We start from the raw sequence: 56,743 nt of genomic DNA, 5'->3' as shown, positions 1-56,743 counted from the left end.
CGCCACGGTGCATACAGCCTTGTCTGTTCATTTGCGAAATGTGCCGTATAAATGAAGTATGTTAATATTCCTGCAAATTCAACGGCTATTTATCAACGCCGTGACACTTAATAGGGGATAGCAACAATGCCTCAACTGAACATATTGGTTGGCACGATGTATGGCGGTGCGTTAGATGTGGCTGAGCAGGTAAAGCCATTATTCGAGCAAGCGGGCTTTGCCGTTAATATTGTTGAGCAGCCGACGCTTGATGATCTAACGAGCCATGAAGATCTCTCATTATTCGTGCTCTCTACCACTGGCAGTGGTGACTTTCCCGGTAATTTTGTGCCCTTTGTGCGCAGCTTAAAAGATACAAGCCCAGCCCTTACGGCATTACGCTACGGCATGATTGCGTTAGGCGACAGCTCCTACGGTGATACATACTGTGGTGCGGGCAGAGCGCTTGATGCGTTACTTGAAGACCATGGGGCACGCCGTTTGGGTGACCGGTTGGAAATTGATGCCATGGAAACATTTATGGCAGATGATGCCGCACTACCGTGGGTCGAGACGTGGATTGAAGAGCAGCAGCTAAAGGTAGCCTAAGCAATGCAGCCGATGCCTTTTTCAGCAGAGCGCATTAGTGTTGCGCTCGGTTTGTGTGTGGTGATGCTGGCATCTTTGCCGCGTTTTATGGCAGGTGGGCACAGTACCCGTCAAACGCTTATTGTGATGGGTGTCGTACTGGTTGCCAGTGCGGCGGTAGCGCAATGGCGTTTATTATCCCGTGACGCGCGCAAGCAATTACCTCGTCTTTGCCTACGGTTGGTGCTCATGCTGTTAGTGGGCGCTTTAGTCATGGGGGCTTGGCACGCGCTTTTTACCACATGGATCAGCTGGGAAGTCTTTATCTCTCACGCCGCTACCTGTGGTCTTTTAATGCATGCGGTAAGTTTATGGTGGCGCCCTAAACGCCATAAATAACCCGTTTAGGCCCAAAACCCTTGGATAAAATCGATAGTATACTCACCCCAGCAGGTTCCATTGCTGCTCCGTTTCAACGCCTGCGGCGACCACCTTCATACCTGGCTCACGAGGGCTTGCAATCGCCGCAACGATAGCGCGGCTGTTGTGCTCCTGCTGGTGCAAAGGCCTCAATAAAACGGCGATCTATTTTTAGGCTTTGGGCCGTAATATGATGCAGGTAGCTCAGTGATGAGTAGGGCCTCGCTGAGCAACATTTGATGCGGCGCGGTATGCACGGGTGATGTCATAAATTCCGCGATCGGCCGCATTAGAGCCGAGGGCGTGCTGAAATTGATCATCAAGGCGTCATGCTCTGTCCAAATACCTAACGCTTGGTGGTTCTCCATAATGACAATAGAGCTGCAGTGGCGCTTCGCCATACGCTTTGCCGCTTGGCAAAGCGGGATGTCGGGTGTGCAGTGCAAAATGCTGGTTTGCATAATGCGTGAAATAGGTAAGTCTTGATGAGTAGTCATGAGTATCGTTACGATAGCCAGTAAAGGTTGCTAAGTGGCAGGTAGCCTATCGTAATGAGCACGTAATTCTGTGTCCGAGGTCTAAAAGTAATAAATTAGTCACTTATTCCCTTGTAATTAACCGCAGCGCCCCCATCTTGCGAGCATGGCGCTTGCCACCGTGCGCTAGGGTTCTTAAAATTGCCCCTTGGAATTTATTTAAACACTGTTAATACAACGCCCAGCCGCTAGAGGACAATTCATGCAAGTTTCCGTCGAGACGACCTCCCAGATCGAACGCCGTATTTCTATCCAAGTACCGGCTGCCGAAATCGACGAGGCTGTCAGTGCTCGCCTGATAGACACCGCGAAAAACGTGCGGCTGAATGGTTTTCGCCAAGGCCGGGTACCAATGTCTGTTGTCCGCCAACGCTATAGCGACAGCGTTCGCAGTGAAGTAGTGGGCGAGGTAATGCGTGAGCGTTACGTACGTGCCATCACTGAAGAAGGCCTTAACCCGGCTGGCTACCCTCAGATTGAGCCGCAAATTAATGAAGCCGGTAAAGATCTTGAATTCGTAGCGATCATGGAAATTTATCCGCAGATCGAGTTGACCTCTATCGAAGGCACTGACGTTGAGCGCCCGGTGGTTAGCGTAAGCGATGCTGACGTTGATGAAATGATCGAGACGCTGCGTAAACAAAATGCCGATTGGCAAGATGCGGATACACCGGCAGCAGATGGCGATCAGGTAACGATTGATTTTAAAGGTTTCCTGGGCGATGAGCCGTTTGAAGGCGGTAGTGCAGAAGGTCACGCGCTAGTGATTGGCTCCAACAGCTTTATCCCAGGCTTTGAAGAGCAGTTAATCGGTGCCAAGGCTGGCGAAGAGAAAACCATCAAGGTTACTTTCCCGGAAGATTACCAGGCCGAGCATCTGGCAGGTAAGGAAGCCACCTTCAATGTAACGGTGCATAAAGTCAGCACGCAGAAGCTGCCTGAAATTGACGCTGCTTTCATTGAGCGCTTTGGCGTAGACGATGGCGACCAGGATAAATTCCGCGCTGAAATCAAAAAGAACATGACGCGTGAGGCGACTCAGGCCGTTGATAATCGTGTTAAGCAGCAGGTGCTGGACGCGCTTAAAGAAGCCAACGACATTCTGGTGCCAAGCTCGTTAGTTCAGCAAGAAACGGATGCAATGAAGCGTCAGGCTGCTCAACAGTTTGGCCTTGGCGAAGACTTTGATGTTAGCCAGCTGCCCAATGAGCTTTTTGAAGAGCAGGCCAAGGGCCGCGTTCAAGTAGGTCTTTTGCTGGCTGAAGTGATCAAGGTCAATGAGCTTGACGCTGACGATGCTGCGATTAAAGCAAAAGTTGAAGAGCTGGCCGAGCAGTACCAGGACCCTTCTGAGGTTGTTGAGTACTACATGAGCAACGACCAGCTGAAAACGCAGGTTAAGTCTGCCATTCTCGAAGAGAAAGCGGTCGATAAACTGCTTGAGCAAACGAACGTTAAAGACGTTGAAATGTCTTATCAGCAAGCATTAGCTGCCGCTCAGCAGCAGGCTGCACAAGACGAGGGTGCTGAAGAAGGCGAGAAAGCAGACGCCTAAGCAATCCCATCAGCGCGGCGCACTGTTCTCGGTGCGCCTTTCCCTTATCGGACGCAAGGAATCACCCAAATGAGTGGATTTGATATTCAAAACGCCGGCGGTTTAGTGCCCATGGTGGTTGAGCAGAGCGCCAAAGGGGAAAGAGCCTACGATATTTACTCGCGTCTGCTAAAAGAGCGTGTCATTTTCCTGGTAGGCCCTGTTGAAGACTACATGGCTAACCTTGTGGTCGCTCAGATGTTGTTCCTTGAGTCGGAAAACCCCGACAAGGATATCCATCTTTATATCAACTCGCCGGGTGGCTCGGTAACGGCAGGCATGTCGATTTATGACACCATGCAGTTTATTAAGCCCGATGTATCAACCGTATGTATTGGTCAAGCGGCCAGTATGGGCGCGCTGCTTTTAACAGCAGGCGCAGCCGGTAAGCGTTACTGCTTGCCTAATTCACGGGTCATGATTCATCAGCCGCTGGGGGGTTATCAAGGTCAGGCATCTGACATTGAAATCCATACCCGTGAGATTCTGGGAATCCGCGAAAAGTTGAATCAGATTCTTGCGCATCATACTGGTCAGGATCTGGAAGCGGTTGCCCGTGATACCGACCGTGACAATTTCATGAGCGCCAATAAAGCTCAAGAGTATGGCTTGATTGACGCAGTGCTGGATAAGCGGCCTACATCCTGATAGCGTGATGAGGTTTTGCTTTTCTAACGAGCTTTTATGGCGGTGCAAGCCGCCGCAGTGACAGAGGTACGCTAATGGCCGACGGCAAAGGCAAGGATGAAGGTGGTAAATTACTTTACTGCTCGTTCTGTGGAAAAAACCAGAACGAAGTACGTAAACTGATTGCTGGCCCGTCCGTATATATCTGCGATGAGTGTGTCGACTTGTGTAATGACATCATTCGCGAGGAAGTTCTCGAAGCCGATGCCGAGAGCGATGAGGAGCGTTTACCTACGCCTCGCGAAATACGTCATACCCTGGACGATTACGTCATTGGACAAGACCGCGCCAAAATGGTGCTGTCCGTAGCGGTTTATAACCACTACAAGCGTCTGAGACCGGACGTACGTGAAGGCGATGTTGAATTAGGTAAATCCAATATTCTGCTCATCGGCCCCACTGGTAGTGGTAAAACATTGCTAGCGGAGACCATGGCACGTTTATTAAACGTACCTTTCACCATTGCGGATGCAACAACGCTGACCGAAGCGGGTTATGTGGGTGAAGATGTTGAAAACATCATCCAGAAGCTGCTTCAAAAGTGTGACTACGATGTAGAGAAGGCCGAGCGCGGCATTGTATATATCGATGAAATTGACAAGATTTCTCGTAAGTCCGACAACCCGTCTATCACGCGTGATGTATCGGGTGAAGGTGTACAGCAGGCGTTGCTCAAACTAATCGAAGGCACGACGGCTTCTGTACCGCCTCAGGGTGGCCGCAAGCATCCGCAGCAAGAGTTTGTTCAGGTAAATACCGGTAACATACTGTTTATTGTGGGCGGCGCTTTCGCGGGTCTGGACAAGGTTATACGTGACCGGGCTGAAAAGGGCGGAATCGGTTTTAACGCCAGCGTTAAGAGCAAAGAGTCAGCACGTGGTGTCGGTGAGCTGCTTGCAGACGTTGAGCCGGAAGACCTGGTGAAGTTCGGTTTGATTCCAGAGTTTGTTGGACGCCTACCGGTCATTGCTACGTTGACGGAGCTTACCGAAGACGCGCTGATCCAGATTTTGACAGAGCCCAAAAACTCGCTCATCAAGCAGTATGGAAAGCTCTTCGAAATGGAAGGCGTGACGCTTGAGTTTAGAGACGAAGCGTTACGAGCGGTTGCTGCGAAGGCGATGGAGCGGAAGACAGGTGCACGCGGCCTGCGCTCTATCCTTGAGTCGGTATTGCTTGACACCATGTATGAAATTCCATCACTGGAAAATGTCAGCAAGGTGGTTATCGATGCATCGGTAATCGCAGGTGAAAGCGAGCCGCTCTTGATGTATTCAAAGCAGGAAGATGCTCGCGTTGATGGCACGGATGGCTAGTAATAGGCCAACGGCGTGACTTCAGCCGCTTGCGCTAAACCAAGGGGTCGCCTAGGCGGCCCCTTGTTGTTCATGGGTGTCACTGCGTAGTTTGCTCTACACTGCGTAGTACTTTTCATACAGTGATGTACTTGTCTTGGTGTTCCATCAAGTACTCTTCCGATTTGTTGAGGAACGTCTGCGATGCAGCAGAACGCCGAACAGACTCAATGTCTACCTTTATTGCCGTTGCGGGACGTCGTCGTGTATCCGCAAATGGTTATCCCTCTGTTTGTAGGGCGTGAAAAGTCGATTCAGGCGCTTGAAGCTGCGATGGAAGCTGATAAGCGCGTATTGCTAGTGGCTCAGCGAGAAGCTGCCCAGGATGAGCCGGACAATGCCGACCTCTACGCCATGGGCACTGTGGCGGACATTATGCAGCTGCTCAAGCTTCCCGATGGCACTGTAAAAGTGTTGATTGAAGGCAGCTTTCGCGCGGATGTACTGGACATCGAAGAGAACGAAGCGGGCTATACGCAAGCCCATCTTTCTCCTCGAGAGAGCGAGCCCTTAACCAGCCGCGAACAGGAAGCGCTGGTACGCGTGCTGCTTAATCAGTTCGAGCAGTACGTTAAACTGTCGAAAAAAGTGCCCAATGAGGTGCTTAACTCGCTTTCCGGGATTGAAGATCCAAGCCGGCTAGTGGACACCATCTGTGCTCATTTATCGCTAAAAATTGGCGATAAACAGGAGCTTTTAGAGATGGATAGGGTGCGCGATCGTATTGAGCACCTGATGGCCTTAATCGAATCTGAAATTGATCTGCTTCAAGTAGAAAAGCGCATCCGCTCACGTGTTAAAGAGCAGATGGAAAAGACCCAGCGCGAGTACTACTTAAACGAGCAGATGAAAGCCATTCAGAAAGAGATGGGCGAGCTCGACAACGTACCAAATGAAGCCGAAAAGTACGAGAAAGCGATCAAAGAGTCGGGCATGCCACAAGAGGCTGCCGATAAAGCGACTCAAGAGCTGAACAAGCTGAAAATGATGGCTGCTAACTCTGCAGAATCGACCGTCGTGCGCTCCTATCTGGATTGGCTGATAGCGGTCCCTTGGAAAAAGCGTACGCGCGTGAAGCATGATCTTGTGAAAGCGCAAGAAGTGCTTGATGAGGACCATTACGGCCTCGAAGAGGTAAAAGCACGTATCCTTGAGTACTTGGCTGTACAAAAGCGCGTACGCAAGATGAAAGGCCCTGTGCTGTGCCTGGTAGGCCCACCTGGGGTGGGTAAGACCTCGCTGGGCCAATCTATCGCGCGGGCGACCAATCGTAAGTATGTACGCTTGGCATTGGGTGGAGTGCGGGATGAGTCGGAGATTCGTGGCCATCGACGCACTTATATTGGTTCATTGCCCGGTAAGCTAATGCAGCGCATGAGCCGTGCAGGTGTCAAGAATCCACTGTTCCTGCTGGATGAAGTGGATAAGCTCGGCATGGATCATCGTGGCGACCCAGCCTCAGCGCTTTTGGAAGTGTTGGATCCTGAGCAAAACAACAGCTTCAGCGATCACTATCTGGAACTGGATTACGATCTTTCAGAGACGCTGTTCATCTGTACGGCCAATTCGATGAATATTCCTGGCCCGCTTTTGGACCGTATGGAAATTATTCGTCTGCCAGGCTATACCGAAGATGAAAAGCTGGCGATTGCCAAGCGTTATCTGTTGCCGAAGCAGCTTGCTGCCAATGGACTGAAGACAGATGAGCTGGCACTTCAGGACGATGCGTTGCTAGAGCTTATTCGCTACTACTCGCGTGAAGCGGGGGTGCGTGAACTTGAACGCCAGATTGCTAAAGTCTGCCGTAAAGTGCTTCGCGAGCGCTTGGAGCGTAAAGACCTCGAAGAGACGCAAACCCTTTCTGCTGAGCAAATTGAAGCCTATGCCGGCGTACGACGTTACAGCTACGGGCTGGCTGAGCAGGATGACCAGATTGGCCGTGTTACAGGGCTTGCGTGGACATCAGTCGGTGGAGAGCTTCTCAGCATTGAGTCTGTGGTGACGCCAGGTAAAGGGCGAATTAACAAAACGGGCTCGCTCGGCGATGTAATGAAAGAGTCCGTTAGTGCCGCACAAACCGTTGTTAAGGCGCGTGCTCACGGGTTCGGTATTGACCCTGTACGTTTTGAGAATGAAGACCTGCATATCCATGTGCCAGAAGGGGCCACGCCTAAAGATGGCCCCAGCGCTGGTGTCGCGATGGTAACGGCTATGGTGTCGGCTTATACGCAGCGTGCAGTGCGCTGTGATGTAGCGATGACCGGTGAAGTTAACCTTCGGGGCGAGGTGTTGCCGATAGGCGGCCTGAAGGAGAAATTGCTGGCAGCCCGTCGCGGTGGTATAAAGACCGTCTTGATTCCTGAAGAAAATCGTCGTGATCTCAAGGAAGTACCGGAAAATATCAAGGGTGCACTTGATATTCGTCCGGTACGCTGGATAGATGATGTATTGGCGGTGGCGCTAGTGAGCGATGAAAACGATGAGGGCACGTCTTTAAAAAGTGCTGAAAAGGGTGCTAAAACATCGTTTACTTCCTCCACCGTAGCCAATACACACTAATATTAAAGCCATTGGTCTTTAATGTTTACTTAAAGAATTTGCCCAAAGCCTTGTGCAGCGGGCATTCCACGGTGTGTTTGCTTGACAGGTGTTTCAAGGCATTGCTATAAAACGCAGCTATGCTTTGAGGTTGTACCTTCTGGTGGCCATGCCGTACAGAGCCATTTTTTTGAAACAGTTAAGGGGTGAAGTGTGAATAAGTCTGAGCTGATTGAAGCCATTGCCGCGTCTGCCGATATTCCTAAGGCAGCGGCAACCCGCGCATTGGATGCCATGGTGGAGTCTGTCACCGATAGCCTCAAAAAAGGTGAAAGCGTTTCACTGGTAGGTTTTGGTACCTTCGCTATTAAAGAGCGTGCTGCACGTACTGGCCGTAACCCGCAGACGGGCCAGCCTATCGAAATTAAAGCGGCGAAAGTACCTGGCTTCAAAGCAGGCAAGGCGCTGAAAGACGCCGTTAATTAATTGTTCTGTGTTTATGTAATCTAATGGGCGCATCGCATCCGCGATGCGCCCATGTTATTTTTTGGCCTGGTATTTAAGGGGTTATCCGAAAACGATTTCGGGCAACGTGAAGGTTTATTTATATGGCTGTGTTTATCTGAGGCTAGCATGCTGCAAAGTATTCGAAATGGCTCCAGAAGCTGGGGCGCCAAAATTATTATCGGTCTCATGGTGGCTGCCATGGCGCTGTTTGGGGTGGAATCACTGTTTAGTGTGTTTGGCAGCGATCCCAATGAAGTCGCAAGTGTCAATGGCCGGCCCATCATGCGTCAGCAGGTTGAGCTGGAGGTGCAGCGAGCGCTTCGGTCAGGCCAGGTTCCGCCGGAACAAGAGCGTGCGTTGCGCAATGATATGCTGGACCAGTTGATCACCCAGCAACTGCTTACTCAGTACGCTGATGACGGCGGGTTCTACGTCTCCGATGCACAGTTAGACCAAATTATTGTAGGCCTCCCCGAGTTTCATGATCAAAATGGTCATTTCTCGGCCGACATTTTCCGTAACCGGCTAGCGGGTGCAGGCTATTCACCTGTCTCGTTTCGTCAGGACTTGCGCGTCGACATTAAGCGTCAGCATTTGCAGCAAGGCTTGGCATTCAGCGATTTTAGCCTGCCCAGCGAACAGGCTCGTTTGGCCGAGTTACAAAATCAGCAGCGCAGTTTTCGTTATGTGCTGATGAACAACGACGACGTAGATGTTGATATCAATGTCACCGACGAGCAGGTACAGGCTTACTATGATGCCCATCAGGAGCGTTTCGAGCGGCCTGAGCAGGTACGCGTTGAGTATGTGCTGATTGATCGCCAAGCCATGGCCGCTGAAAGTGAAATTGATGAAGAGACGCTTCGCCAGGCGTGGCGTGAACAGAATCAAAATGCGGATCGACGCATTTCACATATCATGGTGACCTTTGGTGATGAACGTTCCCGTGAAGAAGCACGCAGCATTGCTGACACTGCTTATGATGACCTGGAAGATGGCGAATCCTTTGCTGATACGGTACTCCGCTACTCTGATGACACAGCAAGTGCCGAGGAAGGAGGCGATCTAGGTACGATTTCGCGCGGTATTTTCGGCAATGCATTTGATGAGGCTGCATTCTCTCTTGCTGAAGGCGAAACGTCGCAGGTCGTTGAAGTTGATGGTGCCTTCCACATTCTGCGAGTGACCGATGTTGATGCCCCCTCGTTTGAAGAGCAGCGCGACACTCTGCGTCAAAACGTGGCGTTAGGAGAAGTTAACGATACGTTTAACGCTAACGTCCAGCAACTGATTGACCAGAGCTTTGCTGCGGACGATTTGCAAAGCGTCGCTGATGATATTGGTTTAACGTTGACGCAAACCGATTGGCTCGCGCGTGGTGAAGGCGAAGGCGTTCTTTCGGAGCCGGGCGTGCTGGATGAAGCCTTCAGCGAAGAGGTGCTGACGGATGGCTATAACAGTGAAGTGATTGAGCTCGACGATGATCGACGCTTGGTCTTGCGTGTGGCCGAACACCGTGAAGCGACGCTGATAAGCCTGGATGACGTTCGCGATGAGGTAGAGCAGTCCGTTGCCGCCCAACAGCGTCAACAAGCCATGCTTGAGCAGGCTCAAGCAATGACAGCTTCGCTTAATGCGGGTGAGACGCTCGACGTCAATTGGCTTGAAGCCACTAACGTTAATCGTCAGCAGAATAGTTCTTTACCTCAAGGATTGGTGTCGGAAGTCTTCCGTATGCCGAATCCGGATGAAGGTGAAAGCCAGTACCGGGCTGTTACGCTGTCGCAAGATGTTGCGGTTATCGCGTTGGATGACGTATCGGCAGGCGAAGATAATGATCAAATAGCGGGTTTTGTCGCGCAAATGGCTGAGCAGTTAAGAGCCCAAGCGGTGATCCAGGGCTTGATTGACACCCTGTATCAGGATGCGGATATCAAGCGCTAACGTTGTCAGGTATGAATAAAAAAGCCGATCATCGATTGATCGGCTTTTTTGTGTTTGCTGAAGGCAGTTACGCCGCGGGCGGCGTGGCCAAGGAGAATTGACGCAGCCTGGGTTCAGGGCGGTCAGACTCCTCGATAATCACGTCCCAGCCGTGCTGGTCATCCCAGTCACCCAGTACAAAGCGTTTAGCAGGTACGTCTTCCACCGTAAGATCATGAACCTTAGGGCGGTGTGTATGGCCATGGATCATGGTGGCAACGCCATAACGCTCCATCAGTTGTACGACTTCAGCATGGGTCACGTCCATAATCGCTTCTGCCTTGTTTGCGTTGGCATCGCCTGATTGCATGCGTAGGCTTTTGGCAAGCTCCAGGCGCTGCTCAAGAGGCAGCGCTAGAATCTGTGCTTGCCATTCAGGATTGCGCGACTGCTGCCTGAACGCCATATAGGCTTCATCCTGGGTGCACAGGCTGTCGCCATGCAACAGTACAAGCGGCACGCCCTCCAACTCCACTTCCTGCACATCGGAGAGCAGTGTTGCCTGGCAGGCATTAACAAACCGTTCGCCCAGCAGAAAGTCACGGTTGCCATGAGACAGATAAATAGCCGTGCCGTCATCGCTCAGCTTGCGTAAGCGTTGGATGACTTCAAGCGCCACGGCGCTAAGGGGATGCTGAGTGTCGAGTAAGTCATCACCCATCCACGCATCAAAAAGATCACCCAAAATATAAAGGGCGCTTGCGCCCTGGGCCGTTTGTTCCAGATAGCGATAAAACCCCTGATTGATCTCAGGGGTGTCGCTGCTTAAGTGCATGTCAGCTACAAGCAGTGTGCGCATGATGCTCCCGAAGAGTTATTCTGCTTCTTTTACATAAGCACGCTCAATGATCACATCTTCCGCAGGCACATCCGCATGCATGCCACGGCGTGTTGTGCTCACACCCTTAATGGCGTTGACCACGTCCATACCATCAACTACTTCACCAAAAACAGCGTAACCCCAACCTTGAAGGCTTTTTCCGCTGTGATCCAAAAAGCCGTTGTCGCCAACATTAATAAAAAACTGGCCAGTCGCCGAATGGGGGTCTTGCGTTCGAGCCATGGCAAGCGTGCCGATGGTGTTCTTTAAGCCATTATCCGCTTCATTCTCGATCGAATCACGTGTCGGCTTCTGGTTGAAATCCTGATCAAAGCCACCGCCTTGCACCATAAACCCGTCAATGACGCGGTGAAACAGTGTGCCATCGTAAAATCCATCACGAACATACTGCTCGAAGTTAGCCGCTGTTACCGGCGCTTTTTCATGATTAAGCGCGATAGTGATGTCACCGTGGTTTGTCTGTAATACGATCATGAATAAATTCCTGTTCAATGAAGACGTTCGCCTTGGCGCTGTGCATCGGCGTCACGCTATAATAGCGGTTTTGCTTGGCACCGCGAAGCGCTAACCTAATAGCGTAGGCAGAGGTTGCCTGGCACGCCATCCACCACGAGGTTTTCAACACCACCATGACCAACGAGACCACCCCAGCGCCGAACTTCATTCGCAACCAAGTACGCGACGAGATCGAGGGCGGCCAGGTCACAAAAATCGTGACGCGTTTTCCCCCAGAGCCGAACGGTTTTCTGCACATCGGCCACGCAAAGTCGATCTGCTTAAATTTCGGATTGGCGGAGCAAATGGGTGGTGAGTGTCATCTGCGTTTTGACGACACCAACCCGGCGAAAGAAGAGCAGGCTTATATTGATGCCATCAAAGAAGACGTCAGTTGGTTAGGTTTTAGCTGGGCGGGCCCGGTTCGCTTTGCTTCTGACTACTTTGACCAGCTTTATGCCTGGGCACAGCATTTAATTCGCGAAGGCAAAGCCTACGTGGATGATCTCACGCCCGATGAGATCCGTGAGTATCGCGGTACGCTAACCGCTCCTGGCAAGCCAAGCCCTTACCGCGAACGTAGCGTTGAGGAGAACCTGGATTTACTCGAGCGTATGCGTGTTGGCGAATTCGGTGAAAGTGAAAAAGTGCTACGTGCCAAAATCGATATGGCATCGCCTAACATCAACTTGCGCGATCCCATCTTGTATCGCATTCGTCATGCGAATCATCACCAAACCGGCGATAAATGGAAGATTTATCCTTCCTACGACTTCACTCATGGGCAGTCGGATGCGATCGAAGGTATCACTCACTCAATCTGTACGCTGGAATTTGAAGACCACCGTCCGCTATATGAGTGGTTCCTGAATAATCTCCCGGTTCCCGCCAAACCACGCCAGATTGAGTTTGCGCGCTTAAACCTGGATTACACGCTGACCTCTAAACGCAAATTGAAGCTGTTGGTGGACGAGCAGATCGTAGACGGCTGGGATGACCCACGGATGCCGACGATTTCCGGCATGCGCCGCCGTGGTTATACCGCCGCTTCTATTCGTAAATTCTGCGAAATGATCGGCGTGACGCGTGCTGATGGCGGGCTTGTCGATATCGCCATGCTGACCCACGCTATTCGCTCGGACCTTGAAGATAACGCGCCGCGTGCCATGTGCGTGCTGAAACCGCTCAAGGTCGTACTGACTAATGTGGCAGAAGACCACGAGGAAGTGTACGACGTGCCGGGACACCCCGCGCGTGACGACATGCCGATGCGTAAGGTACCGTTTGGTCGCGAGCTGTACATTGACCAGGATGACTTCATGGAAGATGCACCCAAGAAGTTCTTCCGCTTGGCGCCAGGCAAGGAAGTTCGCTTGCGCAACAGCTACGTCATCCGGTGTGACGAGGTGATCAAGAACGACGCCGGTGAAGTGGTTGAGCTGCACTGTTCGGTGGACTTCGACACGCTCGGCAAAAACCCGGAAGGGCGCAAGGTGAAAGGCGTGGTTCACTGGGTCAGCGCCACTCACGGTGTGCCCATAGAAGTGCGTCTGTATGACAATCTGTTCATGGTCGAGCAACCGGACCGTGACAAGGATGTCGATTTCCTTGAGCACCTGAACCCAGAATCATTGGTCATCTGCCAAGCAATCGGCGAGCCAAGTCTGGCCGAAGCCGTGCCGGAAGATCGTTTCCAGTTTGAACGCATGGGTTACTTCTGTGCTGACCGTCATCTCTCCAAGCCGGGGCAACTGGTGTTTAACCGTACCGTAGGGTTGAAAGATAGCTGGGCGAAAATCAAACAGAAAGGTTAAGGATCGTCATATGCAAATTTACAATACGCTGACGCGTCGCAAGGAGCCATTTACGCCGCTGGTCGCGGGTAAGGTAAGCATGTATGTCTGCGGCATGACGGTGTATGACTATTGTCACCTTGGCCACGCCCGCGTCATGGTCGCATTTGATGTCATTACTCGCTATTTGCGCCACCGTGGCTATGACGTTACCTACGTGCGTAACATCACCGATATCGACGATAAAATCCTTAAGCGTGCTGAGGAGAATGGTGAAAGCATTACGGCGCTAACCGAGCGCATGATTGATGCCATGCATGAAGACGAAGCGCGGATGAACGTGCTGCCACCCAGCCAAGAGCCCCGTGCAACGGGGCATGTTGGGGATATCGTCGGCATGATCGAAACGTTGATCGAAAAAGGTTTTGCCTATCCTGCCGGAAATGGCGATGTGTACTACCGAGTGCGCAAATTCGCCACGTACGGCAAGCTCAATAACCGCCAGCTAGACGATATGCGTTCAGGTGCGCGGGTTGATGTGGATGTTCATAAAGAAGATCCGCTTGATTTTGTGCTTTGGAAAGCGGCAAAACCGGGTGAGGCGCACTGGTCATCACCCTGGGGCGATGGCCGTCCTGGCTGGCATATCGAGTGTTCGGCCATGTCGACCTGCTGTTTGGGGGATACCTTTGATATTCACGGTGGCGGGCCCGATTTGACCTTCCCGCACCACGAAAACGAAATTGCTCAGTCAGAAGCCGCGACGGGGAAAACCTACGTTAACACCTGGATGCATGCGGGCGCTGTCCGTGTGGATCAGGAAAAGATGTCGAAGTCGCTAGGCAACTTCTTCACCATTCGAGACGTATTGGCCGAGCATGATCCGGAAGTGGTGCGTTACCTGTTGGTCGCCAGCCATTACCGGAGTGCGATTAACTACTCGGTTGATTCCCTCGTAGAGGCGCGTAAATCGTTAACGCGCCTTTATACCGCGCTGGATGGCGTCGACACTGCGGCTCAAATGGATGAAGCCGCTAGTCCTTATCGTGACCGCTTCACCCAGGTCATGGACGATGACTTCAATACCCCGGAGGCGCTCGCTGTACTATTTGAGTTGGCGCGAGAGGTTAATCGTGCCAAAAGCGATACACCTGAAAAGGCCGTGGGGCTGGCTGGTGAATTAAAACAGCTCGCTGGTGTGTTGGGGCTTCTCACGCAAACGCCCGCTGCGTTTTTAAAAGGCTCTCAGTCGCAAGGGGTAGCGCTTAGCGAAACGGCTATCCAGGAAAAAATTGCCCAGCGTCAGGCAGCGAAAGCGAATAAGGATTTTGCTCAGGCAGATGCCGTTCGTGATGAGTTGGCGGCGCTAGGTATCGTGTTAAAAGACTCACGTGAAGGAACTACGTGGGTCATTGAATCTCCTTAGCAAGAGCCGGTGTGCCAGGCGTCGCTATAGCGGCGTCTGGCAGCCACTCAAATGCCACTTATACTAGTAATGCCTCCCCTCACTAAAAGACGTCTACTAAAGGATTGCCAAGATGCGCTTTACTATCAAATCTCTGCTATCTGTCGCTGCCCTGTCGTTGACAACATTAAGCCAAGCGAATGCCAATGAGCCCGTTGTCGTTGCCTCCAAAATCGACACGGAAGGGGCGGTGCTGGGTGAGTTAATCATTCAGACGCTAGAGCGCAACGGCATACCAACGCAAGACCGCCTTCAACTGGGTGCTACGAATGTGGTGCGTACCGCGCTAACTGCTGGAGAAATTGATCTATATCCTGAATACACCGGAAACGGTGCTTTCTTTTTCGATATGGCGGATAGCGATGTATGGAAAGATGCTGACCAGGCACATCAAACCGTACGTGAGTTGGATGCGCAAAATGGGTTGGTATGGCTAACGCCCGCGAGCGCGAATAATACCTGGGCCATGAGTATTCGTCAGGATGTTGCAGATGAGCATAATTTGAAAACACTGGATGATCTTACTGCTTATATTGCCGATGGCGGCGATTTCAAATTTGCGGCCAGTGCAGAGTTCGTTGAATCCGCTCAGGCGTTACCCGCTTTTCAAGAGGCGTACGGATTTGAGTTAACGGATGAACAACTGCTGGTGCTTTCAGGCGGTAATACAGCGGCTACAATGCGTGCCGCGGCTCAACAAACCAGTGGCGTTAACGCAGCGATGACCTATGGAACGGATGGCGGCTTAAGTGCCCTGGGCCTGGTGGTATTGGAAGATTCGAAAGGCGTTCAACCTGTCTATCAGCCCGCACCGGTCGTACGAGAAAGTATTCTTGAAGCCTATCCGGATATCGAGCCGCTGCTTCATGATGTATTTACAACCCTGGACGAGGTAACGCTGCAAGCGCTTAACGCGGATGTAGCCGTTAACGGTTTATCGGCAAGTCAGGTCGCTAACGACTATCTCGACCGTTTGGATAACTAATAAATGTCGCTTTTGGATGCGCTGCCCACGCCTCGCTTGGGGCGTGGTGGTTACCCTAATGCTGTTTTAATCAGTTTAAGTGTGGTGATGCTGGCAGCGGTTTGGGGGGTGGATACCGTCAGCGTTGCACCTAACCGAATTGTGCAAGGAGAGGGTGTTAACGTTCAGGGCGCCTTCGGTTGGCCCGGTGCTGTGCTTGTCTCATTACTGGTCATTGCGTTGGGAAGCCTGGCGTATCAGCCCAGCCGTACCCACTATTGGGCGGCCTTGGGCGTAGTGGTATTACTACTGACGCTGATGCCGTTTGGATTAATGGTCGCCAGCCACTTTTTAATAGACCCAGAGCTTCCTCAAGCGCGATTAGGCATCGGGGGCGGTTATTGGGTTGTCTTGTTTATCTCATTGTTAGGTATCGTTGAACTACGCCTGCGGCTTGGTTTAAAACGTTTATGGCCGGTTCTCATATTGTCAGGCGTTGGACTGATTTGGTGGCTTTGCGCGTGGCTCTGGTTAAGCGACTTGGCTCTGGTTCAGGAATTTAAAGCGCGGGATCATCAATTTATACAGGCGATCAAGCAGCATATTTTCCTGGTGAGCACCGCTGTGAGCGTGAGTGTGGTAATGGGCACGCTGCTTGCCCTGTTGATGCGTCGCTTTGCCAGGCTGCAAAAGGTTGCTTTTGCGCTGCTTAATTTCCTCCAAACCATCCCTAGCCTGGCACTCTTTGGCCTTTTGCTGGCGCCGCTGGCGTGGCTTGCCGCCAATGTGCCTTTCCTGGCTAAGGTTGGGGTGAGTGGAATTGGTAATACGCCCGCGCTTATTGCGCTGGTGGCTTATAGCCTGCTGCCCATGGTGCGCAACACCTACACCGCCTTGGAAGAGGTCAGCCCGGATACTCTGGAAGCCGCAAGCGCCATGGGCATGCACCGTATTCAGCGGTTTTGGCAGGTTCGCCTACCCTTGGCGCTGCCTGTGCTGTTGGAGGGTGTACGTATTACGACGGTTCAAGCCATTGGGCTTACGGCAGTAGCGGCTTTGATTGGCGCAGGGGGCTTAGGTACCTTCATCTTTCAGGGGCTAGGCCAGGCCGCCATGGACATGGTGCTGCTGGGTGCACTGCCCATTTTGATATTAGCTTTGTTAGTGGATGCGGGCCTGGGTGCCTTGGCAGAAGCACTGCGCCCAGGAGGCGTCCAATGATCGAACTTTCACACGTCTCAAAGCGTTTCGGTGCTGAAACGGCAGTTGATGCTATTAATCTAAAGGTGGAAAAAGGCCAGTTTTGTGCGCTGGTAGGTACCTCTGGCTGTGGCAAGTCGACCACGTTGCGTATGATCAATCGCTTAATCGAAAAAAGTGATGGTGAAATTACCCTGGATGGCCAGGCCATTGAAGCGTATGACCCGGTCAAGCTGCGCCGACGGATTGGATATGTGATTCAAAGCACGGGGCTATTCCCTCACTGGACGGTTGCTCGCAATATTGGGCTGGTACCACGCCTACTGAAATGGCCTGCGAAAGATATTCAGGCACGGGTTGAGGAGCTAATGGGCTTGCTTGGCTTGCCCGTTGCTGAGTTCGGACATAAGTATCCGCATCAGCTTTCTGGTGGGCAGGCTCAGCGCGTAGGTGTTGCTCGCGCCCTGGCGGCTGATCCGGATATTTTATTAATGGATGAGCCTTTTGGCGCACTGGACCCTATCACGCGCGTCAAATTGCAGGATGAGCTGGCAGGCCTTCAGGCGCGGTTACATAAAACCGTTGTGTTTGTCACACATGATATGGATGAAGCGCTTAAGTTGGCTAATCATCTTGTCGTTATGCGCGATGGCCATATCGTGCAGCAGGGGACACCGCTTTCACTATTACAGCACCCCAAGGACCCTTTTGTTGAATCGCTTTTGGGTGGGCTTGAGCGTGGTTTAAAGCAAGCGGCCTTAACGCGAGTCAAGGACCACATGTCTTCGATGGGGCCAACGTTACCCTCGCAATTTCGTATACCCGCTGACTTTTCGTTGCGCCAAGCGCTTTCCATGATGCTGCGCGACCATACGGATCGTCTTGCTGTAGTCGATCAGGAGGATGTTCCAATTGGCGAGCTTTCTCTGCGCAAGATAGTAAAAGAGGCCCAGTTGGAAAAAGGAAGCATGCGTGAAGCCTGATGTGAAGCGTGTGATGCGTTCGACCCAAGCCACTGCAAAGACGGCCTGGTTGTGGCCATTCTTATGGGGCACGCTGTTGGCTATCTGTATCGTGGGAATACCGCACGCCCAAGGTATCTTTCAATGGATAGAGCCGGATGTTCGGCAGGTTATCTATCAACGTACACCTTTTTATGTGTTGCTTGAGCGCCATGTACTGGTCGTTGGAGTTGCCGCGGTTGTTACCATAAGCCTGGGTGTTGGCGCAGGGATTGCGGTAACGCGTCGAAAAGGGCAGGATTTTTTGCCGTTAGTGTCGCAACTTGCATCACTTGGACAAACGTTTCCCCCCGTGGCGGTATTGGCATTGGCCGTGCCGGTACTGGGTTTTGGCACCTTGCCCATTATTGTAGCGTTGATGCTTTATGGCCTGCTGCCGATTGTACGCAATACCCTGGCAGGGCTTCAGGATGTTGATAAGGATATTAAAACCGCAGCCCGTGCAGTGGGGCTAACACCCCTCCAGGTGCTTTACCAGGTAGAGCTGCCTTTGGCTGCGCCCGTCATATTGGCGGGTATTCGTACCTCGGTGACTATCAATATTGCGACCGCTGCACTCGGTGCCACGGTGGGCGCCAGTAACCTGGGGGACCCGATCATTGCCGGCATTATTAATAACAATATGGCTTACGTCCTTCAGGGGGCCTTGGTGATTGCGCTTTTGGCGCTTACGGTTGATAGCGTATTTGATGCACTTCAAACCAGGCTGCGCTTACGACTCTCTTCTTCCTAACGCCTTGCTTCTAGGGTCTGTCTGAAAAGTCGACGAGCCAAGACAAGACAAGGCAAAAATTGGCGAAAAAACGGAGTTTACATGTGTAAATGAGTATTTTGAGCCAATTTTTAACGCCGTATTGTCGAGCGCAGACACTTTTCAGACAGAGCCTAAACCGCCATCTCCTTGAACCGTTCCAGATTATCTTGTCGTCGTTGGTCTCTTCGTCTTAAGTGGTATGCCTAAAGTCCTTGTGCTGCGTTACTGTCGTAGTCGTTGCGTTGACTGAAACCAGATAAATCCACTGGCATAAACAGTCATCTCCGACAATACTGCCTTCAAAAGAGGCATAACAAGGACAATAATGATGATTCGCTACGTACACCAGCCGACGTTTCTGACGGGCGATGAGCTTTCCATCTCCACCTTCAGCTTGCTCGACCCTGAAGGCGAACTTTATAGCGGTGCCGAAGCGCCTGCGCTAGAGCGTGAACACGCACGCAGGCTCTACCAGGCCATGCTATCCACTCGTATTCTTGACGAACGTATGATGGCCGCACAGCGCCAGGGGCGGCTTAGCTTCTACATGCAGTGCGTAGGAGAAGAAGCGGCGGTGGTGGGCGCCACCGCCGCCCTGGACGATGCGGATATGATCATGGCGCAATACCGTGAGCAGGGTGCGCTGATGTATCGCGGTTTTTCTATTGATGAGTTTATGAACCAGCTATTCGGCAATGAGCTGGATTATGGCAAGGGCCGCCAAATGCCGGTTCACTACGGTTCACGTAAACTTCACTACATGACGATTTCGTCACCCTTGGCGACCCAAATCCCCCAGGCAACCGGCTATGCCTATGGTCAAAAACTCGCAGGCGATGGGCAATGTACGTTGACCTTTTTTGGCGAAGGCGCAGCGTCAGAGGGCGACTTTCATGCGGCGCTTAATATGGCCTCTGTCCATAAAGTGCCTGTCATCTTTTTCTGCCGTAATAATGGTTATGCCATTTCCACTCCCGCCGTTGAGCAGTTTGCCGCGGATGGCATTGCACCGCGCGCGTTTGGTTATCACATGCATGCTATTCGTGTAGATGGCAACGATGTACTTGCCGTATACGAAGCCACTCGGCAAGCGCGCAAGCTGGCGGTTGAGCATAATCACCCGGTGCTGATTGAGGCGATGACGTATCGCCTTGCCGCCCACTCATCCTCTGATGATCCTTCTGGCTATCGCTTAAAAAGCGAAGAAGAGACATGGCGCCTCAAGGACCCCGTGCTGCGAATGCAAAAATGGATGTTGAAAAAAGGTTGGTGGAGCGAAGAGGAGGAAGCCCAGCAGCAGGAATCACTGCGCCGTGATGTGCTTGAAACCATGAAGCGTGCTGAAAAGCGGCCTCCACCCTCATTGGATAGCCTGGTAAGTGATGTTTATGCCGATGTAACCCCAGCGCTTCAACGTCAATTCGACCAACTTAAAAGCCATATTCGTCGCTACCCTGAGACATACCCCCAAGGCGCTCGGTCGTTAGACTTGACCGTGCAGACGCCCACTGACTCTAAAGGGGAGGCGTAACATGCCCACGATGAATATGTTGCAGGCCATTAACAATGCGCTGGATATTGCCATGGCGGAGGATGAAAAGGTCATTTGCTTTGGCGAGGACGTCGGCATTTTCGGTGGTGTGTTTCGCGCCACCAGCCATCTACAGGAAAAATACGGTAAAGCGCGGTGTTTTAATACGCCCCTGGTAGAGCAAGGCATTATTGGCTTTGCCAACGGTTTGGCAGCACAGGGTTCGGTGCCTGTCGCCGAAATCCAGTTTGCCGACTATATCTTTCCCGCGTTTGACCAGATTGTTAACGAAACGGCCAAGTATCGTTATCGTTCAGGCGACTTGTTTAACGTCGGCGGACTAACGATCCGTACCCCGTACGGTGGGGGGATATCCGGTGGGCTTTATCACTCTCAGTCTCCGGAAGCCTACTTTACCCATACGCCTGGGATAAAAGTGGTGGTGCCGCGTAATCCCTACCAGGCAAAAGGCCTGTTGCTGGCTTCCATCCGCGATCCAGATCCGGTGCTTTTTTTAGAACCCAAGCGTCTTTACCGTGCTTCAGTGGGCGAGGTGCCGGAAGAGGATTATCAGTTGCAGATAGGTGAAGCAGACATCATCAAAGAGGGTAGCGATATTACCCTGGTAGGATGGGGCGCTCAGATGGAGGTAATTGAAAAAGCAGTAGAGCTTGCTGAAGCGCAAGGCATTGCCTGCGAAGTGATCGACCTGCGCTCCCTGCTTCCCTGGGATGCCGATACCGTTGCTGAGTCTGTACTAAAAACAGGTCGGCTCGTCGTCAGCCATGAAGCACCGCTAACCGGAGGTTTTGCCGGCGAAATAGCAGCGACCATTCAAGAGCGTTGTTTTCTCTATCTCGAATCGCCGATAAAGCGGGTGACCGGGCTGGATACTCCTTTCCCCTTGGTACTGGAAAAAGAGTATTTTCCCGATCATTTGAAGATTTTTGAAGCGATTCGTGAAAGCGTTAATTTCTAGCGCCCAAGGAGAAGAGCAATGAGCGATTTTAAATTGCCAGATATTGGCGAAGGCATCGTTGAGTGTGAAGTCGTGGAGTGGCGGGTTGCGGAAGGTGATCATATCGAGGAAGACCAGCCCATCGTTGAGGTAATGACCGACAAAGCGCTGGTGGAAATCACTGCCCCTGAAGCGGGTGTGGTAACACGGCTTTATGTGCCACAAGGGCAAATTGCCAAAGTGCATGCTCCACTCTACGCCTACCAGGGCTTGGATGAGAACGAAGGAGAAGGAGGCCGCTCTTCTGTTTCGCATCATGCATCGTCAATAAGCAAGCTGCCGGATGACGCTGTTGAGTTACCCGTCGCTACGCCGCCCAGTAACCCAACTGCACAGGGAGCTTATGGCAAAGTGCCCGCGAGCCCCGCGGTAAGGCGGCTAGTACGAGAGCATGGGTTAACAATTACCGAGGTGGCTGGTAGTGGCAAAGAGGGTCGAGTGCTTAAGGAAGACGTGCTGGCGCATATTCACCACAACGAGGTAGAGCCATCGATAGCCAAGCCAGCGCCTACTATCAACGAGGCGCACAACCCAGAGCAGGACGCGCCACGTATAGAGCCCTTACGCGGCGTGCGTGCCGTGATGGCAAAACGCATGGTTGCCTCTGCAACGACTATTCCGCATTTTCACTATGGCGAAGAGCTTGATGTTACTGAGCTATTGGCGCTACGCGAGCGGCTGAAGCCTCAGGCAGATGCTCAAGGGCAGCGCCTTACGCTGATGCCCTTTTTTATGAAGGCGTTAGCACTCGCCTTGGCCGAAACGCCGATACTTAATGCGCAACTCAATGAAGCCGGTGACGAGCTTCACTACTATCCTCAGTGCAATATTGGTATGGCGGTAGATAGCAAAACCGGATTATTAGTGCCCAATGTTAAAGGCGTTGAGCGTTTGACGTTGCTTGGTATCGCTCGTGAAGTGGGCCGCTTGACCGTTGCTGCACGTGAAGGCCGTGTCGACCAGGCTGACCTAAAGGGAGGGACGATCAGTATTTCCAATATCGGTGCCCTAGGGGGGACTTATGCTACGCCTATTATTAATGCCCCTGAAGCGGCTATTGTTGCGATAGGCAAAACGCAGTGGCTGCCGCGTTTTGATGAGCAAGGCGCCGTTCAGCGCCGCGCCATTATGACAATTACCTGGGCAGGAGATCATCGGTTCATTGATGGCGGCACCATTGCGCGCTTTTGTAATACATGGAAAGGCTTTTTGGAAGCGCCTGAAACCATGCTGCTTTATTTGGGATAAACGCACGCTTAGGACACAAGATGCCGCAGGCGCCGCTACAGCAATTTTATATACCTGAAGAGCAGTCGGTCTATCTGCTGAGCCATAATGATGCGCAAAAGCTTAAAGACTGGGTAGCGCTCTGCCAGGCCCAGCTTAGTCAGCTTGGGTATCAAGGAATTGAGCTGATTGGCAAAGGCGCCTACGGTTTTGTGTTTTCTGGCAGCGTGCCCAGTGGCGATACGCTGGCGCACTACGTGTTTAAATTTTCTCGCATTACGCTGCCTACACACTTACAGGAACGTCTCGAAGAAGAGGCGTTTATGCTGGATCAAGTGTCCCATGCTCGCATTCCCAAGTTAATCACCTACCAGCGCGCAAGAGGTCAGTCGATTTTAGTCATGGAGCGCGCACCCGGTTGGAATCTGGAGCAGATATCCCTCAAAAGAGGACGTTTGTCACCACGCTTGATTATGCGTATAGCGCGTCAACTTGTTGATATTTTAATCGCGCTTCGCCGCGACGCTGGGCCCCATGGCCGGCCAGTGGTACATGGCGATATCAAACCCTCCAACCTGGTCTTCGACCCTGACACGGAGTCTATTGCACTGATTGATTGGGGATCGTCTGTTTTTGCTCAATTGGATGCTCAACTACAGTTCGTTGGGGCGAATGTGATGGAGCTGATGTCCGATAACCTGCAGCAAACCAATGCACGTTTGGGTGACGTCTATTTTATTGGTGAAGAGCAGCTAAACGGTGCGCTCTCTTCGCCACGTTTTGATGAACAGGGCGTGGCGGGCACGTTGTATGCGCTGGCATCAGCACAGTCGTGCCGGTTTGGCCATCGCGCTATTCCCGCAAGCTCCCTGGGGTTGCCTATGGAATTTGCCCGTACATTGGATGGTATGCTGGACCCCGACCCGCAGGTTCGCCTTACCGCCGGCAGTTACTTTATCGACACAATGACGCGCATGGCAAACGTGGTAATGCTTGATTTTCCCCCCAGCCCCGAGGCGCCTCTTGTGCCCGTATGGGTTCGCCCTGTGCAGCAGGAAATTGATACCGTGGTGTATAGCTCTCGCAAGGCGTTTCTGCGAGAAGCCAGCGTTGAGGAAACGCTCAACGAGGTTAACGATGTACAGCTGGACCGTTACTATAAGCAGTTTATGCAGGGGATGGGGGAGACAGAAAAAGCGTTTTTAGCCTCGGTAAGTCGGCTGGGTAAATATCCGGTAGTAGGAGGGCTGGCCGTACGTTGGGAGCGCGAAGGGGTATATATTGATTCTTCCCTCAACTTGCATGACCCTGACGTGAAGCCCGCCTTTATTGAAGCTGTTAATAATACGGTTCACTTGGCGCGTGCCATTCATCGCCAAGGTGTTTTCAAAAGCTGCTTATTTAATGCGCGCCAAACGCTGCATATAGAGCGGGAAACGGAGCGTGAGCCGTTTTACTGCCAGCCTGATATGGCGATTAACTACGAAATGAGCGCGGTGCCAGAGCTGGAGGATCGGAGCCGCCAGCATAGTTATTTTGAAGATGGGCCCGATCCGGAAGAGCTGTTGATATTGCCCGCCGAGATTATGACGATCCTGCAGCAACTTAACGATATTCATCATACCGGAATGATTATTTTCGAGGCGCTCCCTCAGCATCTTAAAATACACAGTTATTACCGACTGCTTGACCCCGCAAGGGAGCGCGAGTTTCAAACATTGCTTACCCATATTTTAAGCGCGGTTAACCAGATCCAGGGGTTGGGCGTTTCTGGTTTTATGAAGATGCCCTATAAAGACACCCGCTTTTTTACCCATCTGGAGCGGCAGCCCGAGCGCTACTACCCACAAAACCCACGAGAACACGTTAAAAACATAAAAGCCTGCTGATCTCTTACGGATAGACATCAGCAGGCATAAAGTGGCGTCAGACAGTGGTCTAAAAAGAAGACCTGTTGGCTTGCAGCCATGTGATCAGCTGTTCAACCAGTGTGTCGCTTGCGCGGCCAAAGGCGTCGACCACTGAAGATATATCAACATCGGTTGCCTGGCTGGTCGTGGTAAACGTGCGGTAAGCAATAGGCATTCGGTCATGGGTGTTTACAAGCTGGACATCGAGCTGAATAACGGCATTAGGGCGCCCATTTTCATACTCACTTTGAAAACTACGCAGTGAGCTAAGTAGCTGCAGCTGAGAGGGCAGTTGATCGGTCCCGACATTGCCAAAGAGCTGACTTTGCTGCAAACCTTCTATTAACCGTGATTGAACGAGAGCGGGGGTATCTTCATACCAGCGAGCGCCTTCATACACATTAACGATATTTTTTTCCGGATAGACCACTATGCGATTACCGCTCAGCAGATATCCGGCTTCTGGCGTAGCAATGCCCAATGTTTCAGTCGCCGCATTGGAGGGCATGTTTATGTCAGGCACGTTAGTGGAGGGTAGGCGATAAAGCGTCGCCGGGTCGTTTTTAGGGACGATGGAGCACCCAGCGCTCAACAAGAGTACGGATACAGTGAGTACGGCAAAAACAGGGCGTAAGTTCATGGGCTAAATTCCTTTATCTGGTCCCGGCCCAACAAGAATTCAATTGGATTTTCATCCAGCTCACGGGCGATACGATCCAATGAGTTAAGCGTTGAACGCAATGAAGAAAGCGCAGGACCAATATCGCGAGTGCCTTGCAACGTACTATCAACTGCGCCAGCATTTTGCTCTATTAGCTGCTCCATCCGCTGCGCTGCGCGGGCGATATCCTGGCTGGCATTGGCAGCATTTTGCATAACGTTTTGTCCATCTTGTTCGAGCAGCTGGGTAACTTGCTCGCTCAGTACATTAATACTGGCCATCGTGGTGGTCGCTTGGCGTGATGCAGTGCCTAATAGGGCTAAGTTTTCTTCAAATGCTTCACGCTGTGACGCTATCATTTCGGTAATTTGTTCTATATTCGTCAGTACGTTACTTGCATTCTGACGATTACTATCATCGAAGAGGTTATTCACATTGGCCAAAATTGAGTTAATGTTATCAACCACTTCTTTACCCTCTTCTAAAAAAGTGGAGAGCGGGGAGGGGTCTGCATGAATAACAGGTATTTCATCACCCGCATGGTCAATTAATGCAGGACTATCCGGTGTTCCACCGTAGAGCTGTATCGACATGCTGCCAGTAATACTCGCAAACGCTAGCTGCGCGTGGGTATCTTCTTTGACGGGGGTATCTTTTTCGACACGAATTTTGGCAATAACCTGACGAGGATCTGCAGGGTTGAGATTCAGCGTTGTTACATCGCCTACTCTGATGCCGTTATATTGCACTGCACTTCCTACTGTCAGCCCGCTAACGCTGCGTTCAAACAAGACACGGTACGTTTGATAGTCGCGCTGACCCGCTGCATGGCTGATCCAGAGCGTAAATAGCAGAGCCGCTGCCGCCGTTATTACTGTAAATAAACCAATTAGAACGTGATGAGCGCGTGTTTCCATGTGCTACTCACTCCTTAGCTGACGATCATTTGAGTGGGCGGTCTTGTTGGCGGCTCTGCCACGAGGCCCGTTAAAGTAGTTCTGGACCCATTCATCATCCGTCCGGGCAACATTTTGAATGGTATCCGTTACTAAAACACGTTTCTGAGAAAGTACGGCCACTCTATCGCAAGCGGCATAAAGTGTATCCAAGTCGTGTGTTACCAGGAAAACGCTAAAGCCGAGCGCATTACGCAACGTGACCAGCAATTGGTCAAACGCAGCGGCGCCAATAGGGTCCAAGCCTGCAGTAGGTTCATCAAGAAACAGAATGTCAGGGTCTAACGCTAGTGCGCGAGCCAAGGCGGCACGCTTAATCATGCCCCCAGAGAGCGACTCTGGATACTGCAATGCAGCTTCGGGCTCAAGCCCCACCAGCGAGAGTTTTACCCGCGCCAGATATTCCGCATCTTCTCGTGGTAATTTGGCATGCTCAATAATGGGTAGCGCCACATTCTCTTGTAAGCTAAGCGAGCTAAACAGGGCGCCTTGTTGAAAAAGCACGCCAAAGCGTCGCTCAACTTGGCTGCGCTCCTTGCTGCTTAGCTGGTTAAGATCATTACCCAACACATTAATTTTGCCTGCATTGGGGCGTTTTAACCCCACGATACTGCGCAAAAGAACAGATTTCCCCGTACCTGATCCGCCCACGATTCCGAGAATCTCACCGTCGAGTAGATCAAGGTCCAGCGATTCATGAACGATGTGGTTACCAAAGCGGTTTTCTAGGCCGCGAACTTCAATCACCGGTCGTCCAGACGAGTGGCTGGGTGATTGGTTTGAGGAGTCAGTAGATTCGCTCACCAGCCCATCTCCATAAAGAACAGAGCGGCAAGTGCATCAATCAAAATAACCATGAAAATGCATTGCACGACACTGGATGTGGTATGAGAACCTACTGATTGTGCACTACCACTAACCTTGAAGCCTTCCAGACAGCCAATGACGGCAATAACAAAGGCGAATATGGGGGCCTTGCTCATCCCTACCAGGAAATTATTCAACGCAACATCTTTTTGCAGTATGTAAAGAAATTGCCCCGTTGATATATCCAAAGAGAGCACAGCGACAAGCGCGCCTCCCATTAAGCCACACATCATTCCTATAAAGGTAAGTAGAGGCAGACTAACGAGAAGCGCTATGATCCGGGGCAGCACTAATAACTCAATAGGGTCTAGCCCCTGCGTCTGTAGTGCGTCAATTTCTTCATTGGATTTCATCGACCCCAACTGAGCCGTAAATGCACTGGCAGTTCGGCCTGCCAATAAAATTGCTGCCAACAAAACGCCAAATTCACGTAGAAATGAAAATGCCACCAGGTCAATGGTGTAAACAGTCGCGCCAAATTGTTCGAGAACAGTGGCGCCCAGAAACGCAACGACCGCACCCACCATGAAGGTTAACAAAGCAACAATGGGAACGGCATTAAGGCCGCTTTGCTGTATTTGGGCGACGGTGGCCGTTATTCGCCAACGTTTTGGTTTAAAAGCGACCTGTACCAGTGTTGCGATGACGAGCCCGATGAAGGCCAGCAACTGGCGTTGCTGCGACCATAACCCCGCCATGTGCTCCCCGATACTTGCCAGCGCATCCGTGAGACGGTTGGAACTATGCTGCACTGCTTCGATTGGGGCATCCATCGCTTCAGCGATACGCTTTAAAAGCGCTTGTTGTTCCAGAGGGAGCTCGCCTGCCCAATCGCTTATTGCGCGAGACTTTTCAATACCGATCATGCCAACAATGACAGCGGCTCCTGCGGTATCCAGTCGCTCAATACCGGTAAGGGATATATCGTTTGGTTGGGAATAGTTTTGAGCCGCATTTTTTAGCTGCTTGTAATTAGAAAGCGTCCATTCGCCCTGTAATACTAATTTTTCGTCCCGCTTTATAATCCACTCACTTGGCATTTTTGCTCCTAAACGCCGTTGGCTCGCTAAAATATTCACATTACTTTAATCGAACCATCTAGAGAAGCCCTCTCAAAACAACGTATTACTTACTCCTTCGTAATTATACTGTAGCTGATTAATCGCCGTTTAGAGTAGCCAGTTATACGCATGTTATCCATCTTATCTACGAAAACTCTCGCCAAGCTGCATAAGTGCTCAAAAAAACCCGACCTGTTAGAGCGTCCAGAAAGGCGCTCTTTTTAAGCTTGTCCATGACAGGACCTTTCACTTCCGATAAATGAAGTTTGACGTTGGAATCTTTGAGTCGCGCATTGATGGCATCAAGGCTTTCCAGCGCAGAGGCATCAATTAGGTTAACCGCTGAACAAATCAGTACCACATGCTCAAGTTCAGGATGACTGGCCACCAGATTATAAACAGTATCTTCCAGGTAGCGAGCATTGGCAAAGTAGAGGCTTTCATCGATACGTAGCAGTGCCACATGGCTAATGGTTTCTACATTATGGCGGTGGGTATTACGAAAATGTTCGGTATCCGGTACCCGGCCAACCAGTGCACTGTGTGGGCGACTGGTACGGTAAAGAAATAGCGCTATCGATAATGCAACACCGCTCATAATACCGGCTTCAACTCCCTCGACCAGCGTCAATAAAATGGTCACGGCCATTGCGGCAAAATCGCTGCGCGAATAACACCAGGTTTGACGCAGCATGGAAATATCTACCAGCGTTAAAATAGCCACCGTAATGGTGGCGGCCAGGGTGGCAATCGGCAGGTAATAAAGCCAGTCGGTAAATGATAAGGTGATAAGTGCAATGCCCAGAGCCGCAAACGCCCCGGCCGCTGGGGTTTGGGCTCCGGCGTCATAGTTGATCACCGTCCTTGAAAGCCCCCCCGTTACCGGCATTCCGCTGGTAACACCCGCTGCCAGATTGGCGGCTCCCAAGCCGATCAGTTCCTGGTTCGGTGAGATGCGCTGGCGCCGTTTTGCCGCCAGCATTTGGCCCATGGACACGGACTCGACAAAACCTACCAGGCTAATCAGCAGCGCCGGAATTAACAATGCTCGCCATAAAGAGGCGTCCTCCCACGGAAAGCTAAGCGCTGGCAAGCCGCTTGGAATAGCGCCTACGACCTTAACGCCTGCCTCTGTGAGTTGCCAATGCCAGGTAATAAACGTAGTTGTAACGACGGCAAAAACAGGCCCCGCCTTGGTGATTAAGTCAGCAAGCGCGGCAGGAAGGCCCAGTGCGCTAAGCGTTTGCTTCCCATAGCGACGCATGGCAATAAGAAATACCAACGTGCCTGCGCCAATCGCAAATGTGTAGGGGTTAAATTGAGGCAGGTTGGGGAGTAGCGTCATCACACGCTCAGTTAGCGTGAAGCCGCTACTGGAGACGCCTAAGAGACTCCCTAACTGGCTTGCTGCAATGAGTATTCCGGAGGCGGTTAAAAAGCCAGAAATGACCGGATGACTTAAAAAATTACTTAAAAAGCCCATCCGTAGCGCGCCCATCGCGACTAATATAGCGCCAGAAAGTAATGAAAGTACCAAGGCTGCCTGTAAGTAGGCATCAGTGCCTGGCTGCGCTACGGAAGCGAGCGCTGCGCCAGTCATCAGCGCGATAATGGCAACGGGGCCCACGGCGAGCGTACGGCTTGTCCCCATTAGGGTGTATAGAAGCTGCGGCAGGATACTGGCATATAATCCGACAACGGCTGGCAGTCCAGCTAGTAATGCATAAGCAAGCGATTGCGGAATGACCATGATGGTCACAATGATCCCAGCAAGCACATCAGCACCCAGCAGGCGTCTATGATAGTGCGGCAGCCAAGTGAGAATAGGTAAATAACGCTTAAACATGGGCTCCGGGCCATCAGGCATCAATGGTTTTTAAGAACCGTTGGTTCTTTTATTAATCCTTATATTAACGCGTTATGCCAGTAATTACGGCTCGGCTTCTTAAATAAGCCACCTCTCTTCCCCCAAAGTGTTACTTATTTCATCAGCATAACCCGTTAAGCTCGTTAAGAAAATTGGGCGCCTCTTGGCGTTTTGCTTACCGCTGTCCACAAAAACGCCGACAAACGCAGCTCGATAACCTTAATTACAAAAGAGTCCCACTATGCGTCTACTTCGTGTGCTGACACCATTGATATTGCTCGGATTATCGGTTTGGTTGGTTGCCCAAGCGGGTACCTTTAAATACCTGGCACTTATTTGCGCCGCGTTAGCGGGGGCGGGGCTGGTTGCTAATGCGCTGCTCAGTGTTTTTATGGCCGACCAGCAGCGTCTTGCCCAGCCTGTTCGTGGGCCAAAACCGCTCAAGGATTACGCGTCGCTTCGTGCGATGGCGTATCGCTTAATGAAACGGGCAAGCAAAACGGCCATTGCTTCGGCAGAGGTCTCTCACTATGCCGATCTTATGGACCAACGTCTTATCAGGCAGGAGGCGATGGCGCATGAAGCATCCTCAAGCATGAACGAAATCAATACCGCTATTTTGCAAGTAAGTACGAGCGCGACTCACGTGGCCACATTGGCAGAAAAGGCGCGCGATGCCAGCCATCAGAATCATGACGAGCTGACGGATATTGTCAGCGATATGAGCCATGTGGCCGAGCGCTCAGATCAGGCGTTAGAAATGTTGACTGCGCTTAATGACAAAATAGAGAGGGTGCGCAATGTCACCGAAATGATTGAAGGCATTGCCGAGCAAACCCATTTGTTATCACTTAATGCGTCGATTGAAGCGGCCCGGGCGGGTGAGCATGGCAGTGGGTTTGCCGTGGTGGCCGAAGAGGTACGGAGCTTGGCGCTTAAGACCTCAACCGCGACGCAGAACGTAGAAACGCTGGTTAAGGATATGCATCAAAGCGGCCAGGGAGTTGTCTCTACGATGGGCGCGATAATGGTGCGTATTCGAGAGCGCTCCGAAGGGCTGCAACAGGTAGGCAAGCGTCTGGCCACCATTACCCAAGAGTTTGATCAGGTTCAGCATGAGACCACAAGCGTCGCCACCGCCATGGAGAGCACCAAAACCCATAGTCAGACCGTTGCCGAGAGTCTACGTCAATTAGAGAGAGACGTAGATGAAGGTAATCACAATATGCATGATTTGGCTGCGCAGGCGCGTTCGTTAATGGAAGCGGCTGAAGGGGTGGATGGTGAGCTGGCTCAGCAGCGCCTTCAGGGACGGCATCAACAGGTGTTTAAAGCGGCTCGCCAAACGGCTGACCGCATTGGCAAGCTATTGGAAAAGGCCATTTCCCGCGGAGAACTCGTAGAATCAGCCCTTTTTCAGCCAGATTATCAGGCACTTCCGGACACTCGGCCAACGCTCTATCGCACAGGGTTCGACAACTTTACCGATCAATATTTACCAAGCGTGCAAGAGCCTCTGCTGACGGAATATAGCTTGAACTATGCGATTGCCTGTAATCGTGATGGCTATGTGCCTACTCACAATGAGGCGGTTAGCCGACAGCCCACGGGCGATATGGAGCATGATTTAAAGTACTGCCGCAGCAAGCGTATTTTTGATGACGCGACGGGAAGTCGGTGTGGTGCTCATCAACACCCATTATTGCTTCAAACCTATAAACGCGATACGGGCGAGATCATGCATGACCTATCGGTACCGATTTTTATCCATGGCAAACACTGGGGTGGTTTCCGGGTAGGCTATCAGCCAGAGGGGGTAGAAGAGGCGAGCTCTGCCCTGACATTATCGCATTCAGGGCAAGAAGCGTTAGCGGATAGCGGTCTAGTGCGGGCGTGATTGCCAGGATGACCAGGAATAGAGCGCAAGCCCAAACCAGATCATAATAAAAGTGGCGAGCTGTATGGTACCCAGCGGTTCACCAAAAATGGTTAAGGCGATCAAAAACTGAATTGTAGGGTTGATGTACATCAAAAAGCCCAACGTCGAGAGCCGTAAGCGTCGAGCCGCACCCGCGAAAGCCATCAGCGGTAAAGCGGTTATTACGCCGCTTACCGCCAGTAAAACACTCGTTGGTACATCAATCATGAAGTGTGAATTACCCTGCCAGCTAAGCCATGTCAGGGCGAGCAGAGCCAGCGGGAACAGCAGGAGGGTTTCTACAAACAGTCCCGATAAACCGTCTAGCGGCACCTGCTTTCGAAAAAGCCCGTAGCTACCAAAGCTGAGTGCTAGCATCAGGCTGATCCAGGGCAATTCACCCAGCAGTGCAAATTGGATGGCAATGGCCAAGCCTGCAAGGCCTAACGCCACTAACTGAAGACGTGCCATCACTTCACGCAGCACCAGCACGCCCAGTGCCACGTTAACGAGTGGTGTTAAAAAATAGCCAAGGCTTGCTTGCAATACCTGATTGCTTTCCACCGCGTAAATATAAAGCCCCCAATTGAAGCCGATTAACACAGCGCAAATCAGTACACGGCCTGAACGGCGAGGCTGGCTCAACGCCGTTATCACGGGGGGCCAACGGCTTAACATCGTGATGAGTACCACAAGAAAAACACACGACCACACTATGCGGTGGATAAGAATTTCAAACGCTGGAATACCGTCAAACAGCGCGAAAAAAAGCGGGAAACACCCCCACATTATATAGGCTGCTAACCCAAATGTGACGCCTTTGATGGCCTGTGGATCACGCGCTGGAGGGGAATGCATAGCAGCCTCATTATTTAAAAATGCTAATCTACCACATAATTGCGAAAACATACTGGCAAAGGAGACGTGACATGAGTCAGCTAAGAACGAGCCTGGTACAGTGCGATTTGCGCTGGGAAGACCCACAGGCCAACCATGATCATTTAGTCCGTTTGCTGGGCGATCTGGACAGCCGTGACACCGATCTCATCGTATTACCCGAGATGTTTGCAACGGGTTTTACCATGAACTCGCGCGAAATGGCCCAGCCCATGGCGCAAAGTCAAAGCGTCGCCTGGCTGCAAGCGCAAGCTAAAGCGCGTAACTGTGTCATAACCGGGAGTGTGGCCATCGTTGATGACGGCCAGTATTACAACCGTATGATATGGGCCACGCCCGAGGGTGATATCCGCCATTACGATAAACGCCACTTGTTTCGTATGGCGGGCGAGCATGAACGCTATGGTATGGGCAGCCAGCGTGAAATAGTCGAGCTCAAGGGGTTTAAGCTACTGTTAAGCGTTTGCTACGACCTGCGTTTTCCTGTTTGGTTGCGTCAACAGCCAGCAGCGCAAGAGCACTTCGAGTATGATGCGCTACTGTGTGTTGCCAACTGGCCAGCACCGCGTCGGCAGCCTTGGCGAACGCTGCTCCAGGCTCGGGCGGTGGAAAACCTTGCGTATGTCGTGGGGGTTAACCGCGTTGGTGAAGATGCCAAGGGCCTTGCTTACAGCGGCGACTCCATGCTGGTCGATTTCAAGGGCGAACCGCTCATCGACCACTCTGAAAATACGCCGTTTATTGAAACGGGGACGCTTGATAAAACGGAGTTAAATGCTTTTCGTGAAAAATTTCCTGCCTGGCAAGATGCCGACCATTTTTCGTTACTGCCAGGAGTGGGCCAATAATGCGCCTTGATCGATTTTTAAGTGAAACCACACCGCTAACGCGTAGTTTGGCAAAACGAGCGCTTAAAAATGGCGAAGTAACGCTTAATGGTGAGCCTATTAAGCAGTCGGCCACCCAGATTGATACCGAGCAGGATGAGGTGAAATTCAACGGCGAAACGCTTTCGCTGGTCGGGCTTCGCTATGTAATCATGCACAAGCCAACGGATGTTGAGTGCACTGCCAGGCGCGGGCTGTATCCACGGGTAATTGATTTGATTGATTTGCCCAAAGTAGAGCGTCTTCAACCAGTAGGGCGGCTGGATGTTGATACCACTGGCCTTTTACTGATGACTGATGATGGCCAGTGGTCTCATCGTGTTACCTCACCGCGTCATCGTTGCGCCAAGGTCTATATCGCCGACTTGGCTGAGCCTATGGAAGGCAACGATGCGGAGTGGGCAATCAATCAGGTAGCCCAGGGCATTCTGCTGGATGATGAAGAGACACCAACGCAGCCTGCGTTACTCCGGTTTATAACGCCTCTACAAGCGGAGCTTACCCTGACCGAAGGGCGCTATCACCAGGTTAAGCGTATGTTTGCCGCGCTGGGCAACCATGTTAATGCGCTGCACCGTCAATCTATCGGTGATGTTGTATTAACGGATGATTTGCGCCCCGGGGAGTGGCGCGAGTTAACGCAGGAAGAAATCGACAGCTTCTAAATTCAGCCGCTAAGCGCACTTGGCCAAACGGCAGTAGGTCAAGTGCGTATTCAATACTCAATTTATACCGTTATCTTGCTTCTTTAAACAACGCCTACTATCAGAGTTACCTGCTTACATTTTTCAAAAGAACGTTAAGCAAAAAAACGTGGCAAATGGGCGGCGGCAATCAGCGACTGAGTATATGCATGCTGAGGCGAGGACAGCACGTCAAGGCAGGGGCCCTGTTCGACCACTTCACCATCCTTTAGCACCATAATACGGTGCGCCATGGCACGTACTACGGCTAAGTCGTGGCTGATAAATAGATAGCTAAGCTGACGACGTTCCTGTAACTGACGAAGTAGCGTCACAAGCTGCTTTTGCACGGTACGGTCCAGCGCGGAGGTAGGCTCGTCCAACACGAGAAGTTCAGGCTCTAAAATAATGGCTCGGGCCACGGCTATTCGCTGGCGCTGCCCGCCGGAGAACTCATGGGGATAGCGTGCCGCACAGCCTTCAGGTAACCCCACCTCAAGCAGCGTTTGTTGCACACGGCGGGTAACTTCATCGAGTGAAAGCGCGGGATAGTGAAAACGTAGCCCCTCACTCACGATATCAAACACCGGCATACGCGGTGAAAGCGCACCGTATGGGTCCTGAAATACCATTTGTAAGCGATGACGCTGGTGCCGTAGCGCATTGCCCGTAAGCTGACTCAAGGTAGCATCACCCAAGATAACGTCTCCCTGACTTTGCACCAAGCGCATAATCGCGGATGCCAGCGTCGTTTTACCTGAGCCTGACTCGCCGACAATGCCCAGCGTTTCACCGGGCGAAATACTCAAGTCGGTTGCTTTAAGCGCTTCAAAGGGAGGAGTCTGGCGTTTGAATAGCCCGGTTTTGGGGCGCTGAAAACTAACGCTTAGCTGGCGAGCGGTTAATAAGGGCGCCGTATTGGCCGGCGCTGCCGGGCGGCCTTCCGGCTCCGCTGCTAACAGTGCTTTGGTGTAATCGCTTTGTGGGTTTTGAAAAACCTCTTCAACTGGCCCCATTTCCTGAATCTTACCGCGATACATCACACAAACCCGCTCGGCATAGCGGCTTACAAGATTCAAGTCGTGGCTGATAAACAGCATGCCCATGCCATGCTGATCGCGAAGCTCTTTTAAAAGGCCGAGTATGTCTTGCTGGACGGTGACATCCAGCGCTGTCGTCGGCTCATCGGCGATTAGCAGTGATGGGTTATTGGCAATGGCCATGGCAATCATGACGCGCTGACGCTGACCACCGGAGAGTTGATGAGGCCAGGCATCCAACAGCTCATCAACGCGGGGCAGTTTCACTTGTTCAAGCAGTTCTCTGGCCCGCGCTCGCGCCGCTTGCCCACTTAACCCTTGATGCAGGCGCAGGGTTTCCCCAATTTGCTTACTGATACGGTGTAAAGGGTTGAGTGATGTCATGGGTTCTTGAAACACAAACCCTACGCGGTTGCCACGCACGCTGTTCCAATCGCGCTTACCAAGTTGATTGAGGTCAGTCTCCTCTAGCCAGCGCTCGCCGCTTATCATGGCATTGCGGGGTAAAAGATTAATAGCCCCTAGTGCTGAAACGGACTTGCCCGAGCCGGATTCACCCACAATTGCCAGCGTTTCGCCTGCATTGACCGTTAATGAAAGCGCATTTACCACTACATTATCATCAAAGGCAATCGTGAAATCCGTTAGCCGAAGTAGTGGTTTAGGCATGTTGGGTGTCCTGCGCAGGCGTTTGGCGCTGATTAATGTGGCGTGGGTCGAAGGCATCGCGCAGCCCTTCACCAATAAAGACAAGCAAGGAGAGCATCACGGCAAGCGTCATGAAGGCGGTAATACCCAGCCATGGCGCGTGCAGATTATTTTTACCCTGGGCGGCAAGCTCACCTAACGATGGAGAGCCCGGTGGTAAGCCAAAGCCCAAAAAGTCGAGCGCTGTTAACGTACCAATCGCTCCGGTAAACAGAAAGGGGATAAACGTTAGGGTAGCCACCATGGCATTCGGCAGGACATGGCGCCACATAATCAGCCGAGACGGCAATCCCATGGCTTTTGCTGCGCGTACGTATTCCAAATTGCGTGCTCGTAAAAACTCGGCCCGCACAATATCGACCAGGCCTAGCCATGAAAACAGCAGCATAATGCCCAGCAGCCACCAAAAACCGGGTTGAACGAAGCTTGCTAAAATAATCAGCAAAAACAGTACCGGTAGCCCCGACCATATTTCAGTGACCCGTTGGCCTATAAGGTCCACCTTGCCGCCAAAATACCCCTGCACACCGCCCGCTAGAACGCCTAACGCCAGCGACCCTGTCGTAAGCACTAACGCAAAAAAAACAGAGAGCCGAAAACCGTAGATAACGCGGGCCAGCACATCGCGACCTTGGTCATCCGTGCCCAGCCAGTGGCGGCTATCCGGGGGGGCTGGTGAGGGTTGTTGCATCTGCATGTCCAGCGTTTGATAGGAGAACGGAATAAGCGGCCATATGGCCCAGCCGTTGTCGCTAATTTGCTGTTGAATAAACGGGTCCAAATAGTCAGTACGGGTGGGAAGAAAGCCCCCGAAATCTGTTTCCGGATAATCCACCAGTAAAGGTGTATACCACTGCCCGTCGTAGTTCAGGATAAGCGGCTTGTCATTGGCAATCAGCTCGGCAAATAGGCTGATAATGAACAGCACGCCAAACAACCAAAGCGATATCCGTGCGCGACGATTTGCTTTAAAGGCGGCTAAACGGCGCTGTGTAATGGGTGATAGCCGTGATGTAAAACCGCTCATTTTCACGACTCCCTCGTTGCAAAGTCGATGCGTGGATCCACCCACACGTAGGTCAAATCGGATATCAGCTTTAGCACAAGCCCGATGACCGTGTACAAAAACAGGGTGCCGAAGATGACCGGATAATCCCGCTGCATAACGGCTTCAAATCCTAGAAGGCCCAGCCCATCAAGCGAGAAAATCACCTCAATCAGCAGGGCGCCGGTAAAGAAAATCCCAATCATCGCGGCCGGCAATCCCGCAATAATGATGAGCATGGCGTTACGAAAAACATGACCGTACAAAATGCGCTGTTCGTTAGCACCTTTGGCGCGAGCGGTGAGCACGTACTGTTTATGAATTTCGTCTAAAAAGCTGTTCTTGGTCAGCATGGTAAGCGTGGCAAAGCTGCCGATAGCGGCCGCTGTGACGGGCAAGGTGATATGCCAGAAGTAGTCTTTTATTTTGCCGCCTAGCGAAAGGTCCGCAAAATCTGGAGAGGTTAGCCCTCTGAGGGGAAACCAGTCCCAATAGGTGCCGCCCGCAAACAGCACAATCAACAGGATGGCGAATAGAAAGCCCGGTATCGCATAGCCGACAACCACCAGCCCTGAGGTCCACACATCAAAACGTGAGCCGTGGCGCAAGGCTTTACGAATACCTAGTGGAATGGAAATCACATAGACCAGCAGGGTGGTCCATAAGCCCAGAGAAATGGATACCGGCAGGCGCTCAATGATCAGTTCGATCACCGGGCGGTCGCGAAAAAAACTGGTCCCGAAGTCGAGCGTAAGATAATCGGTCATCATGCCGATAAAGCGTTCATGGGCTGGCTTGTCGAACCCAAACTGCTGTTCCAGCTGTTCGATAAAGCGCGGGTCAATACCCCGTGCGCCCCGCGAATCATCGCTTACTTGAACATCTGCTCCGCCCATGTCTAAACGTGTGCTGGCCATGGCGTTGGCGCCTTCAAAACGCGCTAGCATCTGATCAATGGGGCCGCCGGGCGCGGCTTGAACGATCATGAAGTTAAGCAGCATGATGCCGAGTAGCGTCGGTATCATCAGTAGCAGTCGGCGTAGGGTGTAACGTGCCACAGAGTGCACTCCAATCGTTATTATTTAGCCCTTCAGCGACGCCGGTGACGGCGCTGTAATTCTGCTTCACGGTCGGTATCGACCCACCAGGCATCTAAATCCATCGCGTATTTCGGGAAAGGCTCTTGATAGCCGAACTTGTCCCATACTGCAATACGCGTTTCGCCGGAGTGATAGTGGGGGATGGTGTAAAAACCCCAGCGCAGCACCCGGTCGAGCGCGCGCGTCGCCGTATCCAGTTTCTCCCGGCTCTCTGCGCTAATAATGTCCTCGATTAATGCATCCACTGCCGGGTGAGCAAGCGCCATTCGGTTACGGCTTTGCGGCGCTTTGGCGGCCTCACTACTCCAGAAGTCGCGCTGTTCGTTACCGGGGTTATTGGATTGGGGGAAATGGCTGATCACAATATCGTAATCGTAACTACGCTGGCGATTAAGATATTGGTTAATGTCCACGATCCGCATGGTGGTCTGTACACCGAGACGCGCCATATTGCGCAGCATAGGCTGTACCACACGCTCAAGACTCGCATCGTACAGCAGCACTTCTAACTGTAAGGGCTTGTCTGTTTCAGTATGAACCAGTACGCCGTCTTCCACCTGGTAGCCCGCTTCGTGCAGCAATTCGAGCGCCCGGCGTAAGCGTTCGCGCAGATCCGTCGGTTGGTCGATAGGGAGTGCATCGGTAAATATTCGCTCAGAGCGATGAGAGGCTAAAAGCTCCTCTCGATAAGGCTCAAGCAGGGCGAGTTCTTCCTCTGACGGCAGGCCATCAGCTTGCATCTCTGAGTTCTGGAAATAACTTTCGGTACGCTGATAGGCGTTATAAAAAATATTGGTATTCAGCCAGGGAAAGTCGAACGCCAGACTGAGCGCTTCGCGTACGCGCGGGTCCTGGAACTTCTCCTTACGAAGATTGAATACGAACGCCTGCATGAGCGAAGGGTTTACATCAGGCACCGTGATACGTTTTACCAAACCTTCGCGATACGCCGGGAAATCGTAGCCAATGGCCCAGGTCGCCGCACGGGCATCGGTCCTGAAGTCGGTTAAGCCCGCCTTGAATGCCTCCCAGGCAATATCCCTGTCTCGGTAATAGTCGTAAACCACGCGATCAATATTGTAGCGGCCGACATTAACAGGCAGGTCTTTACCCCAGTAGTCGTCGTCCCGCTGATATACGATGCGCCGGCCTGGGTCGACGTCACTGATGCGATAAGGGCCGGAGCCTGGGTGTGCTGTCAGTGTCGGGGCGGCAAAGCCACGGGGTTCCCAGTAGTGGCGGGGAAGGATAGGTAACTGCGTGATGATTAATGGTAATTCACGAGACTCAGTACTGCTAAATTCGAAGCGAACCTGGTGTTCATTTAGCGCAATGGCGTTATCAACATCGGCATAGTAACTGGCGTAAAAAGGATTACCCTCTTCACGCAGCAGGTTAAAGGAGAACACCACATCGTACGCGGTTACCGGCTCGCCATCTTGAAAACGTGCTTCGGGGCGGAGGTCAAACTCAATCCACTCCCGGTCAGGGTCCAAGCGGACGCCTTCCGCCAGTAATCCATACACGCTGAAGGGCTCGCCTGGATTGCTGGTCATTAACGTATCGTATATCTGGCCTACGCCGGTGGCAGGCGTGCCACGAATGATAAAGGGGTTGGTGGAGTCAAAGCTGCTGCCTACGGCGGTGTGGGTGATGGTGCCGCCCTTGGGAGCCAGTGGATTAACATGAGGGAAATAGGCAAAGTCGGCAGGTAACTCAGGGCTATCGTAAAGTGATAGCCCATGCACCGTTTGAATCGATGTATTGTTGCTTGCGACGCTATCTGCAGGCGTTAGGCTATTGCCAGCCATGATCTGCGGTTGAGGTTCAGCCTCTGTCGGTTTTGCAAAGGCTGACATACTCATGATGAAGCAGCTAACGATTAGCAGCGTCTTTACAAACACACCACGTGGCATTGGTTACGTCCCATGTGAGCAGATCTTGTCAACTCATTGCCCTGAAAGTGTCAGGAGTTGGCCTGGTTGTAAAGCATTAGGTCGATCAAGCGCATTCCAGCGTATCAAGTCATTTTGATTAACCTGGTAGCGGCTGGCAATGGCGGATAGATTGTCTCCACGTTCAACACGATGAACATTGGGCGCTTGTGTCGAGGCAAGCTCGCTAGACGTGGTTTGCGAAAGCTGAGCTAATACCTGTGTATCCGCTTCCTCAGGTACTAAAAGCGTTTGTACATTGCGGGGGTCGATGCTGCCGTTGAGCAGCCCTGGGTTGAGCTCGGCTAGCGCTGATTGGCTGACATCTAAAAGCTGTGAGGCTTGAGCAATACTTAAGGGTTGCTCCAGTTTTACTTTGGCAAAGGCTGGGTCCATGTGAATGTCTGGCAGGCTAATATCAAAGCGTTCCGGATCATTAATGATGGTCGCGATCGCTTTTAGTTTGGGAATGTACTGCATGGTTTCATGCGGTAACGATAGATCCCAATAGTCACCCGCCAGCCCCTGATTTTGTGCCTTGCGTAGAGCGCGATTAACGGTGCCCGCTCCGGCGTTGTAAGCCGCCAACGAAAGCATGATGCCGCCCTCGTACCACTGATCCGCCTGCATCTCGAGGTAATCAAGCGCCGCTGCGGTGGAAGTGAGTACGTCCAGGCGCCCGTCATAATTGCCGTTACGAACCAGACCCAACGCATCACCTGTGTTGGGCATGAACTGCCAGAGCCCCGCTGCCCCACGATGGCTACGCGCACTGGGGTCGAAGGAGCTTTCGACAAACGGAATCAAGGCGATTTCGCCGGGTAGGCCGCGATCACTCACTTGTTGAGTGATCCAGGCAAGCCAGGGCGTGGCGCGCTCAGTAATTGTGGCTATGTTTTCAGGGCCGGCGCGATAATATTCGATCCACTCATCAACGCGGGCCTGAGCGCTGGGGGGTAGTGTTAGTTCCTGCCACTGAAACGTTTGACGCAGCGCTGTCCAGGCATCCTGATGCTGAAGCTCCAGGTCTTCCCAAAAACTGGTGCGGAAAGATGTTGAAGCCGCCTGCGTTGAAGGCGTGTGCTCTGTGTAGGAAGTAGCACTATTAGAAGGGCTATATGAGAGTGCTGAGGCTTGTGAGTTAGCGGCAGCGGCCAATAACAAGCCCATAATTACCGTACTGCCAGCGCTTAATACCAAGCGCTGTCGCATCGTTCGATAGGTCATAGTTTAATTCATTTGGTTTCTGGAGCGTTCTTAAAATCGGTTCTTCCACTCACGTAGAGTGGCGAACGTCGCGAGGTCGTTGTCATTAGCTCCCTGTTCTCCTGCCGCTTGGCGTACGCTTTGGGTACCGACGCGCAGGTAGGGATTAATTTTCAGCTCGCGTCCTATTGTGCTGGGTAAGGTGGGGCGATTTAATGCCCGAGCCTTTTCACACTCACTTAAGGCATAAGTCACATCGTCATTCTCTGGGTCAGCTGCGTGGGCAAATACAAGATCCGCCTGTGTGTATTCATGAGCAGCAAAGACCAGTGTATCGGCAGGTAGTTCCGCGAGTTTGTTCAATGACGTGTGCATTTGTTCGGGTGTGCCTTCAAATAAACGGCCACAGCCTGCACAAAACAGCGTATCTCCACAAAACAGTAGTGCCGGAATACCCGGCGTATAAAAGCTAATGTGATCAAGAGTGTGCCCGGGGGTTGCCATGACATCAAATTGGCGTCCCATCACACGCACGGTGTCGCCGTCACCGACATGCTGATTAATACCCTGAATATCTGGATTCGCTGGACCAATGACATGGGGAGAGTAGCGCTTGATGAGTGTTGCCAAGCCTCCCGTATGATCATGGTGATGATGGGTAATCAGAATGGTGTCCAGCGTCAGCGACTCACGCTCTAACAGCTTGATGACAGGATCGGCCTCACCGGGGTCCACCACGCAAACGCTTTGACTGGTATCTTGTCTCAATAGCCAAATATAGTTGTCGCTAAGGGCGGGAATCGGTGTCACGCTCATCATGGGCGAGATCCTTTTAAGGGTTGCAAACCTGCTGTCATTACGCTGATAAGTACGTTGAAAAGACACATAGAAAGCGTTAAAAAGCCGTTACTTTGGAGGGAAGCGCTGTCCATGTCAAATTCGACAACGGCCGATAAGGCGATGACCAGCCGCTTGGTAAATAGCCAGGCCTACTGGAAAACGGATACTGGTCGATCACTTTGGGACGTGCAACGTGCTTGCCTGGGGCCCGTGGTTGAAAGCCGGGCGGGCAGGCATAGCCTGGAGATAAGCATGGGGCCTTCTTTGATGACCATGTCGTCGATACCGCACGCGGTCCGCTGGGTTCCAACGCTTGAATTCGCCACCAGCCCATCAACGTTGGTCTGCCCACCTGACCGTTTGGCGTTGCCTGATCGTTGTATGGATGTGGTCATCATCCACCACTGGCTAGAGCAATTGGAAAACCCTCACCACACCCTACAAGAAGCGGCACGAGTGACGGCTGACAACGGAATGCTGGTGCTCTTTGGTTTTAATCCTCTGAGCGTTAAAGGCCTGGCACATCAGTGGCGTAAACGCCGGCCCGAATTCCCTTGGAACGGGCAGTGGCACAAGCTTGGGCGACTGCGTGACTGGCTAGCATTTGTCGATTTTGAGGTCGAACGCGTAGACTATTGCTGTTTTAGAGGCTTGCTGAATGCGTCTTGCCCCGAAGGGCGAGAGGCGCTGGGGCGTCGGCATAATTTGCCTTGGGGGGAAAGTTACATGATCCAGGCACATCGCCGCCAGCAGTCGGCTTACGTCAAACGCATTAAGTTTGCGCTACAACGCCCTGTTTCCTCTTCATCGCTCGGTGCTACACGCAGAGGTAAACCGGCGCATAACCAGTCTCATCAGGATACGTAGCGCCAATACCTGTTAATAAAGGATGGAAAGATTGAGTAATCAAGCGGCCGAGCAGCTACCGCAGGTCACGGTATATACTGACGGTGCATGCCGGGGAAATCCTGGCCCTGGCGGTTGGGGGGTGGTGCTGTCTAGCGGCGAGCATGAAAAGACCTTAAAAGGTTATGAAGCTGACACCACCAATAATCGGATGGAATTAATGGCCGCCATTATGGCGCTGCGCACGCTCAATAAACCGTGTGAAATCGCGCTATGGACCGACTCTCAGTATGTTCGCCAAGGCATTACTCAGTGGATTCACAACTGGGTTAAACGCGGCTGGAAAACCGCCGCCAAGCAGCCAGTCAAGAACGCCGAGCTGTGGAAAGCGCTGCACGAAGAGACCCATCGACACAAGGTAGAGTGGCACTGGGTAAAAGGGCATAGCGGGCATCCAGGTAATGAGCGCGCTGATGCGCTCGCCAATGAAGCCATTGATGAGCACCAGCAGAGGAGAGCGTGATGCGCCAAATTATCATGGATACCGAAACGACCGGTATCGACCCCAAGGATGGCCATCGCATTGTAGAGATTGGCGCCGTTGAAATGGTGAATCGCCGTTTTACTGGGCGTACCTATCATCAATACATCAACCCTGAGCGGCATATCGACGCAGAAGTCGTGGCAATTCACGGCATTGATGATGAAAAGGTCGCAAACGAGCCAGTTTTTGCTCAAATAGCGGACGAATTCTGGGCTTTTATCGAAGGCGCAGAGCTGGTTATTCATAATGCCCCCTTCGATGTGGGCTTTATGGATCATGAGTTTGGCCGGTTAAATAAGCAGCGCAGTGGAGCGCCATTAGGTCCGGTGCGTGAGCACTGCCGCGTTCTGGATACGCTCACAATGGCCCGGGAGCTGCATCCAGGACAGCGTAATAGCCTGGATGCCCTGTGTAAGCGTTATGACATTGATAATGGCCACCGTGTGCTCCACGGGGCGTTGCTCGACTCCGAGATTCTGGCCGACGTTTACCTGGCCATGACGGGAGGGCAAACGGCATTGACGCTGGATGCTGCCACGTCTTCAGAAGAGCAGCAGGCCGATACGTCAAATGAAGGCCTATCGGTTCAGCGGCTAACGCTTACACCCGGTCAGTTGCGTGTCATCCGTCCAAGCGCACAAGAGCACGCCGCTCATCAGGCAAAATGCCAGGCACATAAGCTGAATTGGTTTGAGGAACGTGATCACAATGCTTAGGCGTGAGATTCCCCACCATGTACGTGAAGGGCGCGTTGTTCGTCTATCGCGCAGCCAACTGGCGCCAGCCCCTCTATCGGGCGACCAGGAGCTGACGCCGCTTCAGCCTTATCAGCCTTGGACTGAACAAATGCAGCCGTTGTGTTACTGGAATGACGAGCCAGTAGCGCTATGGGTTGATAAAGAGCCAGGTGATGACTGGATTGATGGGCGCCAATGGATGGCAGACCTGCCCAGCGGGTGGTTTAGCTTGATTTCTACCGCGCTTCAGGTTGGCGCATGGCTTGAGAATCACCGCTTTTGCGGACGTTGTGGCGCTGCGGCGACGAGGCTTGAAGCTGAATTCGCCATGCACTGTAATGCGTGTGGGCATCGCAACTACCCACGCATTTCACCGTGTATTATCACTCTGGTCACCAGTGGTGAGGCGATGCTGTTAGCACGAAGCCCACGTTTCCCGCCAGGACGCTACTCGACCCTGGCAGGCTTTATTGAACCGGGTGAGTCAGCTGAAGAGGCTGTCCATCGTGAAGTGTTTGAGGAAGTGGGTGTACATGTTGATAAGCTGCGCTACCACCAAAGTCAGGCATGGCCATTCCCCCATTCACTGATGTTTGGTTTTTTTGCTGAAGCGACCACGCGGCGTATTAATATCGATGGGGTAGAGATTAGCGATGCGGCCTGGTTTTCGCCGCGGCAACTACCTTCGTTGCCGCCGCCGTACTCCATTTCACGTGAACTGATTGAAACGCATTTGGCTAAATGGCGTGAGTAAGCCACTAACAACCTTGCTAAAAAAGTTCACGGCGAGCGTTTAGTTGGGGAACAGGCTGGTGAGTTTGGTGGCTAGCATTACGTTACCGGTTGCTTTTAACTTGCCAGTCATAAAGGCGGTCATGCCATTGATATCACCGGTCATAATACCCTTGAGGGTATCTGTGCCCATGCTCAAGCTGACCGAAGGGTCATCATGTTCGCCTTCCTGAACATCCAGAGCGCGATCCTTGATAACAAGGTAGTGGTCACCCGCATCTTCAAAGTGAAATTGAAATACTTCGTCCATACCCTCAGCCGCATCCGGATTAAAGCGTGCTTTCAACTTATCAAGCGTGCTGTTTGACATAACTATCTCTCTAAAGGCGGTAAAATATATAAATGGGTCATCAATGACCCGATGAATGTGAATGAGAGTATTTTAAACAATCGTTTAGTTCAAGCCGTGCGAACGGATATTGAACGATAGTGCTAAACCTTGGCAGGAGCGTATATGTGAGTGAATGGATAGCAGGAATGGGCACCTTTCTGGTGCAAGCGACGATGGTTGTTGGATTGCTGGGAGGCGTCGCCTTGCTGATCTTGCGCAGCAAAGCAACTCAAGAAAGTGATCTTCGGTTGCATATTGAGCCACTCAATGAGCAGCGTCAGTCGCGTAATCGCCGTCTTCGCATGGCTGCCACTGAGCAGGGCGCGCGTAAAAAGATGCTTAAGGGGTTTCGCCAGGAAGACAAAAGTCGTCAAAAAACAGCGAAAAGCAAAGAGGCTACTCCATCAAAGAACAGAGTATGGGTGCTGGATTTTCACGGTGATATCAAAGCTTCTCAAACGGAGCTTTTCGCTCAGGAAGTATCGGCCATTATTGATGTCGCTGAGCCCAATGACGAAGTAGTGGTACGTTTGGAGTCTGCTGGGGGGCTTGTGCATGCCTATGGATTGGCTGCCGCACAACTGGATAGGCTGCAAAGCGCGGGTCTTACTACCACCGTGTGTATCGATAAGGTGGCGGCCAGCGGCGGATATATGATGGCCTGTACGGCTCAGCATATTAAAGCTGCGCCGTTTGCGGTAATCGGCTCAATTGGTGTGGTCGCTCAAGTGCCGAACATTCACCGCCTTCTTAAACGTCATGATATTGACGTTGAGCTACTTACGGCGGGTAAGTACAAGCGCACGCTAACGGTGATTGGTGAGAATACCCAGGAAGGCCGTGAAAAATTTGTAGAAAACCTAGAAAATACTCATCGCCTGTTTAAGGACTACGTGAGTAGCCACCGCCCTGAAATGGATATCGATACCCTGGCAACAGGGGAAATTTGGTACGGCAGCGAAGCCGTTGTCAATCAGTTGATCGATAGCCTGGGCACCAGTGAGGCGTATCTGGTTGAACGAATGGCCGACGCCAATGTATACCATGTGCGCCTTGAAGCGCCGAAAACTATCAGCCGCAAAATAGGCTTGGCGGTCTCGGCGGGTGTAGAAAACGCCGCGCTAAAGGCTCTCAGCATGCTGGAGGCCTCCGGCTGGCAGCGTCGGTAGTCCCTAAAAACAGTGCGTTTTTTACGTTGTATAGTGCTGCGCCAGGGTGTCTAAAATTGCCTTGGCGCTGTCGCTACGCAAGGAGTAATAAATGGTTTGTGACTCACGTCGTGTATTGACCAGCTCATCCCTGCGTAAAATAGCCAGATGCTGCGAAAGCGCCGATTGGCTCAGTGAAAGCTGCTGATTAATCTGCGTGACCGAAAGCTCCTCCTCGGCCAGTAAGCAGAGTATTTGTAGGCGTTTTTCATTCGCCAAGGCTTTTAATAAATTCGTAGCTGATACAAGGTTTTGGCAGTTATTTTCGAGCAGACATGCAGCGGCGCTTGAGGACGCAGACATCATAATCTCCTTGCCTACACTGGACGGGAAGCGGTCATTTTTAGTGTTTATACATGCATTTTTATCAATTGTTATGCCATCGCCGCAGTGCAACGATGATTAATTTAATAATCGGTAATTTAGTGAGTTTTGTCCAAATCTTCATTTAACGGTTAATCAATGATAACGCTGGCTCTTTAACGTCTTCCCTGGCCCATTGTCCGTCTTTAGCCGATAGTATGAGGGTGAGTACGGCAATTACTTTATAGAGTAGGAGCTATTCAATGCTACTTCGATAATACAATAAAGACAGGGTCATTATGAGCCGCTACCAAGAATCCTACCTGCAAGCGAACAGTCAGCCCGAACACTTCTGGGCTGAGCAGGCCAAACGCCTGCCCTGGTTTACGCCACCTACACGGATTCTTACCTATGATGACCAGCAGCATGCTCGCTGGTTTAGCGATGGTGAGATCAACATCTGCTATGCCGCGCTCGACCACCATGTTGAGCAGGGCCGAGCGGAACAGCCTGCTATTTACTGGGATTCACCCGTAACGCATGCCAAGGCAACGTTAACCTACCGGCAACTGCGTGATCAGGTAGCCTACTTTGCCGGTGCGCTTTCCGAACTTGGCGTAAAAAAAGGGGATCGAGTGGTGATTTATATGCCCATGATTCCTGAAGCCTTGGTCGCGATGTATGCCTGTGCGCGGCTTGGGGCCGTCCATTCCGTCGTTTTTGGCGGTTTTGCGCCTCATGAGCTTGCGGCAAGAATCGAGGATGCTGAACCCAGCGTGGTGGTTGCTGCCTCCTGTGGTGTTGAGGTAGATAAGGTCATTCCCTATAAGCCAATCATTGACCAGGCGCTGGCATTAAGTACTCACCAGCCGAATGCCTGTGTGATTTATCAGCGTGACATAGCACCGGCTACCTTGGGCGAGCGTGATTATGACTGGAAGGATTTAGTGGCCAGCGCCGCCTTTGCCGAATGTGTTCCCGTAAAAGGGACCGATCCCCTGTATATCTTGTACACCTCAGGCACGACGGGAAAACCCAAAGGTGTGGTACGGGATACTGGCGGTTATGCGGTGGCGCTTGAGTACTCGATGGAGGCAATTTACGCCCTGGAGCCTGGCGACGTATTTTTTACTGCCTCAGATGTGGGGTGGGTGGTAGGCCACTCCTATATTGTTTACGCCCCGCTACTGCGAGGCTGTACCAGCGTTGTTTATGAAGGCAAACCGGTCAATACACCCGATGCGGGTAGCTTCTGGCGCATTATTGAGGAATACAACGTCAAAAGCTTCTTTACCGCGCCCACGGCTTTTCGGGCAATTAAAAAAGCGGATCCGGATGCCGCGCTGTTTTCCCGGTACGATATCAGTAGCTTGAAGTACGTGTTTGTAGCGGGTGAGCGACTTGACCCGCCTACATTTCATTGGCTGGATGATCTGCTGGATGTGCCGGTGATTGATCACTGGTGGCAAACCGAGACAGGCTGGCCGATTGCTGCTAACCAACCAGGCCTGGCAACCATGCCTATTAAAGCGGGGTCGGCGACCTTGCCGGTGCCTGGATTTAATGTACAGGTGTTAGGCCGCGACGGCGAACCCGCAGCACCCATGGAGCAGGGGAGTGTGGTTATCAAGCAACCGATGCCGCCTGGGTGCCTGGTGGGCATTTGGCATGACCCCCAGCGTTTTCACAGCGCTTATATGGCGGCGTTTCCGGGTTACTACTTAACTGGCGACGGCGGCTACTTCGATGAAGAGGGTTATCTGTTCATTATGGGGCGCACCGATGACGTGATCAATGTGGCAGGGCATCGGCTCTCCACCGGAGAAATGGAGGAGGTGGTGGGGGCGCACCCTGCGGTGGCTGAATGTGCGGTGATTGGCATCCACGATATGCTGAAAGGACAAATCCCCCTTGGCCTGGTGATTCCCAAGGATGGATTTAACGGCGATGAAATAGCGCTTGAAAATGAGCTGATCGCGCGTGTCCGTGAGTATATTGGTCCTATCGCATGTTTTAAGCAGGTGCTGGTGGTCAACCGTTTGCCGAAAACCCGCTCTGGAAAAATATTGCGAAAGCTATTGCGCACGATTGCAGATGGGAAGGCGTTTGGGATCCCCTCCACCATTGATGACCCGGCAAGCCTGGAGGATGTGCGTATCGCCATGTGTGAACGCGCTATCGGCGATGCCGATAAAGCAACGCCGAGTGATTGAGTCAATTAAGTGCTGACAGGCAGGGTGGCGACTTTTAATGTAGTTAAGAACGCGTATAATGCGCGGCCAGCAGCGCTATGCGCTTTCTTATGAGGGTTCCCTAACCCCTCTTGGCTTGTAAAAAAAGGTCATTTTGCATGTTTGCACTAAGTGATACGCAGTACCGCCGTTGCCTCGTGGTAATGGTCGCCTTCCATATCGGCATTATTGCTGCCAGTAACTACCTTGTTCAGCTGCCGTTTACGCTCTTTGGGTTCCATACCACTTGGGGAGCGTTTAGTTTTCCATTTATCTTTCTGGCCACTGACTTAACGGTCCGCCTTTTCGGCAAAAATGCTGCACGCGCCATCATCTTGCGCGTGATGTTGCCCGCTCTGGTCGTGTCGTATGTTGTGTCGGTCGTATTTCCGCGAGGCAGTTTTGCCGGGTTTGAAGCACTTGGCGAGTGGAATGTGTTTGTGGCGCGCATTGCGCTGGCAAGCTTTCTTGCGTATGTCATAGGGCAGTTACTGGACGTGCAGGTATTTGATCGCTTGCGTCAATTGGCCTGGTGGGTAGCGCCGGTATGCTCGACGGTGCTTGGCAATCTTGCTGACACTTACGCGTTCTTCTCCACCGCATTCTATAACAGCCCTGACGCCTTTATGGCCGCAAACTGGCTAGAAATTGCTGCGGTGGACTATGCCATAAAGCTCGCCATCAGCCTGCTGTTCTTTTTACCCTTATACGGCTTGCTGCTTGCCTGGTTGACGCGCCGTTTAGTGGTTTGGACGGGGCATACCGACCTATCTCCGCGTACGGTTTAATAATGTACGGCTAATCGTTGTTGCTTAACAATGACGGCCTTGTTGACAATCACCTGATTAATCAACGCTTAGGGAGTTTACATGACTGATGCTGCCACGGTGGACCTTCACTATCTGGACATGGAGAGTGAAGGAACTCCCGATGCGACACCGCTTGTGGTGATTCATGGCTTAATGGGTAGTGCCGACAACTGGCGCTCCCATTTGAAAGTCTGGCAGCGTTCGCGCCGCGTCATTGCCGTGGATTTACGTAACCATGGTCGTTCACCGCATAGCGATGATATGCGTTATGCCACGATGGCCCAGGACGTCATTGCACTGCTCGATAGTCTCTCTATTACTCAGGCGCATGTGCTTGGCCACTCCATGGGCGGTAAAGTTGCTATCAGCCTTGCAAGGCTGGCGCCCCAGCGCGTAGTGACGTTGACAATAGGCGATATCGCCCCGGTCGTTTATGAGCATGGCCATGATGATGTTTTTGCGGCCCTTAAGCGTGTTAGAGAAGGCCGGCCAAAAAATCGTCGTGAAGCCGATGAGCTGCTGGCTGAACACGTTGATTCGCGATCTACACGGCTATTTCTGGCGACCAACTTAGCGCGTACTGAAGAAGGCGAGTTGGGGCTACGCATAGGGCTGGATGAGATTCAGCGAGGGTATGACGATATTATGGACTTGCCTGCGGGAGAAGCCCCTTACGAAGGCCCGACGCTCGTGCTTCGCGGCGCCCAGTCGCACTATGTGACGGACGATATGCTGCCTGCCTTGCGTGAGATGATGCCCCAGGCGCGCGTAGTAACGCTTAAAAACGCAGGTCACTGGCTTCACGCAGAGCAGCCTGAGGCGTTTCAGCAAGCCGTTGAGGCCTTTTTGGAACACCATGAGCGCTAGGCTGCTTGAAAACAGTGCCTGCACTTAACAGGTCTTAATGATAAGCCCCCGCTACGAGTTTCTCCTGAACAATCAGCGCTCCCGGATTAAAGAGTGTAAGGGTCAATGGCCAAACGTGATGTGGGCAGTTCAGCGTCTATTAGCCCTTGCTGTAAAAGATACGTTTCAAACGTTGCATAACGGCGTGCGTTCAAGGTAGCAGGGCTTAATGCGATCCGGCGTAGAATATCCGGCCAGGCGTTGGCATTGGTTGCGTTATCAAGAATGGGGTGAGCACCAATCAGCGTTTCCCAAGCGGACTCCGGATTTTCCACCATCCAGTTGCTGGCTTCTTCTAACGCCACCAAAAAACGCGACCACGTATCGGCTTTTTTGGCTAATGAGTTGCTATTGGCCACTACAATTAGCCCATCATGGCGTGGAATGCCCAGCTCGTTATAGCGCACGGTGTGCGTGGCAATGCCGTTTGAGGCTAATTGCTCGGGCAGAAAATGATAAAAGCCGTCAGCAATGGCATCTATGCTCTCTTCAGTAAACGCATTGACCACATTAAAATGAACGCTTTGGGGCGCTAAAAATGTATCGGTTTGGCGTACGGAGCGCGGCACGAGCTTGGGAACCAGCAAGTTGGCACCTTCTCGGGTGTTGTAGCCATAATGAAGCCCGGCCAGGTGCGTCGCATTTTCCGGTTGAGCGTCGCCAGTGACAATGACGGCGTTAAGCGGCGTTTCAATCAGTGTCGCAATGCGCGTGATGGGAGCATCTTCGTGGGCAAGTAGATGCAGCAATGGCTGGCGCGTTAACGCTAAATCCACTTCTCCCGCTGTCAGCAGCTTTATGGCGATCGCAGGGTCCGCCGGTGTTTGAAGCTCCACTTCCAACCCCTGTGCGCTAAACAGGTCTCTCGTTTGCGCAACGACCAAGGCCGCATGCTGAGGACTAAGATACCAGTCCAGCATTAAACGCACGCTTTTCAATGGCGGCGGCTCAAGCGGAGCCGGAGGTGTTAGCGCCGTAGTGGGCACTTCATCAACAGCATCACTGTCAACGGATAGCCACAGCATGTCAGGAATCATAATGTCACTTTCAAGAGAAAGCGGTGTCTGATCCTCCTTCGGCGTGTCTTGTTCTGCATAAGCTAATGAATATGCGAAAAATAAACAAAAAATCACCATCAAAAAGCGTAAGTGCCTATAACCAGAAAGGCAGCATGACATAATCATAACTCCTGATATCGAGATGCGGAGTTTATCCCTGACAAACGGTGCGTGACTAGCCTTGAACGTGTTGGTCTGCTGAGTTCGCACAGTAAATTTACCGGTAGCATGCAATAATAGTGTGGCATTGATGTAGAGACGGAGAGACATGGACGGAATTTACACCTTCTTTTTAATTGGTGGTTCTCTAATGGCACTGAGCATTTTGGCGAGCCGACTCTCGTCAATGGTTGGTGTGCCACTTCTGCTCATCTTCCTGGGGCTAGGTATGCTGGCAGGGGAGGAAGGCGTTCTTGGCGTTGCCTTTGACGACTACTCAATGGCGTTCACAATTGGCCACCTCGCGCTTGCCATGATTCTGCTTGATGGCGGTTTACGTACGCGCCTTAAAACGTTCCGGGTAGGTTTTAAGCCGGCACTTTCGCTGGCGACTTTCGGGGTTTTTATCACCAGTGCGGTCGTGGGTATGATCGCTATGTGGGTGTTTGATTTAACGCTGGTGCAAGGGTTATTGGTGGGCGCTATTGTGGGTTCCACCGATGCTGCCGCCGTTTTCTCAATGCTTAGCGGTCGTGGCGTGAACCTCAACGAGCGGGTAGGGGCAACGCTTGAGATCGAATCGGGCACCAACGACCCAATGGCGATTTTTCTGACCTTAATGCTGGTAGAGCTTTTGGTCGGTGATATGGGCGGGGTATTTGAGACTCTGACCTTCTTTGTTTCTCAATTTGGTATTGGCTTGATTGTCGGCATTGGCGGTGGTTGGCTAAGCGCCAAGCTGCTCCGCTGGCTGGATTTAGCGCCTGGCCTTTATGCCATGCTGGCATTGGCGCTGGGCTTTAGCGTTTTCGGGCTTACCAGTGTGCTGGGAGGCAGTGGCTTTCTGGCGATTTACCTGGCAGGCCTGATGATCGGCAATCAGCCTGGCCGACACCTCAACTTTATTCTTCCCGTGCACGATGGCCTGGCGTGGTTAAGCCAGATTGGCCTTTTCCTGGTGCTGGGGCTTCTGGTAACACCCAGCCAGCTGTGGGACGTTGCATTACCCGCAAGCCTGGTTGCGCTGGCACTGATCTTCATTGCGCGCCCTTTGGCGGTATTAATTACCATTAAGCCATTTTTTAAATTTCGCTGGCGTGAAACCTTTTTTATCGCTTGGGTAGGCTTAAGGGGAGCAGTGCCCATTGTGCTGGCCATTTTCCCCGTCATTGGTGGGGTAGAAAATGCGTCACTTTACTTTAACGTCGCCTTTGCGGTTGTGTTGTTGTCTCTATTGATACAAGGCGGCTCGCTCACGTTGGCAGCCCGATTATTAAAAGTGGAGGTGCCAGTAGGCACAACGCCTAACCGCCGTGGGCCGCTGGGGATTTTGCCAGATAACGATTTTGAGATGTTTGTTTACGTGGTCGAAAATCGGGACCTAGAAGATGTGCCCATCCGGCTGCTGCGCTTCCCATCGGGTGCGTTGATTTCAGCGCTGTTTCGTAATCACACCATGCTGCATCCCAAGGGCAGTACCCGGCTGAAATTAGACGATGTCATCTGCGTGATAGGACGCACAGAAGATCTTTCTGCGCTAAACCGCTTATTCAATGGCGACGCTGGCCTCAAGCATGAGCGTGCGTTCTTTGGTACTTTCACGCTAGAGGGCGACGCACTTATGCAGGACGTTGCTCAAGCATATGGCTTAACGCTAAGCCCGGGGGAGCATAGTATGACCCTCGCCGAGTTCGTCGCACTGCGCGTGGGTGGGCATCCTGTAGTGGGTGATGATGTGGATTGGCATGGTATTCACTGGGTCGTCAGCGAAATGGAAAAGGGCACGATTACCCGTGTAGGCCTGCGATTGTATTAATTGGGCTAGAAGGTATTGACTTCCAAGGGAATACTGCTATTATACGCACCCATAAGCCGGAGGGATGGCAGAGCGGTTGAATGCACCGGTCTTGAAAACCGGCATAGGTTAATAGCCTATCCAGGGTTCGAATCCCTGTCCCTCCGCCATTTTTTAAAAAGCCCGTAAAGTCAATGACTTACGGGCTTTGTTTTTTTGTATTCTAACCACAGTTTCTAACCAAAACTGTATGGCTCTATTCAGGCATATGCCGGTTTTTTCAGTTAGGCAAGGCCTAGCCCTTGCTCCTGTCCAGAAAAGCCTCTCAAAGCCGTTTTGGAGCGATTGAGAAGGGAAGCCAGTGCTTTGGTCATCTCATGCTAAACGTTTTGGTCTTACCCTCTTTTAATCTGCGATTTTCTTTTGCATACTTTCGGTTTTTTGTCAAGAGTCTTTCGTTTTCACTTTTGAGAAAGTTATTTTCCTTTTCTTTTTCATGCTTGTATCGCTCATACTCTTCATGAATGCGATTTCTAAACCTCAATAACTCTTGGTTTCTGTCTTGTAGCCTTCTAACTTTCTCATTAGCAATTTTGGCTTTTTTCTCAGCTTCTTCCGTAGCTTTAACCTGAGATCCTTTCCTCAGCCTTTGGCATTCAAACTTCCATATTTTGGCAGACTTTGCCATCTTTCTTACTCTTTCCCTTGTCTTTTTGACGTATTCATCTCTGCCAAACAATGGCGGTTTTTCTATTTTTGGAAGCTTAAGCTTTTCTTGCTTAGATTCGTTTACGGCTTGGTAATAGGTCTTTATGTCTTGATGTTTTGCTACACTTTTTTCTTCGCCCCTAACTAGCCCAAATTGTGTCATTGCTTTTGCATAATCGGTTTGAAGTATTGAATGATTTTTTCTGTCTCCCCCAATTAAATCTTTAGCAGAAAGTCTTCCATCTTTTGTTATTGGAACCACATGAGCATGTATGTGGGGGGAGGACTCATCCATATGTAAAACTGCACTGGCTAAGTTGGCTTCTCCATACTTTTCTGTAAGCCATTTAATATTTTCCTCTTGCCACTTATTAAACTGGTCTTGTGTGGCTTTTTCAAACCATTCAGGAGAAGCCGTAAGTATGAACTCAATAGCTCGCACACTGTCTTTACGAACTCTTGCATTGAAGGCTCCTGCCTCAATCCTGTCAGCCACCATACGGTGCAGAAGGTTAGTTTTACCACCAACTAGAACTTGGTTGAGGTTTAGTCTCGAGGGGTCTGCATTGGGGGTATCTCGAAGCCTGAATGTATGCGACCCGCTTCCCGCTACATCTTGAATTGTCTTTAATTTTTTCGTTCTTAGTATTGCATAATTAGCCATTCCTTGGCCCTCCTATATTATTTGTTATTTTTAGGACCATCCATTGGTCCCTCCCGCGAAGCGGGCTCATCGCACAGAGTGCGACCTAGCTTGCTAGGTGGAGTGAGTCCACCTTGATAAGGTGCAAGCAGACCTGGATTATATCCACCTTGATAAGGTGCAAGCAGACCTGGATTATACAGTTTTTCTCATTTCCTCTTTGAACTCAGCTTCTTTATAAAAACTTTAATTTTTAGATTTCTCGTCTCATCATGATTCATAAATATTCCCCTTCTCCAATTTTTTCCAGATATTCTTTTTTAACTTTTTCCTCTTCGTCTAATTCTTGAATTGCCTTCTTTCTCTCTTCCTCTCTGTATTTTTCGGTTATATCTCCTCCCCAGTTATCACCTCTTACTATCCGGTTGAACGGGGATTTTTTCATCTGTATTTCAGATTTTTTAACTTCATACTCTTCACTTGGGCCTCTAAATAACAAGTCAAAGTGAACAATGAGGTCTTTAGTGTCTTCTAAGACACCCATTTCTTTTAGTTTTTTTATTGATCTGCTTACTTGAGGGCGAGACATTCGGCATAATTCTGCAATATCTTTTTGCCTTACTGTGACCCTATTGTAATAATCCAGGTGCCCAAGTAAGCATAAAAAGACCAGATAATCAGAACCACCTAGTTTCATTTTTCCTAACTTGTTATAGAGTGATTTATTTTCTGCATTCATTCCTTCTCCTTTGAGATTTCTTATCTTTCTATCAATATCGTCATGTAGATTGATAACCTTATTAAACAGCCCTTTGAACCCGCCCGGTTCCTCCAAGCTAGATAAAAAGCTGGCTGAGTAAACTTTGATTTTCTTTTTCTTCATGGTATAATGTCCTCTTGTTTATATGCTTTAAAATTAAAATATTAAATACAGCAAATGTTAATTATAACATAAAGTTAGCAAATAAGAAACTTAAAGTTTCATCTTGTTAACTTTTTTATGCTTATGCAGGAGGGAACTTAAGTGCCTAAAGGAAAAGATGTCAGGCCTGCCAAGTGGTCTAGAATATTGGATTTATATGATGATGGAATATACTCAGCTATATGGGGAAGCTTTGATGGCTCTGCCTTAAGAAGGCTTGGAGTACGTTGGAATGGCCAAGGAAGTGATATAGGCTACCCTTCGCAAGGCGGTAATTCACTTTGGTATGCAGAGCCGGATTTTCTCGTTCTTCCTGTTCTTTTTAAGTTACTTGAGGCTTCTTTATCAGATAGCCAAAATATTAACAACGAGCAGGTGGAAAACATCCATACTGCTATTTATGAGGTTTGTAAAAACAAAAGGGAAAAAGTATGAATATAGCCAAATTGTTTTGTGTTGGTGCTGCGTCTTTCCTGGTGGGATGTTCTGCAAAAGCAGATGTTTCATGTAGTGATCAAAATATCACAGAAACAGTTATGAATATTACAGTTTCAGAGCTAAGAGAACAGCTTTTTAAAGTTTATCTTTATAGTGAGCTCGGTGGATTGCCAAAGATTGCTGCCAACATGACTTATGATGAGTATAAGTCTATGGAACCAAATGAGGTTCAAGCC

The 56,743-nt window shown here is 51.4% G+C and carries 53 protein-coding genes and 1 tRNA gene; 33 read left to right on the top strand and 21 right to left on the bottom strand.

Translation table 11 applies throughout. The features are described from left to right. Nucleotides 1-126: 126 nt before the first annotated feature. Both ACT3R4_RS14055 and ACT3R4_RS14050 read left to right on the top strand, forming a co-directional pair. Entirely contained in the window at nt 127-588 is a 462-nt protein-coding gene (locus tag ACT3R4_RS14055) for a flavodoxin (protein WP_193054553.1), read from the top strand. A gap of 3 nt (nt 589-591) precedes the next feature. After that, complete coding sequence (locus ACT3R4_RS14050; RefSeq protein WP_193054554.1) at nt 592-966, top strand: hypothetical protein; 375 nt, start codon at nt 592-594, stop codon at nt 964-966. Between the two features lie 42 nt (nt 967-1,008). Here the strand turns inward: ACT3R4_RS14050 and ACT3R4_RS14045 are convergent, their stop codons facing one another. Both ACT3R4_RS14045 and ACT3R4_RS14040 read right to left on the bottom strand, forming a co-directional pair. Next, nucleotides 1,009-1,131 (bottom strand): hypothetical protein, encoded by a 123-nt coding sequence (locus ACT3R4_RS14045; RefSeq protein WP_441679351.1) that lies wholly within the window; start codon nt 1,129-1,131, stop codon nt 1,009-1,011. Nucleotides 1,132-1,136: 5 nt separating this feature from the next. Next, complete coding sequence (locus ACT3R4_RS14040) at nt 1,137-1,448, bottom strand: CBS domain-containing protein (RefSeq protein WP_496203798.1); 312 nt, start codon at nt 1,446-1,448, stop codon at nt 1,137-1,139. A 277-nt stretch (nt 1,449-1,725) separates the two neighbouring features. Between ACT3R4_RS14040 and tig the strand changes: the two genes are divergently transcribed. The 6 genes from tig (at nt 1,726) to ACT3R4_RS14010 (ending at nt 10,148) form a co-directional block, all read left to right on the top strand. After that, entirely contained in the window at nt 1,726-3,078 is a 1,353-nt protein-coding gene (gene tig / locus ACT3R4_RS14035; RefSeq protein ID WP_193057204.1) for a trigger factor, read from the top strand. A 69-nt stretch (nt 3,079-3,147) separates the two neighbouring features. Further along, nucleotides 3,148-3,765, top strand: coding sequence for an ATP-dependent Clp endopeptidase proteolytic subunit ClpP (gene clpP / locus ACT3R4_RS14030; protein WP_193057203.1), 618 nt, complete (start codon nt 3,148-3,150; stop codon nt 3,763-3,765). Between the two features lie 74 nt (nt 3,766-3,839). Then, on the top strand, nt 3,840-5,120 hold the full coding sequence (gene clpX / locus ACT3R4_RS14025; RefSeq protein ID WP_172118799.1) for an ATP-dependent Clp protease ATP-binding subunit ClpX: 1,281 nt from the start codon (nt 3,840-3,842) through the stop codon (nt 5,118-5,120). Nucleotides 5,121-5,303: 183 nt separating this feature from the next. Next, nucleotides 5,304-7,718 carry an endopeptidase La gene (gene lon / locus ACT3R4_RS14020; protein WP_441679353.1) on the top strand — a complete coding sequence of 805 codons (2,415 nt, stop codon included), beginning with the start codon at nt 5,304-5,306 and terminating at the stop codon, nt 7,716-7,718. A gap of 192 nt (nt 7,719-7,910) precedes the next feature. Continuing rightward, complete coding sequence (locus tag ACT3R4_RS14015; protein WP_087111465.1) at nt 7,911-8,183, top strand: HU family DNA-binding protein; 273 nt, start codon at nt 7,911-7,913, stop codon at nt 8,181-8,183. 147 nt (nt 8,184-8,330) lie between these two features. Then, nucleotides 8,331-10,148 carry a SurA N-terminal domain-containing protein gene (locus tag ACT3R4_RS14010; protein ID WP_441679354.1) on the top strand — a complete coding sequence of 606 codons (1,818 nt, stop codon included), beginning with the start codon at nt 8,331-8,333 and terminating at the stop codon, nt 10,146-10,148. Between the two features lie 67 nt (nt 10,149-10,215). On the opposite strand, the gene ACT3R4_RS14005 is transcribed toward ACT3R4_RS14010, so the two are convergent. Both ACT3R4_RS14005 and ACT3R4_RS14000 read right to left on the bottom strand, forming a co-directional pair. Next, nucleotides 10,216-10,986, bottom strand: coding sequence for a UDP-2,3-diacylglucosamine diphosphatase (locus ACT3R4_RS14005; protein WP_193054609.1), 771 nt, complete (start codon nt 10,984-10,986; stop codon nt 10,216-10,218). A 15-nt stretch (nt 10,987-11,001) separates the two neighbouring features. Next, nucleotides 11,002-11,502 carry a peptidylprolyl isomerase gene (locus ACT3R4_RS14000; protein ID WP_087111461.1) on the bottom strand — a complete coding sequence of 167 codons (501 nt, stop codon included), beginning with the start codon at nt 11,500-11,502 and terminating at the stop codon, nt 11,002-11,004. Between the two features lie 155 nt (nt 11,503-11,657). Between ACT3R4_RS14000 and ACT3R4_RS13995 the strand changes: the two genes are divergently transcribed. The 10 genes from ACT3R4_RS13995 to ACT3R4_RS13950 all read left to right on the top strand — a co-directional run bounded on the left by ACT3R4_RS13995 (nt 11,658) and on the right by ACT3R4_RS13950 (nt 24,386). Further along, the gene (locus ACT3R4_RS13995) at nt 11,658-13,337 is read left to right on the top strand and encodes a glutamine--tRNA ligase/YqeY domain fusion protein (protein WP_441679355.1); all 1,680 of its coding nucleotides are present in this window, start codon (nt 11,658-11,660) and stop codon (nt 13,335-13,337) included. 10 nt (nt 13,338-13,347) lie between these two features. Further along, nucleotides 13,348-14,742 carry a cysteine--tRNA ligase gene (gene cysS, locus ACT3R4_RS13990; RefSeq protein WP_441679356.1) on the top strand — a complete coding sequence of 465 codons (1,395 nt, stop codon included), beginning with the start codon at nt 13,348-13,350 and terminating at the stop codon, nt 14,740-14,742. Nucleotides 14,743-14,854: 112 nt separating this feature from the next. Then, on the top strand, nt 14,855-15,766 hold the full coding sequence (gene osmF / locus ACT3R4_RS13985; RefSeq protein ID WP_193054606.1) for a glycine betaine ABC transporter substrate-binding protein OsmF: 912 nt from the start codon (nt 14,855-14,857) through the stop codon (nt 15,764-15,766). Between the two features lie 3 nt (nt 15,767-15,769). Further along, on the top strand, nt 15,770-16,966 hold the full coding sequence (locus ACT3R4_RS13980; protein ID WP_441679357.1) for an ABC transporter permease: 1,197 nt from the start codon (nt 15,770-15,772) through the stop codon (nt 16,964-16,966). After that, nucleotides 16,963-17,928: an ABC transporter ATP-binding protein gene (locus ACT3R4_RS13975; RefSeq protein ID WP_441679358.1), complete on the top strand. Its 966-nt coding sequence runs from the start codon at nt 16,963-16,965 to the stop codon at nt 17,926-17,928. Before ACT3R4_RS13980 ends, ACT3R4_RS13975 begins: the two co-directional genes overlap by 4 nt. 13 nt (nt 17,929-17,941) lie before the next feature. After that, a complete protein-coding gene (locus ACT3R4_RS13970; protein WP_441679372.1) occupies nt 17,942-18,700 on the top strand; it encodes an ABC transporter permease in 759 nt (252 codons plus the stop codon). Between the two features lie 349 nt (nt 18,701-19,049). After that, nucleotides 19,050-20,252, top strand: coding sequence for a thiamine pyrophosphate-dependent dehydrogenase E1 component subunit alpha (locus ACT3R4_RS13965; RefSeq protein WP_441679373.1), 1,203 nt, complete (start codon nt 19,050-19,052; stop codon nt 20,250-20,252). Nucleotide 20,253: 1 nt separating this feature from the next. Beyond that, on the top strand, nt 20,254-21,231 hold the full coding sequence (locus ACT3R4_RS13960) for an alpha-ketoacid dehydrogenase subunit beta (RefSeq protein WP_087111445.1): 978 nt from the start codon (nt 20,254-20,256) through the stop codon (nt 21,229-21,231). An 18-nt stretch (nt 21,232-21,249) separates the two neighbouring features. Then, nucleotides 21,250-22,518 (top strand): 2-oxo acid dehydrogenase subunit E2, encoded by a 1,269-nt coding sequence (locus ACT3R4_RS13955; protein WP_441679359.1) that lies wholly within the window; start codon nt 21,250-21,252, stop codon nt 22,516-22,518. 20 nt (nt 22,519-22,538) lie between these two features. After that, entirely contained in the window at nt 22,539-24,386 is a 1,848-nt protein-coding gene (locus ACT3R4_RS13950; RefSeq protein ID WP_441679360.1) for a protein kinase domain-containing protein, read from the top strand. A 49-nt stretch (nt 24,387-24,435) separates the two neighbouring features. Here the strand turns inward: ACT3R4_RS13950 and ACT3R4_RS13945 are convergent, their stop codons facing one another. The 5 genes from ACT3R4_RS13945 to ACT3R4_RS13925 all read right to left on the bottom strand — a co-directional run bounded on the left by ACT3R4_RS13945 (nt 24,436) and on the right by ACT3R4_RS13925 (nt 29,798). After that, nucleotides 24,436-25,047, bottom strand: coding sequence for an ABC-type transport auxiliary lipoprotein family protein (locus tag ACT3R4_RS13945; protein ID WP_193054603.1), 612 nt, complete (start codon nt 25,045-25,047; stop codon nt 24,436-24,438). Continuing rightward, entirely contained in the window at nt 25,044-25,985 is a 942-nt protein-coding gene (locus tag ACT3R4_RS13940; protein ID WP_193057198.1) for an MlaD family protein, read from the bottom strand. The genes ACT3R4_RS13945 and ACT3R4_RS13940 overlap by 4 nt, the downstream gene beginning before the upstream one ends. A 3-nt stretch (nt 25,986-25,988) precedes the next feature. Then, a complete protein-coding gene (locus ACT3R4_RS13935; RefSeq protein WP_193057197.1) occupies nt 25,989-26,828 on the bottom strand; it encodes an ABC transporter ATP-binding protein in 840 nt (279 codons plus the stop codon). After that, nucleotides 26,825-27,931, bottom strand: a complete 1,107-nt coding sequence (locus ACT3R4_RS13930; protein WP_193054601.1) for an MlaE family ABC transporter permease — start codon at nt 27,929-27,931, stop codon at nt 26,825-26,827. Before ACT3R4_RS13930 ends, ACT3R4_RS13935 begins: the two co-directional genes overlap by 4 nt. A gap of 166 nt (nt 27,932-28,097) precedes the next feature. Further along, nucleotides 28,098-29,798, bottom strand: coding sequence for a SulP family inorganic anion transporter (locus tag ACT3R4_RS13925; RefSeq protein WP_441679361.1), 1,701 nt, complete (start codon nt 29,796-29,798; stop codon nt 28,098-28,100). 262 nt (nt 29,799-30,060) lie between these two features. On the opposite strand from ACT3R4_RS13925, the gene ACT3R4_RS13920 reads away from it, so the two are divergent. After that, the gene (locus ACT3R4_RS13920) at nt 30,061-31,716 is read left to right on the top strand and encodes a methyl-accepting chemotaxis protein (protein ID WP_441679362.1); all 1,656 of its coding nucleotides are present in this window, start codon (nt 30,061-30,063) and stop codon (nt 31,714-31,716) included. Here ACT3R4_RS13920 and rarD read toward each other — a convergent pair. Next, nucleotides 31,702-32,595, bottom strand: coding sequence for an EamA family transporter RarD (gene rarD, locus ACT3R4_RS13915; protein WP_441679363.1), 894 nt, complete (start codon nt 32,593-32,595; stop codon nt 31,702-31,704). The genes ACT3R4_RS13920 and rarD overlap by 15 nt on opposite strands. A gap of 71 nt (nt 32,596-32,666) precedes the next feature. Between rarD and ACT3R4_RS13910 the strand changes: the two genes are divergently transcribed. After that, complete coding sequence (locus ACT3R4_RS13910) at nt 32,667-33,482, top strand: amidohydrolase (RefSeq protein ID WP_172118778.1); 816 nt, start codon at nt 32,667-32,669, stop codon at nt 33,480-33,482. After that, nucleotides 33,482-34,186 carry a pseudouridine synthase gene (locus ACT3R4_RS13905; protein WP_172118777.1) on the top strand — a complete coding sequence of 235 codons (705 nt, stop codon included), beginning with the start codon at nt 33,482-33,484 and terminating at the stop codon, nt 34,184-34,186. Before ACT3R4_RS13910 ends, ACT3R4_RS13905 begins: the two co-directional genes overlap by 1 nt. A gap of 134 nt (nt 34,187-34,320) precedes the next feature. Here ACT3R4_RS13905 and ACT3R4_RS13900 read toward each other — a convergent pair whose 3' ends face one another. Genes ACT3R4_RS13900 through gloB form a run of 6 tightly spaced genes read right to left on the bottom strand, consistent with a single transcriptional unit; the run spans nt 34,321 to nt 42,056 of the window. Then, a complete protein-coding gene (locus tag ACT3R4_RS13900; protein WP_441679364.1) occupies nt 34,321-35,913 on the bottom strand; it encodes an ABC transporter ATP-binding protein in 1,593 nt (530 codons plus the stop codon). Further along, entirely contained in the window at nt 35,906-36,979 is a 1,074-nt protein-coding gene (locus tag ACT3R4_RS13895) for an ABC transporter permease (protein WP_172118775.1), read from the bottom strand. The genes ACT3R4_RS13900 and ACT3R4_RS13895 overlap by 8 nt, the downstream gene beginning before the upstream one ends. Before the next feature lie 2 nt (nt 36,980-36,981). Then, nucleotides 36,982-38,055: a microcin C ABC transporter permease YejB gene (locus tag ACT3R4_RS13890; RefSeq protein ID WP_441679365.1), complete on the bottom strand. Its 1,074-nt coding sequence runs from the start codon at nt 38,053-38,055 to the stop codon at nt 36,982-36,984. A 32-nt stretch (nt 38,056-38,087) separates the two neighbouring features. Beyond that, nucleotides 38,088-40,013, bottom strand: coding sequence for an extracellular solute-binding protein (locus ACT3R4_RS13885; RefSeq protein ID WP_441679366.1), 1,926 nt, complete (start codon nt 40,011-40,013; stop codon nt 38,088-38,090). 33 nt (nt 40,014-40,046) lie between these two features. Then, a complete protein-coding gene (locus ACT3R4_RS13880; RefSeq protein WP_441679367.1) occupies nt 40,047-41,258 on the bottom strand; it encodes a transglycosylase SLT domain-containing protein in 1,212 nt (403 codons plus the stop codon). A gap of 30 nt (nt 41,259-41,288) precedes the next feature. Then, on the bottom strand, nt 41,289-42,056 hold the full coding sequence (gene gloB / locus ACT3R4_RS13875) for a hydroxyacylglutathione hydrolase (protein WP_441679368.1): 768 nt from the start codon (nt 42,054-42,056) through the stop codon (nt 41,289-41,291). A 111-nt stretch (nt 42,057-42,167) separates the two neighbouring features. Between gloB and ACT3R4_RS13870 the strand changes: the two genes are divergently transcribed. From ACT3R4_RS13870 to nudC, 4 genes are read left to right on the top strand one after another with little or no spacing between them, the layout of a single operon-like run. Beyond that, nucleotides 42,168-42,944, top strand: a complete 777-nt coding sequence (locus ACT3R4_RS13870; RefSeq protein WP_172118771.1) for a class I SAM-dependent methyltransferase — start codon at nt 42,168-42,170, stop codon at nt 42,942-42,944. A 22-nt stretch (nt 42,945-42,966) separates the two neighbouring features. Beyond that, nucleotides 42,967-43,446 carry a ribonuclease HI gene (gene rnhA / locus ACT3R4_RS13865; protein WP_406565437.1) on the top strand — a complete coding sequence of 160 codons (480 nt, stop codon included), beginning with the start codon at nt 42,967-42,969 and terminating at the stop codon, nt 43,444-43,446. Continuing rightward, the gene (gene dnaQ, locus ACT3R4_RS13860) at nt 43,446-44,183 is read left to right on the top strand and encodes a DNA polymerase III subunit epsilon (RefSeq protein WP_441679369.1); all 738 of its coding nucleotides are present in this window, start codon (nt 43,446-43,448) and stop codon (nt 44,181-44,183) included. The genes rnhA and dnaQ overlap by 1 nt, the downstream gene beginning before the upstream one ends. Continuing rightward, entirely contained in the window at nt 44,176-44,958 is a 783-nt protein-coding gene (gene nudC, locus ACT3R4_RS13855) for an NAD(+) diphosphatase (protein WP_172118768.1), read from the top strand. The genes dnaQ and nudC overlap by 8 nt, the downstream gene beginning before the upstream one ends. Nucleotides 44,959-44,997: 39 nt before the next feature. Here the strand turns inward: nudC and ACT3R4_RS13850 are convergent, their stop codons facing one another. Beyond that, nucleotides 44,998-45,306 (bottom strand): SCP2 sterol-binding domain-containing protein, encoded by a 309-nt coding sequence (locus ACT3R4_RS13850; RefSeq protein WP_172118767.1) that lies wholly within the window; start codon nt 45,304-45,306, stop codon nt 44,998-45,000. Nucleotides 45,307-45,452: 146 nt separating this feature from the next. On the opposite strand from ACT3R4_RS13850, the gene sohB reads away from it, so the two are divergent. Continuing rightward, nucleotides 45,453-46,496, top strand: coding sequence for a protease SohB (gene sohB, locus ACT3R4_RS13845; RefSeq protein ID WP_441679370.1), 1,044 nt, complete (start codon nt 45,453-45,455; stop codon nt 46,494-46,496). A 21-nt stretch (nt 46,497-46,517) separates the two neighbouring features. Here sohB and ACT3R4_RS13840 read toward each other — a convergent pair whose 3' ends face one another. Beyond that, entirely contained in the window at nt 46,518-46,838 is a 321-nt protein-coding gene (locus ACT3R4_RS13840; protein ID WP_087111368.1) for an ArsR/SmtB family transcription factor, read from the bottom strand. Between the two features lie 299 nt (nt 46,839-47,137). On the opposite strand from ACT3R4_RS13840, the gene ACT3R4_RS13835 reads away from it, so the two are divergent. The 3 genes from ACT3R4_RS13835 (at nt 47,138) to ACT3R4_RS13825 (ending at nt 50,745) form a co-directional block, all read left to right on the top strand. After that, entirely contained in the window at nt 47,138-49,051 is a 1,914-nt protein-coding gene (locus ACT3R4_RS13835; protein WP_193057188.1) for a propionyl-CoA synthetase, read from the top strand. A 137-nt stretch (nt 49,052-49,188) separates the two neighbouring features. Further along, nucleotides 49,189-49,857, top strand: a complete 669-nt coding sequence (locus ACT3R4_RS13830) for a 7-cyano-7-deazaguanine/7-aminomethyl-7-deazaguanine transporter (protein WP_172118764.1) — start codon at nt 49,189-49,191, stop codon at nt 49,855-49,857. 81 nt (nt 49,858-49,938) lie between these two features. Continuing rightward, nucleotides 49,939-50,745, top strand: a complete 807-nt coding sequence (locus ACT3R4_RS13825; protein WP_193057187.1) for an alpha/beta fold hydrolase — start codon at nt 49,939-49,941, stop codon at nt 50,743-50,745. A gap of 86 nt (nt 50,746-50,831) precedes the next feature. Here ACT3R4_RS13825 and ACT3R4_RS13820 read toward each other — a convergent pair whose 3' ends face one another. Then, nucleotides 50,832-51,821, bottom strand: a complete 990-nt coding sequence (locus ACT3R4_RS13820; RefSeq protein WP_226912193.1) for an ABC transporter substrate-binding protein — start codon at nt 51,819-51,821, stop codon at nt 50,832-50,834. A gap of 289 nt (nt 51,822-52,110) precedes the next feature. Here ACT3R4_RS13820 and ACT3R4_RS13815 point away from each other — a divergent pair, with 289 nt between their 5' ends. Further along, entirely contained in the window at nt 52,111-53,817 is a 1,707-nt protein-coding gene (locus ACT3R4_RS13815; protein ID WP_193057185.1) for a potassium/proton antiporter, read from the top strand. Between the two features lie 58 nt (nt 53,818-53,875). Continuing rightward, a tRNA-Ser gene (locus tag ACT3R4_RS13810) sits at nt 53,876-53,966 on the top strand. 200 nt (nt 53,967-54,166) lie between these two features. Here the strand turns inward: ACT3R4_RS13810 and mobV are convergent. Continuing rightward, nucleotides 54,167-55,168 carry a MobV family relaxase gene (gene mobV, locus ACT3R4_RS13805; protein ID WP_193057184.1) on the bottom strand — a complete coding sequence of 334 codons (1,002 nt, stop codon included), beginning with the start codon at nt 55,166-55,168 and terminating at the stop codon, nt 54,167-54,169. Nucleotides 55,169-55,424: 256 nt separating this feature from the next. After that, nucleotides 55,425-56,030: a helix-turn-helix domain-containing protein gene (locus tag ACT3R4_RS13800; protein WP_193057183.1), complete on the bottom strand. Its 606-nt coding sequence runs from the start codon at nt 56,028-56,030 to the stop codon at nt 55,425-55,427. Nucleotides 56,031-56,171: 141 nt separating this feature from the next. Between ACT3R4_RS13800 and ACT3R4_RS13795 the strand changes: the two genes are divergently transcribed. Beyond that, nucleotides 56,172-56,504 (top strand): hypothetical protein, encoded by a 333-nt coding sequence (locus tag ACT3R4_RS13795; RefSeq protein WP_193057182.1) that lies wholly within the window; start codon nt 56,172-56,174, stop codon nt 56,502-56,504. Then, on the top strand, nt 56,501-56,743 hold a 243-nt coding region (locus ACT3R4_RS13790), incomplete at its 3' end, for a hypothetical protein (RefSeq protein WP_496201225.1). The genes ACT3R4_RS13795 and ACT3R4_RS13790, both read left to right, overlap by 4 nt.

The organism is Halomonas sp. AOP7-E1-9 (assembly GCF_052376035.1).
GTDB lineage: Bacteria > Pseudomonadota > Gammaproteobacteria > Pseudomonadales > Halomonadaceae > Vreelandella > Vreelandella citrativorans.
Note: the sequence above shows the minus strand (reverse complement) of the source record. Positions and strands in the feature narration are given on the sequence as shown.

Bases quoted from the DNA above. Each gene is read 5' to 3' on its own strand.
- dnaQ (WP_441679369.1), top strand. From the start codon at position 43,446: ATGCGCCAAATTATCATGGATACCGAAACGACCGGTATCGACCCCAAG.
- ACT3R4_RS13925 (WP_441679361.1), bottom strand. From the start codon at position 29,798: ATGTTTAAGCGTTATTTACCTATTCTCACTTGGCTGCCGCACTATCAT.
- ACT3R4_RS14000 (WP_087111461.1), bottom strand. From the start codon at position 11,502: ATGATCGTATTACAGACAAACCACGGTGACATCACTATCGCGCTTAAT.
- ACT3R4_RS14055 (WP_193054553.1), top strand. From the start codon at position 127: ATGCCTCAACTGAACATATTGGTTGGCACGATGTATGGCGGTGCGTTA.
- ACT3R4_RS14005 (WP_193054609.1), bottom strand. From the start codon at position 10,986: ATGCGCACACTGCTTGTAGCTGACATGCACTTAAGCAGCGACACCCCT.
- ACT3R4_RS13885 (WP_441679366.1), bottom strand. From the start codon at position 40,013: ATGCCACGTGGTGTGTTTGTAAAGACGCTGCTAATCGTTAGCTGCTTC.
- ACT3R4_RS13830 (WP_172118764.1), top strand. From the start codon at position 49,189: ATGTTTGCACTAAGTGATACGCAGTACCGCCGTTGCCTCGTGGTAATG.
- rnhA (WP_406565437.1), top strand. From the start codon at position 42,967: ATGGAAAGATTGAGTAATCAAGCGGCCGAGCAGCTACCGCAGGTCACG.
- ACT3R4_RS13945 (WP_193054603.1), bottom strand. From the start codon at position 25,047: ATGAACTTACGCCCTGTTTTTGCCGTACTCACTGTATCCGTACTCTTG.
- lon (WP_441679353.1), top strand. From the start codon at position 5,304: ATGCAGCAGAACGCCGAACAGACTCAATGTCTACCTTTATTGCCGTTG.
- ACT3R4_RS13950 (WP_441679360.1), top strand. From the start codon at position 22,539: ATGCCGCAGGCGCCGCTACAGCAATTTTATATACCTGAAGAGCAGTCG.
- ACT3R4_RS13870 (WP_172118771.1), top strand. From the start codon at position 42,168: ATGTCAAATTCGACAACGGCCGATAAGGCGATGACCAGCCGCTTGGTA.
- ACT3R4_RS13960 (WP_087111445.1), top strand. From the start codon at position 20,254: ATGCCCACGATGAATATGTTGCAGGCCATTAACAATGCGCTGGATATT.
- ACT3R4_RS13825 (WP_193057187.1), top strand. From the start codon at position 49,939: ATGACTGATGCTGCCACGGTGGACCTTCACTATCTGGACATGGAGAGT.
- ACT3R4_RS13880 (WP_441679367.1), bottom strand. From the start codon at position 41,258: ATGACCTATCGAACGATGCGACAGCGCTTGGTATTAAGCGCTGGCAGT.
- ACT3R4_RS13820 (WP_226912193.1), bottom strand. From the start codon at position 51,821: ATGATTCCTGACATGCTGTGGCTATCCGTTGACAGTGATGCTGTTGAT.
- ACT3R4_RS13995 (WP_441679355.1), top strand. From the start codon at position 11,658: ATGACCAACGAGACCACCCCAGCGCCGAACTTCATTCGCAACCAAGTA.
- cysS (WP_441679356.1), top strand. From the start codon at position 13,348: ATGCAAATTTACAATACGCTGACGCGTCGCAAGGAGCCATTTACGCCG.
- ACT3R4_RS13850 (WP_172118767.1), bottom strand. From the start codon at position 45,306: ATGTCAAACAGCACGCTTGATAAGTTGAAAGCACGCTTTAATCCGGAT.
- rarD (WP_441679363.1), bottom strand. From the start codon at position 32,595: ATGCATTCCCCTCCAGCGCGTGATCCACAGGCCATCAAAGGCGTCACA.
- clpP (WP_193057203.1), top strand. From the start codon at position 3,148: ATGAGTGGATTTGATATTCAAAACGCCGGCGGTTTAGTGCCCATGGTG.
- ACT3R4_RS13910 (WP_172118778.1), top strand. From the start codon at position 32,667: ATGAGTCAGCTAAGAACGAGCCTGGTACAGTGCGATTTGCGCTGGGAA.
- ACT3R4_RS13930 (WP_193054601.1), bottom strand. From the start codon at position 27,931: ATGCCAAGTGAGTGGATTATAAAGCGGGACGAAAAATTAGTATTACAG.
- ACT3R4_RS13800 (WP_193057183.1), bottom strand. From the start codon at position 56,030: ATGAAGAAAAAGAAAATCAAAGTTTACTCAGCCAGCTTTTTATCTAGC.
- ACT3R4_RS13840 (WP_087111368.1), bottom strand. From the start codon at position 46,838: ATGTCTGCGTCCTCAAGCGCCGCTGCATGTCTGCTCGAAAATAACTGC.
- gloB (WP_441679368.1), bottom strand. From the start codon at position 42,056: ATGATGAGCGTGACACCGATTCCCGCCCTTAGCGACAACTATATTTGG.
- ACT3R4_RS13965 (WP_441679373.1), top strand. From the start codon at position 19,050: ATGATTCGCTACGTACACCAGCCGACGTTTCTGACGGGCGATGAGCTT.
- ACT3R4_RS14040 (WP_496203798.1), bottom strand. From the start codon at position 1,448: ATGCAAACCAGCATTTTGCACTGCACACCCGACATCCCGCTTTGCCAA.
- ACT3R4_RS13905 (WP_172118777.1), top strand. From the start codon at position 33,482: ATGCGCCTTGATCGATTTTTAAGTGAAACCACACCGCTAACGCGTAGT.
- clpX (WP_172118799.1), top strand. From the start codon at position 3,840: ATGGCCGACGGCAAAGGCAAGGATGAAGGTGGTAAATTACTTTACTGC.
- ACT3R4_RS13835 (WP_193057188.1), top strand. From the start codon at position 47,138: ATGAGCCGCTACCAAGAATCCTACCTGCAAGCGAACAGTCAGCCCGAA.
- ACT3R4_RS13920 (WP_441679362.1), top strand. From the start codon at position 30,061: ATGCGTCTACTTCGTGTGCTGACACCATTGATATTGCTCGGATTATCG.
- ACT3R4_RS13900 (WP_441679364.1), bottom strand. From the start codon at position 35,913: ATGCCTAAACCACTACTTCGGCTAACGGATTTCACGATTGCCTTTGAT.
- ACT3R4_RS13975 (WP_441679358.1), top strand. From the start codon at position 16,963: ATGATCGAACTTTCACACGTCTCAAAGCGTTTCGGTGCTGAAACGGCA.
- ACT3R4_RS14010 (WP_441679354.1), top strand. From the start codon at position 8,331: ATGCTGCAAAGTATTCGAAATGGCTCCAGAAGCTGGGGCGCCAAAATT.
- ACT3R4_RS13955 (WP_441679359.1), top strand. From the start codon at position 21,250: ATGAGCGATTTTAAATTGCCAGATATTGGCGAAGGCATCGTTGAGTGT.
- nudC (WP_172118768.1), top strand. From the start codon at position 44,176: ATGCTTAGGCGTGAGATTCCCCACCATGTACGTGAAGGGCGCGTTGTT.
- ACT3R4_RS13980 (WP_441679357.1), top strand. From the start codon at position 15,770: ATGTCGCTTTTGGATGCGCTGCCCACGCCTCGCTTGGGGCGTGGTGGT.
- ACT3R4_RS14050 (WP_193054554.1), top strand. From the start codon at position 592: ATGCAGCCGATGCCTTTTTCAGCAGAGCGCATTAGTGTTGCGCTCGGT.
- tig (WP_193057204.1), top strand. From the start codon at position 1,726: ATGCAAGTTTCCGTCGAGACGACCTCCCAGATCGAACGCCGTATTTCT.
- ACT3R4_RS13815 (WP_193057185.1), top strand. From the start codon at position 52,111: ATGGACGGAATTTACACCTTCTTTTTAATTGGTGGTTCTCTAATGGCA.
- osmF (WP_193054606.1), top strand. From the start codon at position 14,855: ATGCGCTTTACTATCAAATCTCTGCTATCTGTCGCTGCCCTGTCGTTG.
- ACT3R4_RS13970 (WP_441679372.1), top strand. From the start codon at position 17,942: ATGCGTTCGACCCAAGCCACTGCAAAGACGGCCTGGTTGTGGCCATTC.
- ACT3R4_RS13940 (WP_193057198.1), bottom strand. From the start codon at position 25,985: ATGGAAACACGCGCTCATCACGTTCTAATTGGTTTATTTACAGTAATA.
- mobV (WP_193057184.1), bottom strand. From the start codon at position 55,168: ATGGCTAATTATGCAATACTAAGAACGAAAAAATTAAAGACAATTCAA.
- ACT3R4_RS13895 (WP_172118775.1), bottom strand. From the start codon at position 36,979: ATGAGCGGTTTTACATCACGGCTATCACCCATTACACAGCGCCGTTTA.